At 71.0% G+C, this 55,967-nt stretch carries 51 protein-coding genes (1 of these 51 only partly in view); 31 read left to right on the plus strand and 20 right to left on the minus strand.

From position 1 onward, the window contains the following. Positions 1-11: 11 nt before the first annotated feature. Positions 12-608: a 5-formyltetrahydrofolate cyclo-ligase gene (locus ASD35_RS12660; RefSeq protein WP_235538333.1), complete on the minus strand. Its 597-nt coding sequence runs from the start codon at positions 606-608 to the stop codon at positions 12-14. On the opposite strand from ASD35_RS12660, the gene ASD35_RS12665 reads away from it, so the two are divergent. Then, the gene (locus ASD35_RS12665; protein ID WP_056875295.1) at positions 607-1,011 is read left to right on the plus strand and encodes a TfoX/Sxy family protein; all 405 of its coding nucleotides are present in this window, start codon (positions 607-609) and stop codon (positions 1,009-1,011) included. The genes ASD35_RS12660 and ASD35_RS12665 overlap by 2 nt on opposite strands. Here the strand turns inward: ASD35_RS12665 and ASD35_RS12670 are convergent. Then, positions 964-1,257 (minus strand): DUF2917 domain-containing protein, encoded by a 294-nt coding sequence (locus tag ASD35_RS12670; protein WP_082580119.1) that lies wholly within the window; start codon positions 1,255-1,257, stop codon positions 964-966. The genes ASD35_RS12665 and ASD35_RS12670 overlap by 48 nt on opposite strands. A gap of 90 nt (positions 1,258-1,347) precedes the next feature. Between ASD35_RS12670 and ASD35_RS12675 the strand changes: the two genes are divergently transcribed. After that, the gene (locus tag ASD35_RS12675; RefSeq protein ID WP_056875297.1) at positions 1,348-2,295 is read left to right on the plus strand and encodes a LysR substrate-binding domain-containing protein; all 948 of its coding nucleotides are present in this window, start codon (positions 1,348-1,350) and stop codon (positions 2,293-2,295) included. 61 nt (positions 2,296-2,356) lie between these two features. Next, positions 2,357-2,506 (plus strand): hypothetical protein, encoded by a 150-nt coding sequence (locus tag ASD35_RS27180; protein WP_157275525.1) that lies wholly within the window; start codon positions 2,357-2,359, stop codon positions 2,504-2,506. On the opposite strand, the gene ASD35_RS12680 is transcribed toward ASD35_RS27180, so the two are convergent. Then, the gene (locus ASD35_RS12680) at positions 2,503-4,164 is read right to left on the minus strand and encodes a cation:proton antiporter (protein WP_056875298.1); all 1,662 of its coding nucleotides are present in this window, start codon (positions 4,162-4,164) and stop codon (positions 2,503-2,505) included. The two genes, ASD35_RS27180 and ASD35_RS12680, sit on opposite strands and share 4 nt — an antisense overlap. Positions 4,165-4,184: 20 nt before the next feature. After that, entirely contained in the window at positions 4,185-4,727 is a 543-nt protein-coding gene (locus tag ASD35_RS12685) for a 5-formyltetrahydrofolate cyclo-ligase (protein WP_056875299.1), read from the minus strand. A gap of 152 nt (positions 4,728-4,879) precedes the next feature. Between ASD35_RS12685 and ASD35_RS12690 the strand changes: the two genes are divergently transcribed. Beyond that, positions 4,880-6,508, plus strand: a complete 1,629-nt coding sequence (locus ASD35_RS12690; RefSeq protein WP_056875300.1) for a triacylglycerol lipase — start codon at positions 4,880-4,882, stop codon at positions 6,506-6,508. A 9-nt stretch (positions 6,509-6,517) separates the two neighbouring features. Here the strand turns inward: ASD35_RS12690 and ASD35_RS12695 are convergent, their stop codons facing one another. Further along, positions 6,518-7,090 (minus strand): DUF4114 domain-containing protein, encoded by a 573-nt coding sequence (locus ASD35_RS12695; RefSeq protein WP_056875301.1) that lies wholly within the window; start codon positions 7,088-7,090, stop codon positions 6,518-6,520. Positions 7,091-7,231: 141 nt separating this feature from the next. Here ASD35_RS12695 and ASD35_RS12700 point away from each other — a divergent pair, with 141 nt between their 5' ends. The 12 genes from ASD35_RS12700 (at position 7,232) to ASD35_RS12755 (ending at position 21,865) form a co-directional block, all read left to right on the plus strand. Further along, positions 7,232-9,244 (plus strand): lytic transglycosylase domain-containing protein, encoded by a 2,013-nt coding sequence (locus ASD35_RS12700; RefSeq protein WP_235538334.1) that lies wholly within the window; start codon positions 7,232-7,234, stop codon positions 9,242-9,244. Then, positions 9,241-10,194, plus strand: a complete 954-nt coding sequence (locus ASD35_RS12705) for a complex I NDUFA9 subunit family protein (RefSeq protein WP_056875302.1) — start codon at positions 9,241-9,243, stop codon at positions 10,192-10,194. The genes ASD35_RS12700 and ASD35_RS12705 overlap by 4 nt, the downstream gene beginning before the upstream one ends. 72 nt (positions 10,195-10,266) lie before the next feature. Next, the gene (locus ASD35_RS12710; protein ID WP_056875303.1) at positions 10,267-10,947 is read left to right on the plus strand and encodes a glutathione S-transferase family protein; all 681 of its coding nucleotides are present in this window, start codon (positions 10,267-10,269) and stop codon (positions 10,945-10,947) included. A 1-nt stretch (position 10,948) separates the two neighbouring features. Beyond that, complete coding sequence (locus ASD35_RS12715) at positions 10,949-11,257, plus strand: DUF1272 domain-containing protein (protein WP_056875304.1); 309 nt, start codon at positions 10,949-10,951, stop codon at positions 11,255-11,257. 5 nt (positions 11,258-11,262) lie between these two features. Next, entirely contained in the window at positions 11,263-11,916 is a 654-nt protein-coding gene (locus ASD35_RS12720; RefSeq protein WP_056875305.1) for a glutathione S-transferase family protein, read from the plus strand. A gap of 23 nt (positions 11,917-11,939) precedes the next feature. Continuing rightward, positions 11,940-13,169 (plus strand): multifunctional CCA addition/repair protein, encoded by a 1,230-nt coding sequence (locus ASD35_RS12725; RefSeq protein ID WP_056875306.1) that lies wholly within the window; start codon positions 11,940-11,942, stop codon positions 13,167-13,169. 185 nt (positions 13,170-13,354) lie between these two features. Next, positions 13,355-14,566, plus strand: coding sequence for an efflux RND transporter periplasmic adaptor subunit (locus ASD35_RS12730; RefSeq protein WP_056875307.1), 1,212 nt, complete (start codon positions 13,355-13,357; stop codon positions 14,564-14,566). A gap of 6 nt (positions 14,567-14,572) precedes the next feature. Then, the gene (locus ASD35_RS12735; RefSeq protein ID WP_056875308.1) at positions 14,573-17,728 is read left to right on the plus strand and encodes an efflux RND transporter permease subunit; all 3,156 of its coding nucleotides are present in this window, start codon (positions 14,573-14,575) and stop codon (positions 17,726-17,728) included. Then, positions 17,725-19,098, plus strand: a complete 1,374-nt coding sequence (locus ASD35_RS12740; protein ID WP_056875309.1) for an efflux transporter outer membrane subunit — start codon at positions 17,725-17,727, stop codon at positions 19,096-19,098. Before ASD35_RS12735 ends, ASD35_RS12740 begins: the two co-directional genes overlap by 4 nt. A 2-nt stretch (positions 19,099-19,100) precedes the next feature. After that, positions 19,101-20,081, plus strand: a complete 981-nt coding sequence (locus tag ASD35_RS12745; RefSeq protein WP_056875310.1) for a PHB depolymerase family esterase — start codon at positions 19,101-19,103, stop codon at positions 20,079-20,081. A gap of 144 nt (positions 20,082-20,225) precedes the next feature. Next, the gene (locus ASD35_RS12750; RefSeq protein WP_056875311.1) at positions 20,226-20,684 is read left to right on the plus strand and encodes a co-chaperone YbbN; all 459 of its coding nucleotides are present in this window, start codon (positions 20,226-20,228) and stop codon (positions 20,682-20,684) included. Continuing rightward, positions 20,681-21,865: an MFS transporter gene (locus ASD35_RS12755; protein ID WP_235538335.1), complete on the plus strand. Its 1,185-nt coding sequence runs from the start codon at positions 20,681-20,683 to the stop codon at positions 21,863-21,865. The genes ASD35_RS12750 and ASD35_RS12755 overlap by 4 nt, the downstream gene beginning before the upstream one ends. 34 nt (positions 21,866-21,899) lie before the next feature. On the opposite strand, the gene ASD35_RS12760 is transcribed toward ASD35_RS12755, so the two are convergent. Then, entirely contained in the window at positions 21,900-22,115 is a 216-nt protein-coding gene (locus tag ASD35_RS12760) for a hypothetical protein (RefSeq protein ID WP_056875313.1), read from the minus strand. Between the two features lie 163 nt (positions 22,116-22,278). On the opposite strand from ASD35_RS12760, the gene ASD35_RS12765 reads away from it, so the two are divergent. Then, positions 22,279-24,903: an excinuclease ABC subunit UvrA gene (locus ASD35_RS12765; protein WP_235538336.1), complete on the plus strand. Its 2,625-nt coding sequence runs from the start codon at positions 22,279-22,281 to the stop codon at positions 24,901-24,903. 97 nt (positions 24,904-25,000) lie between these two features. On the opposite strand, the gene ASD35_RS12770 is transcribed toward ASD35_RS12765, so the two are convergent. Further along, positions 25,001-25,546, minus strand: a complete 546-nt coding sequence (locus ASD35_RS12770) for a pyridoxamine 5'-phosphate oxidase family protein (protein ID WP_056875315.1) — start codon at positions 25,544-25,546, stop codon at positions 25,001-25,003. A gap of 167 nt (positions 25,547-25,713) precedes the next feature. Here ASD35_RS12770 and ASD35_RS12775 point away from each other — a divergent pair, with 167 nt between their 5' ends. The 3 genes from ASD35_RS12775 to ASD35_RS12785 all read left to right on the plus strand — a co-directional run bounded on the left by ASD35_RS12775 (position 25,714) and on the right by ASD35_RS12785 (position 28,441). Further along, positions 25,714-26,226 (plus strand): DUF4142 domain-containing protein, encoded by a 513-nt coding sequence (locus tag ASD35_RS12775; RefSeq protein ID WP_056875316.1) that lies wholly within the window; start codon positions 25,714-25,716, stop codon positions 26,224-26,226. Between the two features lie 173 nt (positions 26,227-26,399). After that, positions 26,400-27,143: a proteasome-type protease gene (locus ASD35_RS12780; RefSeq protein WP_056875317.1), complete on the plus strand. Its 744-nt coding sequence runs from the start codon at positions 26,400-26,402 to the stop codon at positions 27,141-27,143. A 194-nt stretch (positions 27,144-27,337) separates the two neighbouring features. After that, positions 27,338-28,441: a PEP-CTERM sorting domain-containing protein gene (locus tag ASD35_RS12785; protein ID WP_157275526.1), complete on the plus strand. Its 1,104-nt coding sequence runs from the start codon at positions 27,338-27,340 to the stop codon at positions 28,439-28,441. A 64-nt stretch (positions 28,442-28,505) separates the two neighbouring features. Here the strand turns inward: ASD35_RS12785 and nadC are convergent, their stop codons facing one another. Beyond that, positions 28,506-29,381 (minus strand): carboxylating nicotinate-nucleotide diphosphorylase, encoded by an 876-nt coding sequence (gene nadC / locus ASD35_RS12790; RefSeq protein WP_056875319.1) that lies wholly within the window; start codon positions 29,379-29,381, stop codon positions 28,506-28,508. Beyond that, complete coding sequence (locus ASD35_RS12795; RefSeq protein ID WP_056875320.1) at positions 29,381-30,079, minus strand: fumarylacetoacetate hydrolase family protein; 699 nt, start codon at positions 30,077-30,079, stop codon at positions 29,381-29,383. Before ASD35_RS12795 ends, nadC begins: the two co-directional genes overlap by 1 nt. A gap of 52 nt (positions 30,080-30,131) precedes the next feature. On the opposite strand from ASD35_RS12795, the gene ASD35_RS12800 reads away from it, so the two are divergent. Continuing rightward, positions 30,132-30,983, plus strand: a complete 852-nt coding sequence (locus ASD35_RS12800) for a septal ring lytic transglycosylase RlpA family protein (protein ID WP_235538337.1) — start codon at positions 30,132-30,134, stop codon at positions 30,981-30,983. Between the two features lie 4 nt (positions 30,984-30,987). Here ASD35_RS12800 and ASD35_RS12805 read toward each other — a convergent pair whose 3' ends face one another. Beyond that, positions 30,988-31,737: an SDR family oxidoreductase gene (locus tag ASD35_RS12805; RefSeq protein ID WP_056875322.1), complete on the minus strand. Its 750-nt coding sequence runs from the start codon at positions 31,735-31,737 to the stop codon at positions 30,988-30,990. A gap of 41 nt (positions 31,738-31,778) precedes the next feature. Here ASD35_RS12805 and ASD35_RS12810 point away from each other — a divergent pair, with 41 nt between their 5' ends. From ASD35_RS12810 to ASD35_RS12830, 5 genes are all read left to right on the plus strand, one after another. Next, a complete protein-coding gene (locus ASD35_RS12810; protein ID WP_056875323.1) occupies positions 31,779-32,972 on the plus strand; it encodes a GGDEF domain-containing protein in 1,194 nt (397 codons plus the stop codon). Next, entirely contained in the window at positions 32,969-34,129 is a 1,161-nt protein-coding gene (locus ASD35_RS12815; RefSeq protein WP_056875324.1) for a diguanylate cyclase, read from the plus strand. The genes ASD35_RS12810 and ASD35_RS12815 overlap by 4 nt, the downstream gene beginning before the upstream one ends. Before the next feature lie 212 nt (positions 34,130-34,341). Beyond that, the gene (locus ASD35_RS12820; protein WP_056875325.1) at positions 34,342-36,627 is read left to right on the plus strand and encodes a TonB-dependent siderophore receptor; all 2,286 of its coding nucleotides are present in this window, start codon (positions 34,342-34,344) and stop codon (positions 36,625-36,627) included. Positions 36,628-36,629: 2 nt separating this feature from the next. After that, positions 36,630-37,202, plus strand: coding sequence for a YfiR family protein (locus tag ASD35_RS12825; RefSeq protein ID WP_056875326.1), 573 nt, complete (start codon positions 36,630-36,632; stop codon positions 37,200-37,202). Continuing rightward, positions 37,199-39,895, plus strand: coding sequence for a response regulator (locus ASD35_RS12830; protein ID WP_056875327.1), 2,697 nt, complete (start codon positions 37,199-37,201; stop codon positions 39,893-39,895). Before ASD35_RS12825 ends, ASD35_RS12830 begins: the two co-directional genes overlap by 4 nt. Positions 39,896-39,897: 2 nt before the next feature. Here the strand turns inward: ASD35_RS12830 and ASD35_RS12835 are convergent, their stop codons facing one another. After that, entirely contained in the window at positions 39,898-41,946 is a 2,049-nt protein-coding gene (locus ASD35_RS12835; RefSeq protein WP_056875328.1) for a M13 family metallopeptidase, read from the minus strand. 121 nt (positions 41,947-42,067) lie between these two features. On the opposite strand from ASD35_RS12835, the gene ASD35_RS12840 reads away from it, so the two are divergent. Continuing rightward, entirely contained in the window at positions 42,068-43,003 is a 936-nt protein-coding gene (locus ASD35_RS12840) for an NAD(P)-dependent oxidoreductase (RefSeq protein WP_056875329.1), read from the plus strand. A 6-nt stretch (positions 43,004-43,009) separates the two neighbouring features. On the opposite strand, the gene ASD35_RS12845 is transcribed toward ASD35_RS12840, so the two are convergent. Continuing rightward, complete coding sequence (locus ASD35_RS12845; RefSeq protein WP_056875330.1) at positions 43,010-43,249, minus strand: hypothetical protein; 240 nt, start codon at positions 43,247-43,249, stop codon at positions 43,010-43,012. Between the two features lie 126 nt (positions 43,250-43,375). On the opposite strand from ASD35_RS12845, the gene ASD35_RS12850 reads away from it, so the two are divergent. Continuing rightward, a complete protein-coding gene (locus tag ASD35_RS12850) occupies positions 43,376-44,074 on the plus strand; it encodes a DUF899 family protein (RefSeq protein WP_056875437.1) in 699 nt (232 codons plus the stop codon). Positions 44,075-44,086: 12 nt separating this feature from the next. On the opposite strand, the gene ASD35_RS12855 is transcribed toward ASD35_RS12850, so the two are convergent. The 3 genes from ASD35_RS12855 to ASD35_RS12865 all read right to left on the minus strand — a co-directional run bounded on the left by ASD35_RS12855 (position 44,087) and on the right by ASD35_RS12865 (position 47,549). Beyond that, entirely contained in the window at positions 44,087-46,471 is a 2,385-nt protein-coding gene (locus ASD35_RS12855; RefSeq protein WP_200956041.1) for an excinuclease ABC subunit UvrA, read from the minus strand. A gap of 145 nt (positions 46,472-46,616) precedes the next feature. Continuing rightward, positions 46,617-47,045: a VOC family protein gene (locus tag ASD35_RS12860; protein WP_056875332.1), complete on the minus strand. Its 429-nt coding sequence runs from the start codon at positions 47,043-47,045 to the stop codon at positions 46,617-46,619. A 90-nt stretch (positions 47,046-47,135) separates the two neighbouring features. Beyond that, complete coding sequence (locus ASD35_RS12865; RefSeq protein WP_056875333.1) at positions 47,136-47,549, minus strand: helix-turn-helix transcriptional regulator; 414 nt, start codon at positions 47,547-47,549, stop codon at positions 47,136-47,138. Positions 47,550-47,663: 114 nt separating this feature from the next. Here ASD35_RS12865 and ASD35_RS12870 point away from each other — a divergent pair, with 114 nt between their 5' ends. Together ASD35_RS12870 and ASD35_RS12875 are read left to right on the plus strand one after the other, a co-directional pair. Beyond that, positions 47,664-48,005: a hypothetical protein gene (locus ASD35_RS12870; RefSeq protein ID WP_200956042.1), complete on the plus strand. Its 342-nt coding sequence runs from the start codon at positions 47,664-47,666 to the stop codon at positions 48,003-48,005. A 49-nt stretch (positions 48,006-48,054) separates the two neighbouring features. After that, positions 48,055-49,623 (plus strand): FAD-dependent oxidoreductase, encoded by a 1,569-nt coding sequence (locus tag ASD35_RS12875; RefSeq protein ID WP_056875335.1) that lies wholly within the window; start codon positions 48,055-48,057, stop codon positions 49,621-49,623. 9 nt (positions 49,624-49,632) lie between these two features. Here the strand turns inward: ASD35_RS12875 and ASD35_RS12880 are convergent, their stop codons facing one another. The 4 genes from ASD35_RS12880 to ASD35_RS12895 form a co-directional block, all read right to left on the minus strand. Then, a complete protein-coding gene (locus ASD35_RS12880; RefSeq protein ID WP_056875336.1) occupies positions 49,633-50,121 on the minus strand; it encodes a hypothetical protein in 489 nt (162 codons plus the stop codon). A gap of 10 nt (positions 50,122-50,131) precedes the next feature. Continuing rightward, the gene (locus ASD35_RS12885; protein ID WP_056875337.1) at positions 50,132-51,184 is read right to left on the minus strand and encodes a 2-oxoacid:ferredoxin oxidoreductase subunit beta; all 1,053 of its coding nucleotides are present in this window, start codon (positions 51,182-51,184) and stop codon (positions 50,132-50,134) included. After that, complete coding sequence (locus tag ASD35_RS12890) at positions 51,181-53,016, minus strand: 2-oxoacid:acceptor oxidoreductase subunit alpha (RefSeq protein ID WP_056875338.1); 1,836 nt, start codon at positions 53,014-53,016, stop codon at positions 51,181-51,183. Before ASD35_RS12890 ends, ASD35_RS12885 begins: the two co-directional genes overlap by 4 nt. A gap of 79 nt (positions 53,017-53,095) precedes the next feature. Beyond that, positions 53,096-54,886, minus strand: coding sequence for an FAD-dependent oxidoreductase (locus ASD35_RS12895; RefSeq protein WP_056875339.1), 1,791 nt, complete (start codon positions 54,884-54,886; stop codon positions 53,096-53,098). Positions 54,887-55,032: 146 nt separating this feature from the next. Between ASD35_RS12895 and ASD35_RS12900 the strand changes: the two genes are divergently transcribed. After that, a complete protein-coding gene (locus ASD35_RS12900; RefSeq protein ID WP_162254454.1) occupies positions 55,033-55,755 on the plus strand; it encodes a type VI secretion system tube protein Hcp in 723 nt (240 codons plus the stop codon). Here the strand turns inward: ASD35_RS12900 and ASD35_RS12905 are convergent. Beyond that, positions 55,733-55,967: the 3' end of a phosphatase PAP2 family protein gene (locus ASD35_RS12905; protein WP_056875341.1), read on the minus strand. 473 nt of this gene lie beyond the right edge of the window; only the last 235 of its 708 coding nucleotides appear in the window; its start codon lies beyond the right edge, outside the window — the gene reads right to left on this strand; its stop codon occupies positions 55,733-55,735. The two genes, ASD35_RS12900 and ASD35_RS12905, sit on opposite strands and share 23 nt — an antisense overlap.

A 55,967-nucleotide genomic window follows, 5' to 3' on the forward strand; every position in this document is an offset into this window, starting at 1 on the left:
AACCTGCGCCCTCACCCCTCCCGATCCCAGACCACGCCCTCCTCCGTCAGCATCGCATCCAGCGCCACGTCCAGCGGGCTGGGCTTGAGCAGCGGCAGGAAGCCATGCGCATAGCCGATGCCGACGGCGGCCGGCCGGGGCCGCATCTCCGCCAGCGTCTTGTCCATGAAGCCGCCGCCATACCCCAGCCGCAGCCCGCACGGGCCGAAGCCCAGGCAGGGCACCAGCATCAACTGCGGCTGGAATTCCTCGGTGCCCTTGGGCTTGGGGATGTGGAAGGCGTCCTCCTCCATCGGGCAGCCGGGGTACCAGACGTGAAAGCGCAGCGTGCCGTGCACCTTGTCGACCACCGGCAGTCCGATGCGTCGCTCGGGGTGATCCTCGCCCCAGCGGTACAGCGCCGGCAGCGGGTCGAACTCGCCCTTGATGGGCCAGTAGGCACCGATGGTGGTCTCGGGCCGGCGCAGCAGCCAGACCCGCAGCACCTCCTGCAATTGCTCGGCGAGGGACAGCCGGTCCGGCAGTGCCAGGCGTTGCTCGATCAGCTTGTGCCGGATCGCGGCGCGGTCGTTCGCATCCATGGCGGTGGAGCTTACATTCGCCGGCATGGATCCCTTCACCGATCTCTGCGTCGAATTGCTGTCCCCGCTCGGCCCGGTGCGCACGCGCGCGATGTTCGGCGGGCGCGGCTTCTACATCGACGGGCTGTTCGCCGCCCTCATTGCCGATGGGCAGCTGTTCCTGAAGACGGACGACGTGACGCGCGAGCGCTTCGTCGCGGCCGGCTGCGTGCCCTTCAGCTTCCTCACCAAGGCCGGCGAGCGCACCGTGACGGGCTACTACCGCGCGCCCGAAGAGGCGCTGGAGTCGCCGCCGCTGATGCTGCCGTGGGCCCGGCTGGCGTTCGAGGCCGCGCTGCGCGCCGCCAACGCCAAGGCGAAGAAGCCCGCCACCGGCAGAAAGTCAGCCGCCAAAAAAGCGCCGGCCAAGAAGGCCGCGGCTCGCGGTTGAAACGGGCGGCACCAGCACTTCGAAATCCGCCGCCGGCCAGCCTTCCAGCACGGCCGTCTGGCCCGGCGCCAGCGCCACGGCCTCGCCGGCCTGCAGCCATTGGTCCTCGGCCGGCTGATCGGCGGTGCCGGACAGCGTCAGCCAGACACGGCCCTGGGCCACCGCCAGGCGGCGCGCCTCGGCGCTGCCGGCCAGGGTCAGGGCCCGGCCACCGTCCAAATGCCAAACAGATTGCGCATCACTCATGATGACTCTCCTGGGTTGATGTCAGGGATTCTGCTGAGTTCACCCAGGGCGGTCCAATGATTGCGGCGCGCGGATTGATACTATCCACGCATGAATCAACCCGTCCGCCAGAGGCCCCTCTCGATCGGCCCGCTGCGCGCCTTCGAGGCCGTCGCCCGCCTGCTGTCCTTCCGCGCGGCCGCCGACGAGCTCAGCCTGACGCAGTCGGCCATCAGCCGCCAGATCCAGTCGCTGGAGGAGGAGATCGGCTGCGTACTGTTCCTGCGCGGCACGCGCAAGGTGGAGCTGTCCAGCGACGGCGCCCAGCTGCTGCCCACCGCGGTGGCCGTGCTGTCCCGGCTGGACCAGACGGTGCGCCAGATCCGCCGCTCGCGCGGGCGGCGCGTCGTCAACGTCAGCACCTTCGCGTCCTTCGCCTCGCTGTGGCTGATCCCGCGCATGGAGGCCTTCCAGCGCGAGCATGCCGACATCGACATCCGCGTGTCCGCCTATGACCGCAAGGTGGACCTGGAGGATGGCGAGATCGACCTGGCCCTGCGCTACGACGACCGCCCCTCCGTGCCGGCCGAGGCCGTGCAGCTGTTCGAGGAGCTGCTGTCCCCCGCCGTCAGCCCCTGGTACCTGCAGAACCCGCCGGCGCCGCTGAAGACCCCCGCCGACCTGGCCGGCCATGCGCTGGCCGAGGAAGACGACGCCCGCCCCAGCGCCGAGTTCCTGAGCTGGCGGCGCTGGCTGAACGAGCAGGGCGAGACCGAGCTGCAGCCGCGCCGCTGGCTGTACCTGAACTTCACCTACCAGCAGGTACAGGCCGCGCTGACCGGCCAGGGCGTGGCGCTCGCCCGCCTGCCGCTGGTGCACGAGCACCTGCAGCGCGGCGAGCTGGTGGAACCCTTCGGCAAGGGCCGCCGGCTGGGCTGCCCGTTCAGCTACTGGATGATCCTGGGCCCGAACGCCGCGCGCCGGCCTGAGGTGCAGCAGTTTGCCGACTGGGTGCGCGAGCAGGCGGCCCTCACGCGCGACCAGCTCGCCGGCGTTTGACCCGGTTGCGCAGGCCGCCCCGCCGGCCCGAACATCCGGCATCCGTTGTCAAGGACTTCCCATGGCCCTGGCCATCCAGCCGGCCGCCGCGGCCGGCTGGATGAAGCCGCTGCTGCGCAGCGCGGCCGGCAGCGGGCGGTATGTGTCGGCGCTGGTCTATTTCGGCCCGGGAGCTGTAGCGGCCCTGGACGGCCAGCGCCAGAAGGCCTAGGCCGCGATCACGCGAGCCAACGCCTGCGCCAGCGCCTGCTGCGAACGCAGCACGTGGTTGACGCCGGCCTCCGCCAGCCACTGGGCCTCTTCCGGCGTGTGCGCCACCACCGCGCAGCGCAGCGTGGGGTTGAGCTGGCGGCCGAGCGCCAGGATGGCCGGCACGCCGCGCACGTCGGCCACGGCCATCACCAGCCAGGCCGCTTGGGCGATGTGGGCCTGCACCAGCGTCATCGCCTCGGTGGCCTCGCCCAGCACGGCGGCCTGGCCGGCATGGCGCAGCTTCTCGACGACCTCGCGGTCGCGGTCGATGACGACGAAGGGGCGGTCGCCGAGTTGCTCGCGCAGCGCCGTGCCGACGCTGCCATGGCCCACCAGCACGATCTGCCCGGCCAGCGAAGCCTCGGGCGTGTCGGCCGGCAGCTCGGCCAGCGGGTCGTCGCGCGCCTCCAGCTTGCGCGCCCAGGCGGAGCGCTTCAGCACCCAGCGCCGCAGCGGCTCCACGCCCGAGAACAGCAGCGGGTTGAGCGCGATGGACACGATGGCGCCCGCCACGATCAGGCTGGTCGCCTCCGGCGGCACCAGGCCGAGGCTCTGGCCCAGGCCCATCAGGATGAAGCTGAACTCGCCGATCTGCGCCAGGCTCACGGCCACCGTCAGCGCCGTGGACAGCGGGTAGCGCAGCAGCAGCACCAGGGCGCCGGCCGCGATGGTCTTGCCGACCAGGATGACCGCGACCGTCGCCAGCACCGCCAGCGGCTGCTCGAGGAGGATGCGCGGGTCGAACAGCATGCCGACCGCGACGAAGAACAGCACCGCGAAGGCGTCGCGCAGCGGCAGGCTCTCGTGCGCGGCGCGCTCGCTGAAGGCCGATTCGCGCAGCACCAGGCCGGCGAAGAAGGCGCCCAGTGCCACGCTGACACCGAACAGCGCCGCCGCCCCCACGGCCAGCCCCACGGCGGCGGCCACGGTGGCCAGCGTGAACAGCTCGCGCGAGCCGGTGCGGTTGACCTGCCACAGCATCCACGGCAGCAGCCGCCGGCCGGCCACCAGCATGATGGCGACGAAGGCGGCCACGGCCAGCAGCGTCGTGACGATGGTGACGGCCAGGCTGCCGCCCGAGCTGCCCTCGCCCTTGCCGCCCAGCACCGGCATCAGCACCAGGGCCAGCACCATGGCCAGGTCTTCCACGACCAGCCAGCCCACGGCGATGCGGCCGTTGCCGCTGTGCAGCAGCTCGCGCGACTCCAGCGCGCGCAGCAGCACCACCGTGCTGGCCACCGACAGCGCGAGGCCGAACACCAGCGCCGCCGCCAGGCCCCAGCCCCACCACCCGTGCGCCAAGCCGGCGCCCATGGCGGTCGCCGCGGCCATCTGCACCAGCGCGCCGGGCAGCGCGATGCCCTTGACCGAGACCAGGTCGTGCACCGAGAAATGCAGGCCCACGCCGAACATCAGCAGCATCACGCCCACCTCCGACAGCTGCTGGGCCAGGTGCACGTCGCCGACGAAGCCGGGCGTGTGCGGCCCGATCAGCACGCCGGCCAGCAGATAGCCCACCAGCGCCGGCAACCGCGCCCATTGCGCGAGCAGGCCCAGCACCAGGGCCAGGCCGAAGGCGGCGGCCAGCGTGGAGATCAGCGTCATTCCGTCGTGCATCGGCGAGGGCTTCCTTCGGGTCAGTCAGGGGCGACCAGCTCGCGCTCGGTCAGGATCAGCGTCAGCGCGCGGTCATGCGCCTCGACGGCGAAATGGGTCTCGGCCCCCGACCACGCCACGCCGATGGCGGTGGCCCCGGGGTGGGCGGCCAGCCAGCGGTCGAAATAGCCGCCGCCATAGCCGAGGCGGAAGCCCTCGCGCGTGAAGCCCACGCAGGGCACGAGGACCACGTCGGGCACGGCGACCGCGCCGCTCGCCGTGGCGATGCCGCATTCGTCCTGCGCATCCGGCTCGGCGCCGTCCCAGCGGCGAAAGACCATCTCCGCCGGCTCGCGCCGCGCGAACGGCAGCGCCCGCGCATAGGGCAGGGCGCCGACGTCGAACTCTCCCGGCAGCGGCCAGTAGACGCCCAGCAGCTCGGGCTCGAGCTGGGCCAGCAGCGCATGCAGCTGCGGCAGCAGCGCCGCCTGCGCGGTCTGGAAAGCGGGGGAGGCGGCAAACGCGCGGCGCGCGGCCAGCAGCTCGCGGCGCAGCGTGGGTCGGTCGGGGTGGGCAGCACTCATCGTCGCAGGGCGGTCGGGGGGTGCGGCCATTACAACCCATGGAAAACCCAGGGCCGCGCGCTCCCCAGCCCTGTGGATGCCGGCAGCCCGCGCGGCGGCTCGCGCGGCCCGCCTGCGGCTATGGTCAACGCGTCGCCACCCGGGAGCTGACCATGCCGACACCCCACGCCCCCTTCCATCCCATCATCTATGTGCGCGGCTACGCCATGTCGCGCGGCGAGATCGACGAGACCACGGCCGACCCGTTCTGCGGCTTCAACCTCGGCTCCACCATGTACCGCGCCGTGCCGAGCAAGGACGAGCGGCCGCGCAAGTACGTGTTCGAGTCGCCGGTCGTGCGGCTGGCGTCGGAATACGGCTACCAGGATGTCTACGAGGACGGCTACGACATCGTCGACGCCGAGTGGGAGGCCGACTCCATGGGCAAGCCCACCAGCAACAAGCTCGGCAGCCGCAGCATCGTCATCTACCGCTATTACGACGCCGCCTCCTCCTACCTCGGCAGCGGCAAGACGCCGGAGATCGAGGACTTCGCCCGCGGCCTGTCCCAGCTCGTCGCCCGCGTGCGCGACCTGGTCTGCAAGAACCCCGACAACGGCATCGCGCCGGCGGACTTCCGCTGCTACCTCGTCGCGCATTCGATGGGCGGCCTGGTCTGCCGCGCCTTCCTGCAGAACCCCGCGCTGGACACCGCGAAGGTCGTCAAGCATGTCGACAAGTTCTTCACCTACGCGACGCCGCACAACGGCATCGACGTGATGGGGCAGAACATCCCGTCCTGGCTGAGCCTGAACGACATCTCCAACTTCGACCGCGACCAGCGCATGCCGGCCTACCTGGACCTGGCCGCCGCCGCCAAGAAGCACAAGCGGGTGGACCTCATCCCCGAGGCGCGCTTCCCGTCGCGCCGCGTGTTCACGCTGGTGGGCAGCAACCGCATGGACTACGAAGCCGCCGCCGGCATGTCGCGCGCCTTCGTCGGCCATGGCAGCGACGGGCTGGTCAAGATCGAGAACGCCACGCTGTGCGGCCTGGACGGCAAGGGCAACATCACCGAGCAGTGCGCCAAGGCCTTCGTCTACCGCGCGCACTCAGGCTATTTCGGCATCGTCAACAGCGAGGAGGGCTTCCAGAACCTGGCCCGCTTCCTGTTCGGCGACGTGCGCGTGGACCTGTGGCTGGAGATCGACGACATCCGCCTGCCCGACGCGGTCCAGAAGGAGGCCGACGCGGGCCGCGCCGTCAACGCGCTGTACCAGATCGAAGTGCTGGCCTCGCCGCGCGGCAAGCTCTGGTACCTCACCAGGCGCACGTCCGAGGAGGACTCCGTCGCCTGCGTCTCGCACGCCGACTGGCAGAAGACTTCGAGCCTGTACCTCAGCAGCGTCTTCCTCGCCAACTGGGCCAAGGTCAACAAGCACCGCCGCTCCCTGGCCTACGGCATGACGCTGGGCGTGCGCGTGCCCGACTACGAGATCGAGAAGCGCCTGTGGCTGAGCGAGCACTTCGAGGGCGGCTACCTGTTCCGCAACGCGCTGATCCTGGAGATGGTGCCGCCGGTGAAGGAGGGCGATGCCTGGAAGGTCAAGTACGCCTGGCAGGACGCCGGCGTGTCCATGGCCGACACCGAGATCGCGGCGGTCCAGCTCAAGTCGGGCCGCATCGAGGTCAGCGTGCCCTTCGACAGCAGCACGGTGGCCGCCAACGGCAAGATGAAGCCCACCAACCCCGGCATCCGCGGCCGGCTGCGCTTCGTGATCGAGGGCTGGAACCTGGGTTGAGCGCGCGGCTCAGCGGCGGGGGCGGCGCCTCGCCAGCACGGCCGCGCCGGCCAGCAGCAACGCCCAGCTCGCCGGCTCCGGCACGGCGCTGATCTGGAAGACGAAGCTGTGGTCGCGGTAGTTCAGGTCGCCGCCGCCTTCCAGGTCTTCGAAGGCGACATGGGTGCCGGCCGGCACCAGCGCGTCGCCCGCATAGGTGGACGCCCAGGCGTGGTTGACGCCATCGCTGTTCAGCGCCGGGTCGCTGTAGAAGCGCACGCCGCTGCCGTCGATGTCGATGAAGAAGACCAGGCTGTCGCCCGCCGCCACCGTGCCCAGCACGAAGCTGTCGCCATAGGCGCTGCCGTGGTTGCTCAGGCCGATGGCGCCGTCGACACCGTTGATGCGCGCGCCCAGCAGGTTGGTGAGGCCGCCGGCCTGGCCGGTATAGAAGGCCTTGAGCTGGCCGCTGGCCGCGGCGACGAAGCTGGTGGCCGGCGCTGGCGTGCCGGGCGTCGGGTAGACCTCCGGGTCGGCGTGGGCGGCCAGGCTGAACAGCAGCGCGGCGGCCGCCAGGGCCAGGCGTTGGGCGGGGCTCTTCATCGGCGCTCTCCTCGTCGGTGGGCCGCGAGGGTAGAGGCGCCGCGGCCGGGTCGCCAGCCCCTAGCTCGTGGCGAACGGCAAAGTGCGTGTGAGGGACAAGGGCCCTGGGTTAAATTGGCCCGCTTGGTAGTGGCGGTAGGCATGAGTCAAATGGGTGGGCGAGTTCTGCAATGCATCGGCCGCGCGGCCCTGGCCGTGCTGATGGCGGCGTCGCTCGTCGCGACGGCTGCCGCGGCGCCGCAGGCCGACGACGACCCGGCCGTGCAGGCGCGCGAGGCCTGGGTCAAGCGCGACCGCAAGCGCCTGGCCACGCTGGTCGACACGGCGCGCGCCCAGGGCCATCCGCTGACCGGCTGGGTCGAGTACTTCGACCTCAATGCGCGGCTCACCGACGTGCGCCAGCCCGAGATGGACGCCTTCTACGCCCGCTACCCCGGCAGCTATGTCGAGGACCGCCTGCGCAACGACTGGCTGCTGGAACTCGGCCGCCGGCGCGACTGGGCCAACTTCCGCCGCGACCATGCGAACTACCAGATGCGCGACGACCGCGAGGTGGCCTGCTATGCGCTGCTGGCCGACCACCTGGCCGGCAACAAGGTCAGCGCCGACACCGCCCGCACTGCCTGGATGGCGCAGAAGGACGGCGACGACGGCTGCCGCGAGCTGGCCAGCAACTTCGTCGACGCCGGCCTCTTCAAGCCCGAGACCCTCTGGGCCCGCGCCCGCCAGGCCACCGAGCAGGGCCGCCCGCGCGCCGCGCGCCAGGCCGTCGCGCTGCTGGCCAACAAGGCGCTGGACCAAAAGCTGGCCGAGCTGCAGGACAACGCCGGCCGCTACCTGACCCGCAAGGCCCGCGCCACGCCGCGTGCCGAGGCCGAGCTGACGGCGCTGGCGCTGGCCCGCGTCGCCGGCAGCGACCCCGACCAGGCCGGCGACGTGCTGAGCGAGAAATGGGGCAAGTTGCCCAAGGACTTGCAGGCTTGGCTGTGGGTGCAGATCGGCCGCCAGTCGGCGCTGCGGCTGCAGGACGATGCCGTCGACGCCTTCGAGCGCGCCCGCAGGCTCGCGCCGGAGCTGGAGTGGAGCGATGACGCCCTCGCCTGGGCCGCCCGCGCCGCGCTGCGCGGCAAGGCGCCGGCCATCGCGCTGCGCGCCATCGAGCAGATGAGCGACGCCGAGCAGCGCGACCCGGCCTGGGTCTACTGGAAGGCCCGCGCCACCCGGCTGAAGGGCGATGCCGCCGCCGCCCGCGCCCAGCTCGCCACGCTGGCGGCGACGCCGTTGAACTACTTTGGCCGCCTGGCCGCCGAGGACCTGGGCCTGCCGACGCCGCTGCCGCCCGTGCCCGCGCCGCTGACCGCCGAGGAGCGCCGCGCCGCGCGCAGCCACCCGGGCCTGGCGCGGGCGCTGCGCCTCATCGACCTGGGCCTGCGCAGCGAGGGCGTGCGCGAATGGAACTTCTCGCTGCGCGGCATGAGCGACCGCGCGCTGCTGGCCGCCGCGCAGGAGGCCTGCGACCGCGAGGTCTGGGACCGCTGCATCAACACCAGCGAGCGCACCAAGACCGACATCGACATCGCCCAGCGCTACCCGCTGCCGCACCGCGCCGAGCTGACGCGCGAAGCCCAGGCCGCGGGGCTGGATGCCGCCTACGTCTACGGCCTGATCCGCCAGGAATCGCGCTTCGTGCTGGACGCGCGCTCCCACGTCGGCGCGGCCGGCCTGATGCAGGTCATGCCCGCCACCGCCAAATGGACGGCCAAGAAGGTCGGCATGTCATACAGCCCCGACCTGATGCACGACCGCGACTTCAACCTGCGCATCGGCACCAACTACCTGAAGCTGGTGCTGGACCGCTTCGACGGCGCCCAGGCGCTGGCCGCGGCGGCCTACAACGCCGGCCCGGGCCGGCCCGCGCGCTGGCGCGACGGCCCGGTCATCGACGCCGCCATCTGGGCCGAGAACATCCCCTTCAACGAGACGCGCGACTACGTGCGCAAGGTGCTGCTGGGCGGCGCCGTCTACGCCCAGGTGCTGGGCCTGCCGGCCACCCGGCTGCGCGAGCGCCTGGGCACCAGCGTCGGCCCGGCCGGCGCGCGCGCCGCCGATGTCAGCGACGTGCCGCCCGCGGCGGTCGGAGGGTCGTCCCCATGAGCTTCTCGGTCCTCATCCTCGGCGGCAGCGGCTTCGTCGGCCGGGCGCTGTGCGAGCAGCTGACGCGCCGCCTGGGCGCCGACGCGCGCATCACCGTGCCGACGCGCCGCCTGCAGCATGCGCGCAGCCTGCAGAGCCTGCCAGGCGTCACCCTCGTGCAGGCGGATGTCTTCCGCGACCTGCCGCGGCTGGTGCCGGGCCACGACGCCGTCGTCAACCTGATCGCCATCCTGCAAGGCAGCGCGGCGGCCTTCGAGCACGTGCATGTGGAGCTGCCCCGGCGCATCACCGCGGCGATGTCCGGCGCCGGCGTGCGCCGCCTCGTGCACGTCAGCGCGCTGGGCGTGGCCGAACATGCACCGTCGCGCTACCTGCGCAGCAAGGCGGCCGGCGAGGCCGTGCTGCAGGTGGCGACGCAGACCGGCGGCCTGGAGCTGACGCTGCTGCGCCCGTCCCTGCTGTTCGGCGACGGCGACCGCAGCGTCAACCTGTTCGCGCGGCTGCAGAAGCATTTCCCCGTCATGCCGCTGGGCGGCGCCGACGCGCGGCTGCGGCCGGTCTGGGTGCAAGACCTGGCTCGCGCCATCGTCGAGGTGCTGCTGCGCCGCGAGGCCATCGGCCAGACCTACGAGACCGCCGGCCCGCGCGAGCTGACGCTGGCTGAGCTGGTGCGCCAGGCCGGCCGCACTGCCGGGCACGAGCGACCCGTGCTCGCCCTGCCCGCGCCGCTGGCCACGCTGCAGGCGCTGGCCCTGGAATGCCTGCCCGGCGAGCCGCTGCTGTCGCGCGACAACCTGGCCTCGCTCAGCGTGCCCAACGTGCCCGGCGGCGGCCTGCCGGGCCTGGCCGAACTGGGCATACAGCCCACCGCGCTGGAGGCCGTGCTGCCCGGCTACCTGGCCCCCGGCACCGGCGTCGCGCGGCTGGATGCCTGGCGCGCCAAGCATTAATCCGTTGCGGATTGCTCATCCCGCTCGCGCCGCGCGCCGCCTAAGCTCGCCGGCTTCAACCCACGAGGACCCATGAAGCTCTACATCGGCAACAAGAACTACTCGTCCTGGTCCATGCGCAGCGGCGTGCTGCTGGCGGCCTTCGGCATCCCCTTCGAAGAGAACAAGCTGCGCTTCGACTTCAGCGAGGGCTCGCCCTGGAGCCGCGCCATCGCCGCCCTCACCCCCACCAAGCGCGTGCCCGTGCTGGTCGAGGACGACGGCTTCACCGTCTGGGACACGCTGGCCATCGCCGAGTACGTCGCCGAACGCCATCCCGAGCACGCCGTCTGGCCGCGCGACCGCCAGGCCCGCGCCCGCGCCCGCAGCCTGTGCGCGGAGATGCATGCCGGTTTCACGCAGCTGCGCACCGTCTGCCCGATGAACATCGAGGTCTTCTTCCCCGACGTCGGCGCCAGGCTGTGGGCCGAGGACGAGGCCCTGCGCGCCGACGTGGCGCGGCTGGACGCCGCCTGGAGCGACGCGCTCGCGGGCAGCGGCGGGCCCTTCCTGTTCGGCGCCTTCAGCGCGGCGGACGCCTACTTCGCGCCGGTGGCCGTGCGGCTGAGCCGCTTCGGCTTGCCGGTGTCCGAGGCCGCGGCGGCCTACCGCGACGCGCTGCTGGCCCACCCGGCGGTGGAGGACTGGATCGCCGACGCGATGCGCGAGCAGGACTTCATCGTCGAGGACGAGCCCTACCGCCAGGCCCGCTGACATGCTGGAGCTTCGTCCCCGCTGCGAGCACTGCGCCGTGGCGCTGCATCCCGCGTCGCTCGATGCCCGCATCTGCAGCTTCGAGTGCACCTTCTGCGCCAACTGCGCCGAAGGCCTGCTTGGCAACGTCTGCCCCAACTGCGGCGGTGGCTTCGTGCCGCGGCCGGTCAGGCCCAGCCATGACTGGAAGGGCGGCAACCACCTCGGCGGCTACCCCGCCAGGACCGTGCCCAAACTGCGGCCAGTCGATCTCGAAGCGCACGCCCGCCTCGTCCAGGCCCTGAACGGGCTTCCCCCCGAACAACGCTGATTCGCATGATCACACTCCACGGCTTCTCCCAATCCGGCAACACCTACAAGGTGGCGCTGATGCTGCAGGCGCTGCGGCTGCCCTGGGCGGCGCGGCATGTGCCGCTCGCCGACTTCGCCGCCGGCCTGACGCGGTCCGAGCCGTGGCGGCAAGCCGAGAACGAGATGGGCGAGGTGCCCATCCTCGAGGTGGACGGCAAGCGCCTCACGCAGTCGGCCGCCATCCTGCACTTCCTCGCCGAACGCCACGGCCAGTACCAGGGCGCGAACGAGGACGAGCGGCAGGACGTGCTGCGCTGGCTGTTCTTCGACAACCACAAGTTCACCAGCTACTTCGCCACCTTCCGCTTCATGAAGTCGTTCGCGCCCACCGCACCCGACCCGGCGCTGGCCCAGTGGTTCAAGAGCCGCGTCGACAACGCCTTCGGCATCGTCGACAGGCATCTGAGCGACCGGGCCTTCATGGTGGGCGACGCGCCGACGATCGCGGACATCTCGATGTGCGGCTACCAGTTCTTCCCGGTGGAAGAAAGCGGCTACGACATCGCCGCGCGCTACCCGGCCATCGCCGCCTGGCGTGACCGGCTCAAGACTGCACTGCCGGCCTGGAAGCCGCCCTACGAGCTGCTGCCGGGAGAGCAGGTGGCGCCGCGCTGGTGAGGGCGGCGCGCAGAATCCTGCGCATGCCCAAGTTCCAAACCTACCTCGTCGGCGGCGCCGTCCGCGACCGCCTGCTGGGCCTGCCGGTGCAGGACCATGACTGGGTCGTCGTCGGCGCGTCGCCGCAGGACATGCTCGACGCCGGCTACCTGCCCGTCGGCAAGGACTTCCCCGTCTTCCTGCACCCCGACACGCGGGAGGAAGTGGCGCTGGCCCGCACCGAGCGCAAGACGGCCGCGGGCTACCACGGCTTCGCCTTCCATGCGGCGCCCGACGTCACGCTGGAGCAAGACCTGGCGCGCCGCGACCTGACCATCAATGCGATGGCGCAGGACGAGGCCGGCCAGGTCATCGACCCCTACGGCGGCCAGCGCGACCTGGCGACAAAAGTGCTGCGCCACGTCTCACCCGCCTTTGCCGAAGACCCGGTGCGCATCCTGCGCCTGGCCCGCTTCGCGGCGCGCTTCGCGGACTTCACGGTCGCGCCCGAGACCGTCGCGCTGATGCGCGACGTGGTGGCCGCCGGCGAGGTGGACGCGCTGGTGGCCGAGCGCGTCTGGCAGGAGCTGTCGCGCGGACTGATGGAGAACAAGCCCTCGCGCATGCTCGAGGTGCTGCGCGAGGCCGGCGCCTTGCAGAAGCTGCTGCCCGAGGTGGAGGCGCTGTACGGCGTGCCCCAGCCCGAAGCCCACCACCCGGAGGTGGACACCGGCATCCACCTCCAGATGGTGCTGGACCAATGCGCGCTGCAGCAGGCGCCGCTGACCGTGCGCTACGCCTGCCTGTGCCACGATCTCGGCAAGGGCACGACGCGCAAGGAGGACTTGCCGCGCCACATCGCCCACGAGGTGCGCAGCGAGAAGCTGGCCCGCGGCGTGAGTGCGCGCTGGAAGGTGCCGAGCGACTGCCGCGAGCTGGCCGAGCTGGTCGCGCGCGAGCACACCCATGTTCACCAGAGCGGCGCCTTCAGCGCGGAGGCGCGGCTGCGCCTGCTGGAACGCTGCGACGCCTGGCGCCGGCCGCAGCGCTTCGCCGAGCTGCTGTGGGCCTGTGAATGCGACGCCCGCGGCCGGCTGGGCCTGGAGAACCGCGACTACCCGCAGCGCGAACGGCTGGCGGCCGACCTGGCGGCGACGCAGCAGGTGGACCTCGCCGCCGTCAGCGCGGCCGCCATCCAGCGCGGCGCGCAGGGCGCCGACATCGGCCGCGCCGTGCAGCGCGCGCGTCTGGCCGCGCTGCAGGCTGCAGCCTGAGAACGCTTCGGCCGTCGGCAACGTGACTTCTGGCCACGGCTGAAGCGGCAAACGCGCCCGCGAGGCTTTGCGTTGCTTCACCAACGCGCTTCATGACGCCTCGCTACAGTTGCCCGTTTTGCCCCTGACGGCCCATGGCGGCGGGGGGGCGAGGCCCTCCACAGGCAATCGAACAAGGTCACAAGATGAAGTTGGCATGGGGTAGCAGCGCCCGCATTGGCGCGGTGGTCGTCCTGGGCGCGGGGCTGGGCAGCCTGCTGGCCGGTTGCGGCCAGTCCAGCAGCCCGGCCACGGCCGCGGCACCGCCGCCGCCCGAGGTGGGCGTCGTCACCGTGGCGCCGGGCCGCGCCGACCTGGCCACCGAGCTGCCAGGCCGCCTGGAGGCCTACCGCGTCGCCCAGGTGCGCGCCCGCGCCGCCGGCATCCTGCAAAAGCGCCTGTTCACCGAAGGCAGCGACGTGAAGGCCGGCCAGGCCTTGTTCGAGATCGACGCCACGCCCTACCGCGCGACGCTCGCCAGCGCCCAGGCCACGCTGGCCCGCGCCGAGGCCAACCTGCTGCAGGCCCAGGCGCTGGCCGACCGCTACGCGCCGCTGGCCAAGAGCCAGGCCGTCAGCCAGCAGGAGGCGCTGAATGCGCAGGCCGCGGCGCTGCAGGCCAAGGCCGACGTGGCCGCCGGCAAGGCCGCCGTGCAGACGGCGCAGATCAACCTCGGCTACGCCGCCGTCACCGCGCCCATCGCGGGCCGCATCGGCCGCGCGCTGGTCACCGAGGGCGCGCTGGTGGGTCAGGGCGAGGCGACGCCGCTGGCCGTCGTGCAGCAGATCGACAAGCTCTACGTGAACTTCACGCAGTCGGCCGCCGAGGTGATGCGGTTGCGCCAGGCGCTGGCCGACGGCCGGCTGCAGCGCGCCGCCGGCAAGGAGGCCGCGCAGGTGCAGGTGCTGCTGGAGGACGGCAGCGTCTACGCCGAGGCCGGCAAGCTGCTGTTCTCGGACCTCAGCGTGGACGCCGCCACCGGCCAGATCACGCTGCGCGCCGAACTGCCCAACCCCAAGGGCCTGCTGCTGCCCGGCCTGTACGTGCGCGTGCGGCTGGCGCAGGCCGAGGTGGCCGACGGCGTCTGGCTGCCGCAGCAGTCGGTGGCGCGGGGCGCGACCGGCGAGACCGTGCTGGTGGTGGCCGACGACGGTAGCGTCAGCGCGCGGCCGGTCAAGCTGGGCCCGGCCCAGGGCGGCAAGGCGCTGGTGCTGAGCGGGCTGAAGGCGGGCGAGAAGGTCGTCGTCGACGGCCTGCAGCGCGTCAAGGCCGGCGGCAAGGCGCGGCCGGTGGCCTGGACGCCGCCGGGCTCGGCGCCCGCTGCGTCTGCTCCCGCCTCGGCCGCATCGAAGAGCTGACCCGACATGGCGCAGTTCTTCATCAACCGGCCCATCTTCGCGTGGGTCATCGCCCTCTTCATCCTCGTGCTCGGCGGCGTCGCGGTCACGCAGCTGCCGATCGCGCAATACCCGCCGGTGGCGCCGCCGTCCATCGTGCTGTCGGTCAGCTACCCCGGCGCCTCGGCGCAGACGCTGGAGGACTCGGTCATCAGCGTCATCGAGCGCGAGATGAACGGCTCGCCGGGCCTGATCTACATGGAGGCGGTCGCGCAGGCGGACGGCACCGGCTCCATCACGCTGAGCTACGACCCGTCCACCAACCCCGACCTGGCGCAGGTCGACGTGCAGAACCGCTACGCCCGCGCGCAGCCGCGGCTGCCGCAGGCGGTCATCCAGCAAGGCGTGCGGGTGGACAAGGCCAACCCGAACTTCCTGCTCTTCATCATGATGTCGAGCAGCAACCCGGGCTTCGACCCGATCGCGCTGGGCGACTACGCGTCGCGCACCGTGCTGCCCGAGATCCAGCGCGTGCCGGGCGTGGGCCAGGGCCTGCTGTTCGGCACCGAGCGCGCGATGCGCATCTGGCTGGACCCGGCCAAGCTGGTCGGCTTCCGGCTCGCGCCGGCCGACGTGAACTCGGCCATCCAGGCCCAGAACGCGCAGGTCAGCTCCGGTTCCATCGGCGACCTGCCCAACCTGCCGGGCCAGACCATCGCGGCCACCGTCGTCGTGCGCGGCCAGCTGACGAGCGTCGAGCAGTTCGGCAACATCGTGCTGCGCGCCAACGCCGACGGCTCCACCGTGCGGCTCAAGGACGTGGCCCGCATCGAGCTGGGCGCCGACAGCTACACCGGCCGCGCCACGCGCCTGAACGGCGTGCCGTCGGTCGGCATCGGCGTGCAGCTGGCGCCGTCGGCCAATGCCTTGCAGACGGCCAAGCTCATCAAGGCGCGCCTGAAGACGCTGGAGCCCTACTTCCCATCGGGCGTGAAGGCCTCCATCCCGTATGACAGCTCGCTGTTCATCGACATCTCGATCTCGCAGGTCGTCGAGACGCTGATCGAGGCCGTCGTGCTGGTGTTCCTCGTGATGTTCCTGTTCCTGCAGAACATCCGCTACACCATCATCCCGACGCTGGTGGTGCCCATCGCGCTGCTGGGCAGCTTCGCGACGCTGCTGGCTTTGGGCTTCTCCATCAACGTGCTGACGATGTTCGGCATGGTGCTGGTGATCGGCATCGTGGTGGACGACGCCATCGTCGTGGTGGAGAACGTCGAACGCATCATGAGCGAGGAGGGGCTGTCGCCGCTCAAGGCCACACGCAAGGCGATGTCTCAGATCTCCGGCGCCATCGTCGGCGTGACGGTGGTGCTGATCTCGGTGTTCGTGCCGCTGGCCTTCTTCACGGGCTCCATCGGCAACATCTACCGCCAGTTCGCGGCGGTGATGGTCTCGGCCATCGCGTTCTCGGCCTTCCTCGCGCTGTCGCTGACGCCGGCGCTGTGCGCCACGCTGCTCAAGCCGGTCGAGGCCGGCCACCACACGAGCAAGCGCGGCTTCTTCGGCGGGTTCAACCGCGGCTTCGCGCGCACCGCCAAGGGCTACGAGGGCTGGGTGGCGAAGTTCATCCACCGCGCGGTGCGCATGGGCTTCGTCTACGCGGCCGTCATCGCCGCGGCGGTGCTGCTGTTCCAGAAGCTGCCGACGTCCTTCGTGCCGAATGAAGACCAGGGCAACATCCTCGTCAACGTGCAGCTGCCGCCGGGCGCCACGCAGGCGCGCACGCTGGAGGTCATGAAGCAGACCGAGGACTTCATGCTCAAGCAGCCCGAGGTGGACGGCATGGTCAGCGTGGTCGGCTTCAGCTTCGCGGGCGCCGGGCAGAACGCGGGCCTGGCCTTCGTCACGCTCAAGCCCTGGGACGAGCGGCACGGCGCCGAGCATTCGGCGCAGGGCCTGGTGGCACGCGCCTTCCCGGCGCTCAGCAAGATCCGCGACGCGGTGATCTTCCCGACCAGCCCGCCGCCCATCCGCGACCTGGGCCGCGCCAACGGCTTCGCGCTGCGCCTGCAGGACCGCACCGGCCACACGCGTGCCGAGCTGCTGGCGGCCCGCGGCCAGTTGCTCGCCGCCGCGGCCAAGAACCCGCTGCTGAACGCCGTGCGCCCCGACGGGCTGGAAGACGCCGCCCAGCTGGAGCTGAGCATCGACCGCGAGCGCGCGATGGCACTGGGCCTGAACGTCGGCGCCATCAACGCGGTGCTCGGCACCTCGCTGGGCTCAAGCTATGTGAACGACTTCCCCAACGCCGGCCGGCTGCAGCGCGTCATCGTGCAGGCCGATGCGCCCGCGCGCATGCAGCCCGAGGACCTGCTGCGGCTGAACGTGCTGAACAGCGCCGGCCAGCCGGTGCCGCTGAGCGCGTTCGCGACGAGCAAGTGGATCACCGGGCCGCTGCAGACCGTGCGCTACAACGGCTACCCGACGATGCGCATCGCCGGCGAACCGGCCAAGGGCGTGTCCACCGGCACGGCGATGGCCGAGATGGAGAAGATCGCCGCCCAGCTGCCCGATGGTTTCGGCTACGAGTGGACCGGCCAGTCGCGCGAGGAGAAGCTATCGGGCGCCACCACCTTCATCCTGTTCGGCTTCTCGCTGCTGGCGGTGTTCCTGTGCCTGGCCGCGCTGTACGAGAGCTGGAGCATCCCGCTGGCGGTGCTGCTGGTCGTGCCGCTGGGCGTGCTGGGCGTCGTGCTGGGCGCCAACTTCCGCGGGTTGGAGAACGACGTCTACTTCAAGGTCGGCATGATCACCATCATCGGCCTGTCGGCCAAGAACGCGGTGCTCATCATCGAGTTCGCCAAGGACTTGCAGGCCCACGGCAGGAGCGTGTTCGACGCCGTGCGCGAGGCCGCGCACCTGCGCTTCAGACCCATCGTCATGACGTCGCTGGCCTTCATCCTCGGCGTGATGCCGCTGGTGCTCGCCAGCGGCGCCGGCTCGGCCAGCCAGCGCGCCATCGGCACCGGCGTCATGGCCGGCATGATCTCGGCCACGATGCTGGCCGTCTTCCTCGTGCCGGTGTTCTTCGTCGTCGTGCGCCGCTTCTTCCCCGGCAGCGAACGGCAGCGCAGGCGCGACGCCCACGAGGGCGAGGAAGAGTCGGGGAGCCAGGCATGAAAACCGCGCTCTCGCTGCTCACCCTCGCGCTGCTGGCCGCCTGCGCCGGCCCGGAGACTAAGAAGCCCAGCGCCACCGAAGCCGCCCAGGCCGCGCTGCCGGCCCCGGCCTTCCCGAACGCGGGGGGCAGCGGCACCGCGGCCGCCGAACTGCCGTGGGCGCAGGCCTTCCAGGGCGCGCGGCTGCAGCAACTCATCCCACTGGCGCTGGCCAACAACCGCGACCTGCGCGTGGCCGCCGCCAACATCGAGGCCGCGCGCGCCACTGCCGCCGCGCGCGATGCCGACCTCTGGCCCACCGTCAACGCCGGCCTCACCGGCTCGCGCGTGCCCAATGCCAGCGGCGGCATCACCAGCACTTACCAGGCCGGCCTGCAGGTCAGCGCCTACGAGGTCGACCTGTTCGGCCGCCTGCGCAGCCTCGGCAGCGCCGCGCAGGCCCAGCTGCTGGCCGCCGAGGCCAACCAACTGGCGGTGCGCAACGCGCTGGTCGCCGCCGTCGCCACGGCCGAGATCGCGCTGCAGGCCGACGAGGCGCTGCTCAAGCTCACACGCGACACGCTGGCCAGCCGCGAGCAGTCGCTGGGCCTGATCCGCCAGCGCTTCGACGGTGGCATCGCGAGCGAGCTGGACCTGCGCGCGGGCGAGTCCGCGCTGCAGGCCGCGCGCGTGGCGCTGGCCCAGACGCAGCGCCAGCGCGCGCTGGACGAGAACGCGCTGGTGCTGCTGCTGGGCTCGGCGCTGCCGCCCGGCCTGCCCGCGCCGACCGGGCTGCTGGCCGACTTCGAGCCCCTGGCCGAGCTGCCCACCGGCGTACCCAGCGAGGTGCTGACGCGCCGGCCGGACATCCGCCAGGCCGAGGCGCAGCTGGCCGCCGCCGACGCCAACATCGGCGCCGCCCGGGCCGCCTTCCTGCCGCGCATCACGCTGACCGGCAGCTTCGGCACGGCGAGCAGCGAGCTGTCGGGCCTGTTCAAGAACTCGGTGTGGAGCTTCGCGCCGTCGCTGATCCAGCCGCTGTTCGACGCCGGCCGCAACCGCGCCAACCTGGCCGGCGCCCGTGCCGCGCGGGATGCGGCGACGGCGCAGTACGAGAAGGCTGTCCAGTCCGCCTTCCGTGACGTGGCCGACGCGCTGGCCGGCCGCGCGACGCTGGGCGAGCAGCGCGCCGCGCAGGGCGCGCTGGTGGACGCCGAGGCGCGCCGCCTGGCGCTGGCCGAGGAGCGTTACCGCGCCGGCATCGCCAGCTCGCTGGACGTGCTGGACGCGCAGCGCTCGCTGTTCGCCGCCCAGCAGGCGCTGGTGCAGGTGCAGAGCCAGCGGGCCCAGAATCTGGTGGCCGTCTATCGTGTACTGGGTGGAGGAAGCTGACCATGCGCCGTCTCTTGTATGCCGTTGTCCTCGTCCTGCTGCTGCCCGCAGCACAAGCCCAGGAAACGCTGCGCGAGCGCCTCAAGGCCCGTGCCGAGCAGCGGCGCGCCGACAAGGCGAATGAGGCGCCAGCCAAGGGCGGCTTGCAGGACATCCAGGTTCAGGGCCGCAAGGTGCTTGTCCACCTGCCGACCGGTTATGACGCCAGCAAGCCCGCGCCGCTGGTGCTGGCCTTCCACGGCGGCGGCGGGCATGCCGAGTACATGGCCGACGACGAGAAGTACGGCCTGCAACGCAAGGCCGACGAGGCCGGCTTCGTCGTCGCCTTCCCCAATGGGTACAGCAAGCTGCCGGGCGGCAAATTCGCCACCTGGAATGCCGGCGGCTGCTGCGGTGATGCGCGCGACCGCAATGTCGACGACGTCGGCTTCGCGCGCGCCGTCGTCACCGCCATCAAGGGCCGCTACAGCATCGACGCCGGCCGCGTGTTCGCCACCGGCATGTCCAACGGCGGCATGCTCAGCCACCGGCTGGCCTGCGAGGCGGCCGACGTGTTCCGCGCCGTCGCCTCCGTGGCCGGCACCGACGCAACCGCGAACTGCACGCCGAGCAAGCCCATCTCGGTGCTGCACATCCACGCCAAGGACGACGACCATGTGCTCTTCAACGGCGGTGCCGGCGCAGGCGCCTTCCGCGACGAGAGCAAGGTCATGGCCTTCCCCTCCGTGCCCGACACCATCGCGCGCTGGGTGCAGCGCGACCACTGCGCCGCGCCGCCGCAGCGCACGCTCGACAGGCCGGGGGCCTACTGCGAGACCTACAGCGGCTGCACCGGCGGCACGCACGTGCAGCTCTGCGTCACCGACACCGGCGGCCACTCCTGGCCCGGCGCCGACAGCGTGCGCCGCGGCAAGCCTGCCGCCTCGCGCGCGCTGGACGCGAACGACGTGATCTGGCGTTTCTTCGAACAGGCGTCCCAGTGAGCGACGCCCGCGGACGCCACGCCAATCCACTGCAACCCACCCGCGCAGCAGGCACTTGACAACGTTGTCAGGCCTCATGCAAGATGGCTTGAAACCGCTTTCAAACATCTCAAGACGCGCCCTCCTGACGTAAAAGCCACCACCATGCGCTTCCTTCCCACCGCCCTCCTCCTGACCGCGAGCTTGGCCGTGCACGCCGGCCCACCCGCCATTTACGACGAAGCCGCCGACGCCAAGGCCGCCATCCGCACCATGCTGGCCGAAGCCGAGAAGGCCAAACTGCCGGTGCTGGTGGTGTTCGGCGCCAACTGGTGCGGCGACTGCCGCATGCTGGACGCCACCTTCAAGAGCGGTCCCAGCGCCCCGCTGATCGCCAAGAGCTTCAAGGTCGTCAAGGTGGACGTGGGCCGCTTCGACCGCAACGTCGACATCGCCGAGGGCTACCGGGTGCCGCTGAAGAAGGGCATCCCCGCCGTCGCCGTGCTGTCGCCGCAAGGCAAGCTGCTGTACGCCACCGAAGGCGGCGAACTGGCCGACGCCCGCAAGATGGGCGACCAGGGCGTCTACGACTTCTTCACCCGCGTGACCGCTTCGGCCAAGTGACCCAGCCTGCAGTTCCGTCTGCCGCCGCGGCGTCTGCGGCGGTAGCGCCATCGCTCGCCGGCGCGTCCATCGCGCTGCGCACGCAGTTCTTCGTCATGGGCGTACTGTTCGCCACCTGGGGCGTGCACGTGCCCATCGTCAAGGCCCACTACGGCCTGGGCGAGCAGACGCTGGCCCTGGCCATGCTCGCCAGCGGCGTCGGCGCGTTGGCGGCGCTGGCCTATGCCGGCCGCATCGTCGGCCGCTACGGGCCGCGTGCCGTGGCCGCCGTCATGGGTTGCATCAGCTGCGCGGCGATCGCCGGCCTGGAGGCCTCGACGCAGTACGCGGCGCTGATCGCCGTCATGCTGGTCTTCGGCAGTTTCGGCAGCCTGTTCGACGTGTCCCTGAGCGCCGAGGCCAGCGAGATCGAGCGGCTGTCGGGCAAGCCGATGATGAGCGGCTTCCACGGCATGTTCAGCCTCGGGGGCATGGCCGGCGCCGGCCTCGGCAGCGCCGTACCGGCCCTGGGCCTGAGCCCGGTCAGCCATCTGCTGCTGGCCACCGGCCTGTGCGCCGCCGCCATCCTCGTCGCCAGCCGCGCCATGCTGCCCTTGCCCGAGAAGCAGGCGGAAGCGAAGCAGCCCCTCAGCCTGCCGCGCGGCCCGCTGCTGCTGCTGGGCGTGCTCGCGTCCATGGGCCTGATCGCCGAGGGCGCGATGTACGACTGGAGCGTGCTCTTCATGAAGCAGGAGCGCGCCAGCGACGCCAGCACCGCGGCGCTGGCCTATGCCAGCTTCAGCGCCGCGATGGCGGCCGGCCGCTTCGGCGGCGACTGGGTGCGCGCCCGCCTGGCGCCGCGCCGGCTGCTGCGCGCCAGCGGCGTGCTCGCCGCGGCCGGCATGGCGCTCGCGCTGGCGGTGCCTTCGCCGCTCGTCGCCCTCGCCGGCTTCGCCCTCGTCGGCCTGGGCCTGTCCAACGTCGTGCCCATGCTGTTCAGCGCGGCCTCGCAGGTGCCCGGCGTGTCGCCCGCCCATGGCATCGCCGCCGTCTCGGGCGTGGGCTACCTCGGCATGATGGCCGGCCCGCCGCTGATCGGCCTGGTGGCCGAGCACTCCTCGCTGACCGCGGGGCTGCTGGTCGTCGTCGTGTTTGCGATGTTCATGGCGGTGTCGGCGAAGCGGGCGCTGCGGGGGGCCTGACGCCAACGCCGGGCGCGCAGCCCTGCTTACCGACCTACCGCTTCGTCTTGCGCCGGTTCCGCGGCTGGGCCGCGCCAGTCAGCGCGCCCGTCCAGAAGCTCATCACCTCCTGCGTTGCCTGCGTGATGGCGGCGCTGCCCTGCCGCTTCGCGCTGGCAGCGATCTGACCGCGCGCCTGGCCGGCGGCGGAATGGGCGGCGCTCAGCCACATGCTCATGAACGGGTTCTTCTTCAGCCAGGGATTGGCCATGCGAATCTCCTTGGAGGTTGGCCTGCATGCTGACCCATCCATGAAGGTCCAACGGTCGGACGACGCGGATGCTGACGTAGGCGTACAGGCGCCATAGCCTTCACGGCGCTCACGCCGTCGTCCTACAGGCCAGTGCCATGCCGCAGCGCATATTCATGCCACCGTGAAGAAGCAGCCCCTCCCCACCACGGGCTTCGTGCGCGTCCGCGGCGCGCGCGAGCACAACCTGAAGAACGTCGACGTGGACGTGCCCCGCGATGCGCTGGTGGTGTTCAGCGGCGTGTCCGGCTCCGGCAAATCGTCGCTCGCGTTCGCCACCATCTATGCCGAGGCGCAGCGGCGCTACTTTGAATCCGTCGCGCCCTATGCGCGCCGGCTCATTGACCAGGTCGGCGTGCCGGCGGTGGACTCGATCGACGGACTGCCACCGGCCGTGGCCCTGCAGCAGCAGCGCGGCACGCCCAGCACGCGCTCGTCGGTGGGCAGCGCGACCTCGCTGTCCAGCCTGCTGCGCATGCTGTATTCGCGCGCCGGCCACTACCCGGCCAGGCAGCCCATGCTGTACGCGGAGGACTTCTCGCCCAACACGCCGCAGGGCGCCTGCCCGACCTGCCACGGCCTGGGCCGCGTCTACGAAGTGACCGAGCAGTCCATGGTGCCGGACCCGTCGCTCACCATCCGCGAGCGCGCCGTCGCCGCCTGGCCGCCGGCCTGGCATGGACAGAACCTGCGCGACATCCTCGTCACGCTGGGCCACGACGTGGACAAGCCCTGGCGCGACCTGCCCAGGAAGACGCGCGACTGGATCCTCTTCACCGACGAGCAGCCCACCGTGCCGGTGTACGCCGGCTTCACACCCGCCGAAACGCGCGCCGCGCTGCGCAGCAAGATGGAGCCGAGCTACCAGGGCACTTTCATGGGCGCACGCAAATACGTGCTGCACACCTTCGCGACGACCCAGAGCGCACTGATGAAGCGCCGGGTCTCGCGCTACATGGTGGCCAGCGACTGCCCCGCCTGCCAAGGCAAGCGGCTCAAGCGCGAGGCGCTGTCGGTGACCTTCGAGGGGCTGGACATCGGCGAGCTGTCACACATGCCGCTGCGCAAGCTGGCGGACGTGCTGCGACCGGTGGCGGCGGGCAGCGCGCACGCGGCGGTGCAAGGCCACGGCGTCAGCCGGGCGACGTCCAAGGCGCACACCGCGCAGCGCGTGGCGGCCGGCGGCCATGCGCATGCCGCCGCGCCCGACGTGCGTCGCACGCCCAACCTGTCGGAAGAAAAGCTCATCGCCGCCCAGCGCATCGCGCAGGACATGCTGGCGCGCATCACGACGCTGAACGAACTGGGCCTGGGCTATCTGTCGCTGGACCGCGGCACGCCCACGCTCTCCAGCGGGGAACTGCAGCGGCTGCGGCTGGCCACGCAGATCCGCTCCAACCTGTTCGGCGTCATCTACGTGCTGGACGAGCCCTCCGCCGGCCTGCATCCGGCCGATGGCGAGGCGCTGCTGAAGGCGCTGAAGGACCTGAAGGCTGCGGGCAATTCGCTGTTCATCGTCGAGCACGACCTGGGCCTGATGCGCGAGGCGGACTGGATCGTCGACGTCGGCCCCGAGGCCGGGGAACTGGGCGGCCAGGTGCTCTACAGCGGCCCGCCGGCCGGGCTTCAGGCGGTACCGGCCTCGCGCACGGCCGCCTACCTGTTTCCGCGCCATCACGCGAAACGCCCACCCCGCCGCGCACCGCGTGGCTGGCTCAAGCTCGCCGGCGTCACGCGCAACAACCTGCGCGGTGTCGACGTCGACTTCCCGCTCGGCTGCTTCACCGCCGTGACCGGCATCTCGGGCTCGGGCAAATCCAGCCTCGTCAGCCAGGCACTCGTCGATCTCGTCAGCCAGGCGCTGGGGCATGAACCGCCCGCGCCGGCGGAAGACGACGATGCCGATGAGCCGGCGCGCGAGGTCACGCACGGCCGCATTGCCGCCGGCGCCGAGCACATCCGCCGCCTCGTACAGGTGGACCAGAAGCCCATCGGCCGCACGCCGCGCTCCAACCTCGCCACCTACACGGGCCTGTTCGACCACGTGCGCAAGCTCTTCGCCGCCACGCCTGCGGCGCGCGCCAAGCGCTTCGACGCCGGCCGCTTCTCGTTCAACGTCGCCAAAGGCCGCTGCGAGACCTGCGAAGGCGAGGGCTTCGTCAGCGTGGAACTGCTGTTCATGCCCAGCGTCTACGCCCCCTGCCCCGCCTGCCACGGCGCGCGCTACAACGAGGCGACGCTGAAGGTGCTGCTGCGCGACAAGAGCATCGCCGACGTGCTGCGCATGACGGTGGACGAGGCGCTGGCCTTCTTTGCCGGGGACGCGGCGCTGTCCCGGCCGCTGGCGCTGCTGCAGCAGATCGGGCTTGGGTATCTGCGGCTGGGCCAGCCCGCGACCGAACTGTCAGGCGGTGAGGCCCAGCGCATCAAGCTGGCAACCGAGCTGCAGCGGGCGCAGCGCGGCAACACGCTGTACGTGCTGGACGAACCGACGACCGGGCTGCATCCGTCGGATGTGGACAAGCTGCTGGTGCAATTGAACGGCCTGGTGGATGCGGGCAACACGGTCGTCGTCGTCGAGCACGAGATGCGCGTCGTGGCGGCGTGCGACTGGGTGATCGACGTCGGGCCTGGGGCGGGAGAAGACGGTGGGACGATGGTGGCCCGCGGCGCGCCGGAAGACGTGGCGGGCGCGAAGGCGGGCCGGACGGGGCCGTACCTTGCGCGGGAGCTGGGCGTGGGCGAGTGAGCGTGGATCGAGCAGGGGCGGAATGCTCGTCATCGGCGCAGGCCGATCCCCGGCCTGCGCAGCGTCATCCGCCCCAAACGCCACGGACCGCTCTGTGTCAGAGCTTCAGGTTGCCGTGCACGCCTTCATCGACCCGCTGGCCGGTGATGGCGCCGAACAGCATCTTGATGCCGGCGACGGCGCTGCCGTGGCGGTTGTCCCAGTACTCGCCACTGACGGGATCGACCCGCAGCAGGCTGATGCGCGGGTCGTTCTCGCCCTCGGTGAACCAGGCCCGCAGCTTCGGGCTCCAGAGCCGGTGGATGGTGGCTTGGTCGGTCACGATGGTCGTGGTGCCGTCGAGCTTGAGATGGCCGGCGTTGTCGCCCTCCTTGAAAAACAGCGTGACGCGCGGGTCGCGGTCCAGTTCGATGTTCTTCAGGCTGTCGACCTCGGTGAAGAACCACAGCACGCCGCCCTCTTCGACCTCGGTCACTGTCATGGGCCGCGCGTGCAGTTCGGACGACATGCTGAATGTGCAGAAAAAGCAGCTGTCGCCCGCCGCGACCAGGTCGGCGATCTTGCGGGCAGCCGCCGGGCCGCTCAGGTCTTGCTCGGTGCTGGACTCGTTGTCGGACGGTGTGCCGCGGGTGGCGTCTTGCATTTCGGCTCCTTCGGTTGCGTTGGGCCTCAGCGTAGGCAGGGCCGGCGGAGCGGGATGTCGGCCTGCATGACGGGACGCTGTCGGAACGCGCCGGGCCGCTCTCCTGCGGCCGCGGGCATGCGGGTTGCCTGTGCTGTCCCCTCAACCACTGACGCTCAGGAGTCACCATGCACACTGCCCAACGTTTCATGAGCACCACCCTGCTGGCCGCAGCCGCCATGTTCACCGTGCATGCGCACGCGCTGTCCGACGAGGCGTTCATGAAGGATGCCGCGCAGGCCGGCGCAGCCGAGATCGAGGCCAGCAAGCTGGCGACGACCAAGGCCCGCAATGCCGACGTGAAGGCATTCGCCACGACGATGATTGCCGACCACACCAAGGTCGCCGACGAACTGAAGGCGCTGGCCGCGACGAAGAACGTGACGCTGCCCGACGGCCCTTCGGTCAAGCAGAAGGCCGAGCTCAAGCTGATCGACGCGGGCGACGATGACAAGTTCGACGAGCGCTATGCCAAGAACTTCGGCATCAAGGCGCACGAAGACACCATCAAGCTGTTCGAGAAAGCCTCGCGCGAAGCCAAGGACGCCGAAGTGAAGGCCTGGGCGCAGAAGACGTTGCCCGGCCTGAAGCACCATCTCGAGATGGCCAAGGCACTGCCGGTCAACGCAGCCAAGAAGTAAGCCTGGCCCGCCCTGCCGCGACGGACTGCAGGCGTCGCGGCAAGGCGTCGCTGCCATGCTGGGGCGATGGTCGCCTGACGGACGTTCCGGCTCATGAAGCACGCGTCCTGCTGAAGGACGCCGGCGCGCACCGGCGACCATAATCGACCCAGCTGTTTCGCCAGGATCTCCCCATGACCTACTGCGTCGCGATGCGCCTGCGTGCGGGCCTGCTGTTCGCCTCCGACACCCGCACCAACGCGGGCATCGACCACATCGCCAGCTTCCGCAAGATGCACCAGTTCCAGATCCCGCACCAGCGCGAGATCGTCGTACTGACCGCGGGCAACCTGGCCACGACCCAGTCCGTCATCTCGCTGCTGAATCAGCGCCTGCAGGGCGAAGGCGACCACCTGCTCAAGGTGCCCACCCTCTACGACGCCGCGGTGCTGCTGGGCCGGACGGTGCGCGAGGTCATCGAGCGTGACACCGACCCCCATGACCGACGCAGCAGCGTCGACTTCGGCGCCAACTTCCTGATCGGCGGCCAGATCAAGGGCGAGGGACCGCGCCTCTTCCATGTCTACCCGCAGGGCAATTTCATCGAGGCCACCGAGGACACGCCGTACTTCCAGATCGGGGAGAGCAAATACGGCAAGCCCATCATCGACCGCGTCGTCAACTACGAGACGACACCGCTGGACGAAGCCGCCAAATGCACGCTCGTCAGCTTCGACTCGACCATCCGTTCCAACCTGTCGGTCGGCTTGCCCATCGACATGCTGATGCTGCGCGCCAACCAGTTCGAGATGGCCATGAAACCGCCGCACCGCATCGGGCGCGACGACCCCTACTTCCTGGCGCTGCGCAACGGCTGGAGCGCGGGGCTGCGCAAAGTCTTCGACGACCTGCCCAACGAGCCCTGGTTCGACGCCTGAGCCCGGCATTGCCAAGCCAGACTTCGCGAAACGCGAATGGCCGCGGCGTTTTCGACGTCTTTTACCAGTCGGGTTATTTGACAGCGCGACGCCGCCGTCGTTGGCAAGTCGTTCGGAATCAATAGCTTAGCGCTTCTGGCGCAGCAAATGCTCATATCTGATCGCAGAGGTCATCTTTGCGTAAGGGGCGAAGCATGAAGAAAATTCCCTACATCATTCGAGTGACGAGCCTGCTGGCCCTCACTCTCGGGGCTGGCGCGGCGATGGCTGCACCTCTGCCCACCTATTCACCCACCTACCCATCGCCGAACTCGGCCTGCGCGACCGTCGGCAATTTCGTGTCCTGTTCGACGACGGTGCTGGACTATCTGGCGTCCAAGAACTACGCCGGCTTCACCGGCCCGTACTCTTTCGCTGCCAGCCAGGGCTCGTTGCTCGACACCATCGTCGTCACGGCCAACAACGGCAACATCCTGAACAACGGCGATCAGGTCAATCCGTCCGAGAACGGCTTCTCGACGAACAACGGCGGCAACAAGAAGTACTTCTTCACCGGTGACAACAACGACCCGACCAACAACGGCGGTCTGGCGGGCGACACACCGTACAGCTGGGACATCGGCCTGGCGGCGCTGAACCAAAAGCTCACCTTCGACGGCGCCTACCACCAGATGGGCATCGCCTTCGACTTCAACAACCCGCAGAACAGCACCGCCAGCCTGCCGATCTGGGCGCTGGTCACCGTGCGCGACCTCGACGGCAACCTGGCCAACAAGTATTTCGAGACGCAGGCGCTGGACCTCGCCAACCTCTTCAAGGACCCGGCGCTCTACGTGTCCGACAAGACCTTCGACGGCACCGGCGTGACGACGCCGGGCGCGGACGATTTCGCGCTGACGGTGGGCGCGGTGTGCGTGAAGAGCGCCACGGTGTCCTACCCCTCGCCCGACGGCACCAGTTGCCCGGACGGCGGCGACCTCGTCAACACCAACCGCGCCTCCAACGAGGTCGAGTTCATCAACTACCTGCCGACACTGGACGCCCAAGGCCTGCAAGCCCAGGGCTATGACGTGATGTCCGTGCAGGTCTGGATGGGCTGCTTCAACACCGGAGACCGGGGCGCGGGCCCGGCGCTGCTGAACAACGGCTCCGTCGGCCCCTGCGACACCGGCGGCTATGGCGACATCTTCCTGCTGGCCGGTGCCGCCGTGCCCGGCACCAACCTGCCGGAGCCCGCGACGCTGGCGCTGACGCTGCTGGCGCTGGGTGGCATGGCCGCACGCGGCCGCCGTCGCTGAAGCCCATCAGACCGGCAAAAGAAGCGGCGCCCTCGGGCGCCGTTTCTCATCGCAGCCCGCCCGCTCAGGCCGGCCCGAGCACCCGCATGGAGTAGTCGACGGCCTTCACATCCTTGGTCAGCCGGCCGATGGAGATGCGGTCGACGCCGGTCGCGGCGATCCAACGCAGCTGGTCCAGCGCGACGCCGCCCGACACCTCCAGCAGCGCGCGGCCGGCGTTGAAGGCCACGGCCTCGCGCATCTGCGCCTCGCTGAAGTTGTCCAGCAGCACGCTCACGGCGCCGGCGGCCAGCGCCTCGCGCAGCTGGTCGAGGGTTTCGACCTCGACCTGGATGTCCACGCCCGCGCCTTCCTGCCGATTGAGCGCCTGCGCCGCACGCAGCGCCTGGCCCACGCCGCCGGCCGCGGCGATGTGGTTCTCCTTGATGAGGATGCCGGCATACAGCGCGAGGCGCTGGTTGTGCCCGCCGCCGATGCGCACCGCGTACTTCTGCGCCAGCCGCAGGCCGGGGATGGTCTTGCGGGTGTCGAGGATGGCGCAGCCGTTGGCGTTCGGGCTGGCTCCCGCCACGGCGTCGACATGGGCGCGCGTGATCGTGGCCGTGCCGGACAGCAGCTGCAGGAAGTTCAGGGCCGGGCGCTCGGCGGAGAGCAGCGCCCGGCCGTCGGCCTCAATGCGGCAGGCGATGCTGTCCGCCGTCATCACCGCACCTTCGGCGTAGAGCCAGTCGATGCGGCTGGTCGTGTCGAGCGCGGCGAACACGCCGTCGAACCAGTCCCGTCCGCACAGCACCGCCTGCTCGCGCACCCGCACCTGGGCGGTGACGCGGCGACCGGCCGGCACCAGCTGCGCAGTCCAGTCGCAGTGGCCGATGTCCTCGGCCAGCGCCTCGCGGATGTTGCGGGCGCGGGCCTGTTCCAGCGTTTCTTCCGTGAACATCACTCGGCCGGCCCCACCGTCAGCGTGATCTCGCCCAGGCCTTCGATGCGGCCGGTGAGCACGTCACCCGCCACGACGGCACCCACGCCGGCCGGCGTGCCGGTGTAGATCAGGTCGCCCGGGTACAGGCGGAAGAGGTGGGACAGGTTGGAGACGATCTCGGCCTGGTTCCAGATCATGTCGGCCAGGTCGCCATGCTGCTTCTCGACACCGTTGACGGCCAGCGTGATGGCACCCTTCTCCAGCAGGCCGACGTCGGCCACGCGCACGATGTCACCGAGGATGGCGGATTGGTCGAATCCCTTGGCCGTGTCCCAGGGCTTGCCGGCCGCCTTGGCCGCGGCCTGCAAGTCGCGGCGTGTCATGTCCAGGCCCGGGGCATAGCCCCAGATGGCGGCCCTGGCCGCTTCGGGCCGCAGCTTGAACACCGGCGCGCCGATGGCGATCACCAGCTCCATCTCGTAGTGGTAGTTCGCCGTCTCGGTCGGGTAGGGCACCGTCGAGCCCGAGGATGTCAGCGCCGTGGCCGGTTTGGTGAAATAGAACGGCGGCTCGCGCGTCGGGTCGGCGCCCATCTCGCGGGCATGATCCGCATAGTTGCGGCCGACGCAGTAGATGCGGCGGACCGCGTAACGCGCGTCCGTGCCGCGCACGGCGGCACTGGGAATCTCGGCCGGAGGGAAGACGAAGTTGCTCATGGCATGGCATCGACGATGGAAAGACAGCGCGCAGCATACTGGCCCCGCCCTGGTGGCCCTGCTGTGTGCGGCACTGCTGGGCGGCTGCGCCACCCGCTCGCCGGCGCCGGCGGAACGCGATGGGCCACTGCCCAACCCGCCGGCCGACCTGGCCCGCACGCCCGACGCCGTGCCGCAGCTGGAGCGCATCCGCATCGGCGGCCCCAACAAGCCGTATGAGGTGCTGGGCGAGCGCTACGAGCCGCTGGCGGGCGACGTCGCCTATGCCGACCGCGGCCTGGCGTCCTGGTACGGCCGCAAGTTCCATGGCCGCCCGACGGCCAGCGGCGAGGTCTACAACATGTATGCGATGACGGCCGCGCACCCGACGCTGCCCATCCCCAGCTACGCCCGCGTGCGCAACCCGGCCAACGGCCGCGAGGTCATCGTGCGCGTCAACGACCGCGGCCCCTTCCACAAGGGCCGCATCATCGACCTGAGCTACACGGCGGCGCTCAAGCTCGACGTGCTGCGCGGCGTCACCCCGGTCGAGGTCAGGCGCATCACCTACGCCGAGATCCGCGCCGGCAACTGGCAAAAGCCCGCCGGCGAGCCGACGCCCGTCTTCGTGCCCGACACACCGCCCGGCGCGCCGCAGCGCGAGACGACGGCCACCGTGGCCGACGGCGGCATGAACTACTGGCTGCAGTTCGGCGCCTTCGCCAAGCTGGACGCTGCCGAGGGCCTGCGCCAGCGTGTGGCCGAGGCCGACCTGAGCCTGCTGCCCCTGCTCACCATCGTGCGCGAAGCCGGGCTGCACCGGCTGCGCGCCGGGCCCTTCCCGAACGCCGAAGAGGCACGCGCGACCGCCGCGCGGCTGGCCGAGGAAGGTGGCGTGGCGTCCACGTTGGTGGAAAAGCGCTAGCCAACTACCGGCCGCCCGCCACGTCCAGCAGCGCGCCCACCGTGTAGCTCGCCGCGTCGGAAAGCAGCCAGGCAATCGCCTCGGCGATCTCCTCCGGCCTGCCCAGGCGCTGGATGGGGAGGGTGGACGCGGCGGCGCTGGCGTCCATGCCGCTGCGGGCATGGATGTCGGTCTCGATGATGCCCGGCCGCACGCCGTTGACGCGAATGCCCTCGCCGATGAGCTCCCGCGCGAGCCCCTTGGTCAAGGTGTCGATGGCGCCCTTGGTCGCCGCATAGTCGACATAGATGCCGGCCGAGCCGAACTCGGCCGCCCGCGAGCTGACGTTGACGATGGATCCGCCCGCGCCGCCGCGCGCCGTGCTCATGCGCCGCGCCGCCTGCTGGCAGCACAGCAGCGTGCCGATGACGTTCACGTCGAAGAGGCGTCGCCAGCGGTCCGTCGTCATCGTGGCCAGCCGGGCCGCGGGCGCCACGATGCCGGCGTTGTTGACCAGGCCGGCCAGGCGCCCGCCGGCGGTGTCCAGCCGTTCGAACATGGCCGCCACCTGCGCCTCGTCGGCCACGTCGGCCTGCAGCGTCAGCGCGCGGCGGCCCAGAGCGTGCAATCTGCCCGCCAGCGCCTCGGCCGCGGCGCTATCCTGTGCGTAGTTGATGGCCACGTCCCAGCCGGCCTCGGCGCAACGCAGGGCCGTTGCCGCGCCGATGCCGCGCGAGCCCCCGGTGATCAAGACCCAATCCGCCATGGCCGGCATTGTGGCCTTGCCCGAAAGGCGGGCGGCATTCCCTGAGCTGCATGGAATTTCTCGACGTCCCGACGGTCCTCAAGGTCAGCGCCCTCTTCAACCTGATGGCGGCGCTGGCCTGGCTGGTGCTCGCGCAGACCTTCCGCATCGCGCCGCGCGCCGGCCGGCTGATGGCGGCGGGTCATCTCGTGCGCATCGCGTCGCAGGGCTGCGGCGACTGCATGGTCGGCTGGCCCGCACTGCTGCGCCAGGCCGTCCCCGAGTTCGGCCTGCTGGCCTGCACCGTGCTGCTGCTGCTGGCCCTGCGCCGCATGCTGCGCAGCCGCCGGCGCCCGCGCGACATCGCCTGGGTCGGCGGCCTGGGCGCCCTGGGCATCACGGCCGGCCTGGCCAGCGGCTCGGGCCTGCTGCCGCAGCTGGCCAGCACCGCCAGCGCCACGGTGCTGGCGCTGCTGGCCGTGCGTGAGGTCGTGCGCGGCATCGGCCAGCAGCTCTCGCGCCCGGTCACGCTCTGCACGACGCTGCCCTTCGCGGCCATGGCCGCGCTGGGCATCGGCCACGGCGCCGAGTTGCTGCTCGTACCCGGCTGGGACGGCCATGTCCTCAACGGCGAATGGCCCACGCCGGCGCGTGCCGTCCTGTGGCTGAGCGTCACGGCCAGCATCACGCTGAGCCTGATCGCGCTGATGATCTGGCGCGTCATCACGCGCATCCAGCACCTGACCTACCGCGACCCGCTGACCGGCGCGCTCAACCGCCGCGCCTTCGAGCAGGCGCTCGGCCAGGCGCAGGCCCAGTTGCAGCGCGGCCATGGCTTTGCGCTGGCCATGATCGACATCGACCACTTCAAGCACATCAACGACGCGCACGGCCACCAGGCCGGCGACGCGGCGCTGCAGCATTGCGTGCGCCTGTGGCAGGCGGAACTGCGCGAGGTGGACCGCCTGGGCCGCCTGGGCGGTGAGGAGTTCTGCGCGCTGCTGCCGCTGAGCGCACCGGCCGACCTGCAGACCGCCGCGGCCGTGGCGGAACGCCTGCGTACCCGCCTCGCTGCCGCGCCGCTGCACTGGAAGGGCATGGCGCTGCCGCTGTCGGCCAGCTTCGGCGTGGCCCTGCCCGCGGCCGGCGACGCCGCGGGCGAGATCGGCCTGGCCCGGGCCGACGCCGAGCTCTACCGCGCCAAGACCGAAGGCCGCAACCGGGTCTGCGTGGCGACGCCCCTGGGCGCGATGGCGGCCGCATGATCACGCCCGCCCAGACGCAGACGCTGCTTGCGGCCATCATCTTCATCGCCGGGATGGCGGCGCTGGTGTGGGTGGCCCTGGCGCTGGTTGCCCGCATCGCGCCGCGCGCCTCGCTGGCCATGGCCTGCGCGAACGGCGCTGCCGCCGTGGCGCTGCTGCTGCATGCGCTGCGCGGCGTGCTGCCCGATGCGCTGGCCTACTGGCCCGGCGACGTGCTGGCCGTCGCCTCGTTCGCACTGCTGGGCGCGGCCGTGCCCGGCATCACGACGCGCCAGCTGGTCTGGAAGCCCGGCGCCGCCGTCGTCGCGGCCACTGCCCTGCTGCTGCTGGCCCTGCCCTACGACGGCGACCTGCGCTGGCAGGCCCGCGTCGTCAACACGGTCGGCGCCGGCCTCACGCTGGCAGCCGGCATCGCGGCCTGGCGCGGCCTGGGCCGCACCGCCAAGGGCCACCGCACGCCGGCGCCGCTGGCGCTGCCGCTGATCTTCATCGCGTTGATGATGGCCGCGCGCTGCGTGGAGAGCTTCATCCAGCCGGGCAGCACGCCGGACCTGCGCGAGCCGACCGAGTTCAACCACGTGTTCCTGTGGACGGCGCTGGTGCTGACGCTGCTGCAGAACGCGACGCTGGCCTTCCTCGTCATGATGCGGCTCATCCTGCGCATCGAGCGCCTGCTGGAGCGCGACCCGCTGACCGACACGCTGAACCGCCGCGCCTTCGACCAGGCGCTGGAGCATGCCCACGCCTGGCTGCAGCGCGGCCGTGGCTATGCGCTGGTGATGATCGACATGGACCGCTTCAAGCAGCTCAACGACACGCTGGGCCACGCCGCCGGCGACGCCGCGCTGCGCCAGATGGTGCGCGAGCTGCAGCCCTGCGTGCGCGAGGTCGATCGCTTCGGCCGACTGGGCGGCGAGGAATTCGGCGTGCTGCTGCCCGACACCGACATCGCCGGCGCGGCGCTGGTGGCAGAGCGCATGCGCGCGCTGGTCGACATGACGCCGCTGCGCTGGCTGGAGCAGGACTGGCCGCTGAGTGCCAGCTTCGGCATCGCCGAGGCCGAGCGCGGTGACGCCAGCGCGGACGCGGTGCTGGCCCGGGCCGATGCGGCCATGTACCGCGCCAAGAGCCAGGGCCGCAACGTCGTGCAGGCCTGAGAGGGCGGGCGGCGCCGTCGGCGCACCGGCACATTCCTTGCGCAACCGCAAATGCAGCACGGGAAGTGGCCCGGCGCGCCGGTCGCCAGGCGAGGCGCAGGACTAGACTGCGCGCAAACACGCCCCACGGAATCGAGTGATCGATGGACGACGACCGGGCCAGAGCACAGGAGACAGGCATCCGCAGGCTTGCAGGCGGCGCGGTGCGGCTGATGCTTTGGGCCGCGGGCTCCGCCGCCGCCGTGGCGGCACCGGCCGAGAGCCCGGGCGTGGCCGACCTGGACATCGCCGAACTGGTCCGTGTGCGGCTCTCGCCGTTCGACGTCGCCGCCAACCTCGACCGCGGCTACCTCGCGGCACACGCGGTGTCGGCCTCCCGCTTCGACGCCCCGATCCGCGAGCTGCCGTTCGCCGTGCAGGCCTTCAACGAGGCCTTCATCCGCGACCAGAAGCCGCAGGGGCTGTTCGACGTGGCACGCTACTCGCCCGGCGTGACCTACCGCAGCAACGACTTCAACGAAGGCAGCGCCAACCTGGCGATCCGCGGCTTCGCGGTCAGCCAGGTGCCCGGCGCGCACCAGGTGCTGCGCGACGGCTTCGTCGGCCCGTCGGTCTTCGATCTGACCAGCGCCGCCCGGATCGAGATCGTCAAGGGGCCGTCCTCCTTCCTGTACGGCCAGGTGGCGCCTGGCGGCATCGTCAACGTCATCTCGAAAAGCCCGCTGCCCAAGCCGTTCGCCGAGCTGGAGCTCGGCGTCGGCTCCTACGGCCGTTACCGCGTCGCGGCGGACGCGGGCACACCGCTGGGGCCGGACCTCGCGCTGCGCGTCGTCGCGGCCCACGACCAGGACATCCACTACTGGTACCCCTACGACGCCCACACCTCCACGGTCGCACCGTCGCTGCGCTGGACGCCCGACCGCCGCGTCAGCGTGACGCTCAAGGCCGAGCAGTACCGCAAGATCGAGTCCCCGCAGCTGATGCAAAAGCCCGCCTACGGGCGGCAGGCCGGGCTCGTGCCTACCGAGGCCGACCCCAACCTGGTCGGCGTCAGCGTCCCCGGCCTGCCCGACGACTGGAACAGCATGTCCGACGTCGACTACCGGCGCAGCGACAGCACCGGCGCCAGCGCCTGGGTCGACATCGAAGCCAGCGAGCACTGGCATCTGCGCGCCGGCTACTCGCGGCTGCGCTTCGAGGTCGACGCGCTGTTCTCCGGCAACCTGGGCATGGCAAACAACACGACTTTTCTGCAAGGCCGCCGCCTGCGCCGGCAGGACTACACCAACCATGCCGAGTCGTTCGCGGTCGACGGCGTGGGCCGGTACCGCTTCGACGGCGCCAGCCTGCGGCTGCTGCTGGGCGCGCAGACGCTGAGGCGGCGCTTCGACAATACGGCGGGCCAGGCCCCCAACGACCCGGCGCTGGGCAGCAACCCGACCGCCTCGCCGCTGCCGCTGTGGGACCTGCGCGACCCGGCGACGTGGAACCGGCATGTGGACATCCCGCTCGGGACGCTGACCGAGAGCCGCGCCGACGGACGCCTGCACCAGGTCGACCGCTCGGCCCACGCCGGCGCGACGCTCGGGCTGCTGGGCGACGACCTGCTGCTGCTGGCCGGCCTGCGCTACACGGCCGCGCGCGCCCAGCTCGACGACCGCCTGGCCGGGACGACGCAGCCCTTCTCCACGCACGAGGTGACGCCGCAGTACGGCGCCCTGCTGCGGCTGACGCCCGAGTGGTCGCTGTTCGCGTCCTATGCGCGCTCCTTCGTGCCGGTGGCGCAGCTGCTCAACCGGCCCGACGGCACGCGGGCGCCCGCCCTGCCCACGCGCGGCAGCGGCTGGGACCTGGGCGTCAAGGCCGAACTGCTGGGCGGCCGCGCGACGGCCACGGCGACCGTCTTCGACCTGCGCAACCGCAACGCCGTCAACGACCTGGCGCAGACCGACAGCGCGGGCAACATCACCATCTACAACGTGCAGAGCGGCCAGCAGCGCTCGCGCGGCTTCGAGGTCGACGCGACCCTGCTGCCGGCCGCGGGCTGGCAGGTCTACCTGGCCTACAGCCGCATCGATGCCCGCATCGTCGAGTACGGCGGCAACGACGCCGCGCTGCTGGCGCGCGACCCGGCCACGCTGACCACCGCCGAGCGCGTCAACTACAAGAACGCCCGCCTGCTGCACGGCGCGCGGCTGCAGATGAGCGCGCCGCACCTGTTCAATGTCTGGTTGCGGCACGACTTCGCGGGCGGCCTCTACCTGGCCGGCGGCGCACACGTCGTGCGCGACCAGACGCTGCTGCCCGACAGCCCCGCGTCGTCGCGGCAGAGCTATGGCCTCGTCGACGCGCTGGCGGGCTACGCCTGGACCGGCGGCGGGCGGCGCATGAGCGTCGAGCTGTCCGGCAAGAACCTGCTCGACGAGCACTACCGCCCCTCGCAGAGCACGCGCTCGCGGCCCCGCGAATTCCTGCTGGCGTTCAGGACGGCCTGGTGACGATGGCCGCCCGGATCGTCGGACGCGCCGCCACGCTGGCGGCGCTGGCCTGCGCGTTCGGCGTGCCGGCTGGCGCGCAGTCCACGCTCGTCGAGCGCCAGTCCAAGGTCGAGGCGGCCTTCCTGCGCAACTTCGCCCGCTATGTCAGCTGGCCCGCGCAGGCCTTCACCGACGAAAGCGGGCCGTGGAACGTCTGCGTCATCGACGACAACCATTTCGACGCCTCGCTGGAGCAGACCTTCCAGGGTCGGCTCGAGCAGGGCCGGCCCTTCGCCGTGCGGCGTGCCGTGTCGCCCGAGGCGCTGTCCAGTTGCCACATCGTCTTCGTGGGCGGCGTGAGCCCGGCGCTGCGCCGCGCCGCGCTGACGCAGGTGCGCGGCCGCCCGGTGCTGACCGTCGGCAACACGCCGGACTTCCTCGCCGAAGGCGGCGTCGTGCGCCTGCTGGCGGGCGAGCGCATCGAGATGAGCATCAACCTCGACCAGGCCCGCCGCGCCTCGCTGGGCATCCCGGCCAAGCTGCTGGAGGTGTCCAACGAGGTGATAGAGAACGGCAGCCTGCGGAGGCTCAGGTGACTACCGCCCGGCCGCGCATCCGCAGCGTGCTGATGATGACGCTGTTCATCACCGCGGCGCTGGCCTTCGTCGCAGGCGCGGGCGGCCTGGTGCTGGTGCAGCGGGTGACGCTGGAGCAGCGCGCCCGCGAGCAGGTCGAGCCGCTGGCGCAGCTGGTGGCCGTCGGTGCGGAGTCGGCCGTGGCGTTTGCAGATGCTCAGCGCGCGCAGGAGATCCTGGACTCGCTGCGGCGCAACCCGCTGGTGCTGTCGGCCGAGCTTCGGCTGGCCGATGGCCGCGTGCTGGCGCGGCTGCCGGCCGGCGCGCCACAGCGTCCCGCGGAGGCCGGCCGGGCCGAGCCGGGTTTCAGGCTGCTCACCGAGCGCGGCGCGGCCGAGTTCGTGCACGCGCTCGACGGCGACGCCCGGCTCGTGCTGGTCACCAGCCTGGCCGAGCTGCAGCGCCAGAACCTGGCCGGCCTGACGGCCTTCGGCGCCGCGCTGGTGCTGCTGCTGGGGGCCGTGGCCATGGGCCTGCTGTGGGCGCTGCAACGCTCGATAGGCCGGCCGATCGCCACGCTGGCCGCGGCGGTGGACGAGGTGCGCGTCGGCGCCGACTACGACCGGCGCGTGCCCGTCGAGGGCGCCGACGAGCTGGCCCGGCTGGGCGAGGGCTTCAACGCGATGATGGGCGCGCTGCACGAGCGCGACGCCGAGTTGCGCCGCCAGCACATGGCGCTGGAGGACACGGTCCGCCAGCGCACCGACGAACTCCGCCAGGCGCGCGACGCGGCCGAGGCCGCCAGCCTCGCCAAGAGCGCGTTCGTCGCCAACATGAGCCACGAGATCCGCACGCCGATGAACGCCATCATCGGCATGTCGGGCCTCGCGCTGGAAGGCGCGCTGCCGGCCCGCGAGCGCAGTCACGTGCAGAAGGTCAACCGGGCGGCGCAGTCGCTGCTCACCATCCTCAACGACATCCTCGACTTCTCCAAGATCGAGGCCGGCAAGCTGGTCGTCGAGGAGCTGCCCTTCGACCTCGCCGAGGTGCTGGACAACCTCGCCACGATGGTGGGCGCGCAGGCCCAGGTCAAGGGGCTGGAGCTGCTGTTCAGCGAGGACGGCGACCCGCCGATGCACCTCACGGGGGACCCGGTGCGGCTGGGGCAGGTGCTGCTGAACCTGACGAGCAACGCCATCAAGTTCACCGACCACGGCGAGGTGCAGGTGGCGGTCGCCGTGGCGGCACGCGAGCGCACCCGGGTGGCGCTGCGCTTCGAGGTCAGCGACACCGGCATGGGCATTTCTGACGAGCTCCGGCAGCGGCTGTTCGAACCCTTCGAGCAGGCCGACGCGGCCACCAGCCGCCGCCACGGCGGCACGGGGCTGGGGCTGACGATCAGCCGGCAGCTCGTCCACCTGATGGGCGGCGATCTCGCTGTGGACGGCGCTCCGGGCGGCGGCAGCCGCTTTTCGTTCACGCTGAGCCTGCCGGTGCTGCCCGACGCGCTGACCGCGGCGCCGGCGGCCGCATGGCCCGGCCGGCGCGCGTTGGTCGTCGACGACAACGCCAAGGCACGCCAGTTGTTCGCCGCGACGCTGGCACGCAGCGGCATGCAGGTCGACATCGCCGGCAGCGGCGCGCAGGCGCTGGAGCGCGCAGCCCAGGGGCCGGCCTACGACCTCGTCGTGCTGGACCACCGCATGCCCGGCATGGACGGGTTGGCATGCGCGCGGCGGCTCGCGGCCGCGCCTGGCCGGGCGCCGGCCGTGGTGCTGCTGACCGACGCGTCGCCCGAGCCAACGGAACCGCGCATGGCGTCGCTGGCGGTGTCCGTGGTGTTGAACAAGCCGATGACGCCGCGCGCCTTGCTGGACGCCTGCACCGAGGCCCTGGGGGGCGGCACGCGGGCCACCGCTGCGGAGCGACCGGTCGCCGCGCCCAACGGCGGCGTGTGGCTGGACCACGCACGCCTGCTGCTGGTGGAGGACAACGAGATCAACCGCGAGCTGGCCGCCGAGCTGCTCAGCCGGATCGGCGTCAGCGTGGACATGGCCCGCAACGGTCGCGAGGCGCTGGAGCGGCTGGAAGCCGCCGACTACGACGCCGTGCTGATGGACTGCCAGATGCCCGAGATGGACGGCTTCGAGGCCACGCAGCGGCTGCGCCAGCAGCCGCGGTGGCGCGACCTGCCGGTCATCGCGATGACCGCCAATGCGATGCTGGGCGACCGCGAGCGGGCGCTGTCCGCCGGCATGAACGACCACGTCGCCAAGCCCATCAACGTGGCGCACCTGTACGCCACCATCGCCCGCTGGGTGAGGCCGCGTGACGCACAAGCCGGCAGCGTTTCCACACGCCCGCCCGCCATCGACCTGGCCGGCGCGATGGCGCAGCTGGGCGGCGACGCCGCGCTGCTGCGGCGCGCGCTGGACAGCTTTGCCGAGCGGTACCGGGACTTCGGGCACGACTTCGACACCGCGCGTCGCGCGGGCGACGTGGCGGCGCTGCGGCGCATGGGGCACGACCTGCAGTCGCTGGCCGGCACATTCGGCATGCGCGCGCTGCGCGAGGCCGCGCAACGGCTGGAGCAGGCCTGCGCGGACGGGCTGCCTGGGGACGGCATCGACCCGCTGCTGCGCGACGTGACCGCCGCGCTGGAGCCGGCGATCGCCGCCATCGCGTCAACGTCCGGCGAGCTGCCGCGCCCCTGAGCTCACCACACCTTGCAATGCTGGCCCGCCGGCTTCACGAGCTTGGCGCCGGGCTTGCAGGCAAAAGCCTTCTCGAACTCCGGCATGTTGACGACCACGCCGTTGATGCGCCATTTGGCCGGTGAATGCGGGTCGACCTTGGCATGCACGCGCAACGCCTCCGGGCGCGCGGCCGCGCAGTCCCATTGCGCGAAGCCGACGAAGAAGCGCTGCTCGGGCGTCAGGCCGTCGCGGCTCTCCGCGGTCTTGCCCACCATGTGCGCCTTCCAGGCCTCCCAGGCCAGCACCAGCCCGCCCAGGTCCGCCAGATCCTCGCCCAGCGTCAGCTTCGAGTTGATCTTGATGTCGTCGACGACGGTGTAGGTCGCGTACTGGTCGGCCACGCAGGCGGCGCGCTTCTCGAACTCGCGGCCGTCCTTGGGGGTCCACCAGTTCTTCAGGTTGCCCTGGGCATCGAACTGGCGGCCCTCGTCGTCGAAGCCATGCGTCAGCTCGTGGCCGATGGTGCCGCCGGTGTTGCCGTAGTTGGGTGCCGCGTCCAGCTTGGGGTCGTACAGCGGCGGCTGCAGCACGCCGGCGGGGAAGTTGATGTCGTTCATCTGCGCGTCGTAGTAGGCGTTGACGGTCTGCGGCGTCATGCCCCATTCGCCGCGGTCCAGCGGCTGGCCGATCTTGGCCAGCTGGCGCCGGTGCTCGAAGGCATTGCCGCGCACGACGTTGCCGAAGAAGTCGCCGCGCTGCACGGCGAAGGCGCTGTAGTCGCGCCAGCGCTCGGGGTAGCCCACCTTGTTGACGATGGCCTTGAGCTTGGCCTGTGCACGCGCCTTGGTCTCGGCGCTCATCCACGTCAGGCCGTCGATGCTGCGCGCCATGGCGGCCTCGATCTCCTGCGTCATCTCCACCGTCGCGGCCTTGATCTCCGGCGTGAAGTTGCGGGCGACGAACTCCTGGCCCAGCGCCTCGCCCAGCTGCAGGTCGACAAGCTGCACGCAGCGCTTCCAGCGCGCTTTCAGCTGCGGCGTGCCGGTCAACGTCTGGCCGTAGAAGTCGAAGTTGGCCTGCACGAAGGCGCTGCCCAGCGCCGGGCTGAGGCTGCTGGCCAGCTGCCAACGCAGGTAGGCCTGCAGGTCGGCCACGCTCATGGCCTTCAAGCGCACACCCAGCGCCTTGAAGAAGGCCGGCTCGGTGACGTTGTAGCGCGCTTGCGAAGGCGTGGTGCCGAGCGCCGCCTGGTAGCCCGCCCAGTCGAAACCTGGCATCAGCGCCTTCAGGCCGCGGGCGTCGACGACGTGGAAGGTCTTGTACGGATCGCGCTTGTCGACCTTGGACAGCGAGGCGCGGGCCAGGGCCGTCTCGGTGGCCAGCACGCTGCGCGCCGCCGCCTTCGCCGCCGCGGGCGCCTCGCCCAGCAGCGTGAAGACATGGGCCACGTGGGCCTCGTAGGCGTGGCGGATCTTCAGCGTCTTGGCGTCGCGCTTGAGGTAGTAGTCGCGGTCGGGCAGGCCCAGGCCGCCGGCGTGGGCGAAGGCGATCTGGCGCGTCGCGTCGGCAAAGTCCTGGCCGGCGCTGAAGCTGAAGAAGAGGCGGTCGCTGCCGGCGGCCAGTTGCAGCTCGGCCAGCAGGCCCGGCAGGTCGCGTTTGTCGCGCAGGGCGGCGATGCGGTCCAGCAGCGGCTGCAGCGGCTTCAGGCCGGCGGCCTGCACGGCGCCTTCGTCCATGCAGGCGGCGAAGTAGTCGCCTAGCTTGGCCTGCGTCGGGCTGCGCTCGGCCGCCGGGTCGCCGAGCTTGGCCAACACGCCCCACAGATAGCGCTGGTTCTCGTTGGCCATCTTGGCGTAGACCGACCAGCGCGACTGGTCCGCCGGGATGGGGTTGGCCTGGGTCCACGCCCCGCAGGCATAGCGGTACAGGTCGTCGCACGGGTCCGCGCTGCGGTCCATGGCGGTCACGTCCAGGCTGGGCGTGTAGGGCAAGGCGTCCAGCGGGGTTTCGTCGGCAGCCTGCGCGGCCAGCGTCGCGGCCAGCAGGGCGGATAGCAGCAGTCGTTTCATGGCGGGTGAGCTGATTTGAAGTGCGGCGATTGTGGTCTCGCTGCGCGGTCCTGCCATTGGTCAGAGAGCGGGCTCGGGGCTGGCGGCATCATGTGAGGTTCCGTGCCGCCCACTGCCGCCCATGACCGAAACCCTGCTGCTCCTCGTCCCCATTGCCGCCGAACACAAGGCCCTGCTGCTGGCACGCTTCAACGTCATCGACGCGCCCGACGCCGCCGCCCGCGCCGCCGCGCTGGCCGCACACGCCGGCGAGATCGACCTCGTGCTGACCAACGGCTCGGTCGGCTTCACGGCTGCCGAGATCGCCGTGTGCCCGAAGCTCAAGCTGCTGGCCGCGCAGGGCGCCGGTTACGAGAACCTCGATGTGGCCGCAGCCCGCGCACGCGGCGTGGCGGTGTGCAACGGCGCGGGCACCAACGACGACTGCGTGGCCGACCACGCGCTGGCCCTGCTGCTGGCCAGCGTGCGCGCGCTGCCCCAGCAGGGCGCGGCCGTGCGGGCCGGCGTGTGGCGGGATGCGCTGCCGCTCTACCCCCACTTCGGCGGCCGGCGCCTGGGCGTCATCGGCCTGGGCGCCATCGGCCGCAAGATCGCTGCGCGCGCCGCCGCCTTCGGCATGGTCATCGGTTATCACAACCGCCGTCCGCGGGCGGACGCCGGCGATGCGGCCTATTTCGACCGTGCGGTGGCGCTGGCCGCCTGGGCCGACGACCTGGTCGTCGCCACGCCCGGCGGCGCGGCCACACGCCACGTGGTCGATGCCGAAGTGCTGGCGGCCCTCGGCGCTGGCGGACATGTCGTCAACATCGCCCGCGGCAGCTGCATCGACACCGCCGCGCTGGCCGCCGCGCTGCTGGCCGGGCGCATCGCCGGCGCCGCGCTGGACGTCTACGAGAGCGAGCCGCAGCCGCCGCTGGCGCTGCTGGGCCTGCCGAACGTCATCCTGACGCCGCACATCGCCGGCTGGTCGCCGCAGTCCATCCGCGCGACGGTGGAGAACTTCATCGCCAACGCCGACGCGCTGCGGCGCGGCGAGGCGCTGCTCACGCCGCTCTGAGTGGGTTCACTGGCGCCGGGCTTCGATGACCTCGGCCTCGCCGCGCGGTTGGTAGACGCGGCGGCTGCCCTCCTCCAGCACCTGCTCGACGGCGCACCGGGGCATGGGCGCGGGCGCCTCGAGCAACTCCGGTTCCAAAGGCGGCAGGCTGTCGAGCACCAGCACCGGCTCGACCGCGTGGCTGGGCGTGCCGGGCGGCGAGACCAGCGCATTCAGCAGGCGGCGGGGCATGGGCAGAGGCTTCATGGCAATCGGCCTGCCAAGTAGACGACAAGCCACGTCCGATTGCGACAGCCTGCCAACCATGGATTGGGGATGTCGCCGCCACCCAGGCCCGCGCAGCATGTCCGTTTGCCGCTGCAGGAGCCCTTCATGCCCGACTTGAAACCCGCCGCCGAACTGGCCAGGCAAGCCAGGACGCCATTCCCCGGCGCGTCCGCCGAGTACGACCGTGCCCGGCAGGCGCTGCTGGCCGAGGAGATCGAGTTCCGCCGCCACATGACCCGCCTCACCGAACAGCGCCGCGCGCTGCCGCCCGGCCCGGTCATCGCGAAAAACTACCGCTTCAAGGACGAGCAGGGTTTCGAAGTCGGCCTGAAGGAGCTGTTCGGCGACAAGGACACGCTGGTCGCCTACTTCTGGATGTACGGCCCGCAGCGCGAACGCCCCTGCCCGATGTGCACCAACTGGCTGGGCGCCGTCAACGGCAACGCGGCGGACATCAAGCAGCAGGTGGCGCTGAAGATCCTTGGCCGCTCGCCCGTGGAGCGGCAGTACGCCTTCGCGCAGCAGCGCGGCTGGCGCGACCTCAACTTCGTGCAGACCGTGGGCGACGACTACGCCAGGGACCTGGGCATCCTGATGGACGACGGCAGCGAGTACGCGGCGCTGACCGTCTTCAAGCGCGACGGTGACGAGGTCCGCCTGTTCTGGGCCAGCGAGATGACCAAGGACATGGCCGACCCCGGCCAGGACCCGCGCGACGCGCCGGACATCGCATCGCTGTGGTCCATCCTGGACCTGACGCCAGGAGGGCGGCCGGCGGGCTGGTATCCCAGGCTGCAGTACTGACGGACGCGCGGCTCAGCCCGCCACGTAGGCCGCCAGATGCTTGGCGGTCAACGTCTTCCTCGATTTCACCAGTTGGGCTGGCGTGCCTTGGAACACTATGTGGCCACCGTCGTGCCCCGCGCCCGGGCCGAGGTCGATGATCCAGTCCGCATGCGCCATGACCGCCTGGTGGTGCTCGATGACGATGACCGACTTGCCGCCGTCCACCAGCCGGTCGAGCAGCGCGAGCAGTTGCTCGACGTCCGCCAGGTGCAGGCCGGTGGTCGGCTCGTCCAGCACGTAGACGTTGCCCTTTTCCGCCATGTGGGTGGCGAGCTTCAGGCGCTGGCGCTCGCCGCCCGACAGCGTCGTCAGCGGCTGGCCGAGGGTGAGGTAGCCGAGGCCCACATCGGCCAGGCGCACCAGGATCGCGTGGGCCGCGGGCACCTTGGCCTTGCCGTCGCTGAAGAAGGCCACCGCCTCGGTGACCGGCATGGCCAGCACCTCGCTGATGTCGCGCCCCGCCAGCTTGTATTCCAGCACCGCGGGCTGGAAGCGCTTGCCCTCGCAGTCCTCGCAGACGGTCGAGACGCTGGCCATCGGCCCCAGGTCCGTGAAGATGACACCGGCGCCGTTGCAGGCCGGGCAGGCGCCTTCGGAGTTGGCGCTGAAGAGGGCGGGCTTCACGCCGTTGGCCTTGGCGAAGGCGCTGCGGATGGGGTCAAGCAGGCCGGTGTAGGTGGCCGGGTTGCTGCGCCGTGAACCACGGATGGCCCCCTGGTCGATGGCGACGACGCCGTCCTGTGTCGCGACCGAGCCGTGGATCAGCGAGCTCTTGCCCGAGCCGGCCACGCCGGTGACGACGACGAGCACGCCCAGCGGGATGTCGACGTCGACCTGCTTGAGGTTGTGCGTGCTGGCGCCGCGCACCTGCAGCGCGCCCCTGGGCTTGCGCACGGCGGCCTTCAGCGCGGCGCGGTCGTCGAGATGCCGGCCGGTCAGCGTGCCGCTGGCGCGCAGGCCGTCCAGGCTGCCCTCGAACACCACCTGGCCACCGGCCGTGCCGGCACCAGGGCCGAGGTCGATGACGTGATCGGCGATCGCGATGGCCTCGGGCTTGTGCTCCACCACCAGCACGGTGTTGCCCTTGTCACGCAGCCGCAGCAGCAGCTCGTTCATGCGCTGGATGTCGTGCGGATGCAGGCCCGTGGTGGGCTCGTCGAAGACGTAGGTCACATCGGTCAACGGCGATCCCAGGTGGCGGATCATCTTCGTGCGCTGCGCCTCGCCGCCGGACAACGTGCCCGAGGGCCGGTCCAGCGACAGGTAGCCCAGGCCGATCTCGACGAACGAATCCAGCAGGTGCTGCAACGCGGCCAGCAGCGGCGCGACGGTGCGCGCCTCCTTCGACGTCTTCAGCCCGCGCACCCACTCGGCCAGGTCGCTGATCTGCATCGCGCAGACCTCGGCGATGTTCAGCTTGCCGATGCGCGAGGAGCGCGCCGCCTCGCTGAGCCGCGTGCCGTGGCACTCCGGGCAGGTGGTGAACGTGATGGCGCGGTCGACGAAGGCGCGGATGTGGGGCTGCAACGCATCCACGTCCTTCGAGAGGAAGGACTTCTGGATGGACGGGATCAGCCCGGCATAGGTCAGGTTGATGCCGTCGACCTTGATCTTGGTCGGCTCCTTGTGCAGCAGGTCGTGCAGCTCGCGCTTGGTGAACTTGGCGATGGGCTTGTCGGGGTCGAAGAAGCCGCAGCCGCGGAAGATGCGGCCGTACCAGCCTTCCATGCTGTAGCCGGGGATGGTGATGGCGCCGTCGTTGAGCGACTTGCTGGCGTCATAGAGCTGGGTCAGGTCGAAGTCGCTGACCGCGCCCATGCCTTCGCAGCGCGGGCACATGCCGCCGGTGCGATTGAAGGTCTGCTTGACCGCCTGGCTGGCGCCGCCCTTGTCGACGGTGATGACGCCGGTCGCCTTGACCGACGGCACGTTGAACGCGAACGCGCTGGGCGGGCCGATGTGCGGCTGGCCGAGCCGGCTGAACAGGATGCGCAACATCGCGTTGGCGTCGGTGGCCGTGCCGACGGTGGAGCGCGCGTTGGCGCCCATGCGCTCCTGGTCGACGATGATGGCCGTGGTGATGCCGTCGAGCACGTCCACGTCGGGCCGCGCCAGCGTGGGCATGAAGCCCTGCACGAAGGCGCTGTAGGTCTCGTTGATGAGGCGCTGCGACTCGGCCGCGATGGTGCCGAAGACCAGCGAGCTCTTGCCCGAGCCGGACACGCCGGTGAACACCGTCAGGCGCCGCTTGGGGATCTCGACGCTGATGTCCTTGAGGTTGTTCTCGCGCGCGCCCTGCACGCGGATGAGATCGTGGCTGTCAGCCGCCGCGGGGCTCGTCTTCTTCGTGGCCATCGTCAGTTATCAATGTTGCTGCGCCCCGCGCATTAAACGCGGACCGGCGCCGCGCCGCCGCAAGCCGGCCCGCAGGCGATGTGCGTTTGGCTCATGGCCAAACGCATCGCTGTCCCCTCGGGGGACCGACCAGACTCGCACGCGTTCAGCGCTGCGAGGTTGGGCGAGGGGCTTGCTGGATGCGGATCATGTTGCCCGCCGGGTCGCGCACGCCGCAATCCCTCACGCCATACGGCTGGTCGGTCGGCTCCTGCACGATCTCGGCGTCGGCCGCCTGCAGCTTCTCGAAGGTGGCGGCGAGGTCGGGCGTCGAGAACAGGATCATCGCGAACGTGCCCTTGGCCATCATCTCGGCGATGGTGCGCTTCTCGTCGTCGGTGACGCCGGGCGTGGCCTGCGGCGGGTAGAGCACGATGGACGTGCCCGGCTGGCCCTTGGGCCCGACGGTGATCCAGCGCATGCCGGCATAGCCGACGTCCTTGCGCACCTCGAAGCCGAGCACGTCGCGGTAGAAGGCCAGCGAGGTTTCGGCGTCGCTGTGGGGCAGGAAGGTGGAGTGGATGGTGATGTCCATGGTCAGTGTCCTTGGCGTTAGGGAAGTCCGTGGAAGGCAGTCTAGGTTTGCCGTCCGGCGGGCGCTTCTCGATTCCTGATCGGTTGCCGCTCAGCCGCGGATGGGCCGCGTCACCTGCCGGGCCACACAGGCCAGCAGGCCCTCGGCCTCGGCCGCCGCGTCGCGCCGGTAGACGCTGGGCGGCACGCCCACCAGCTCGGTAAAGCGGGTGCTGAAGGTGCCGAGCGACGCGCAGCCGACCTCGAAGCAGACCTCGGTGACGCTCAGGTCGCCGCGGCGCAGCAGGGCCATCGCGCGCTCGATGCGGCGCGTCATCAGGTAGGCGTAGACCGACTCGCCATAGGCCGCGCGGAACTGCCGGCTCAGGTGCCCGGCCGACATGCCGATGCCGCGCGCCAGCGCCTCGACGTCCAGCGGCTGGGCGTAGTCGCGGTCGATGCGGTCGCGCACGCGGCGCAGGCGGGCGAGGTCGCGCAAGTGGGTGTCGGCGGGCGGGCTGGGCATCGCGACAGGATAGCCAGGGGCGCCCTCGTCCTACGCCAAGCTCGCTCTCGTCCGACGACGGCGACCGCAGCTGCGGCGCAGACTGGATTCATCCAACCACTCATGGAGACCGCCATGGGACACAGCAGCCTCGTGGGCACCGAGAAGGCGCCGCAACGACCCAAGGGCACCGACGAACAAGCCCTCGGCCCCTCCGACCTCAGCGACAGCGGCAGCGACACGCTGGGCGCCGAACGCTTGCCCGCGGCCGACCCGGGCGAGCCGGTCGACGTGACGCTGAACCGCGACCAGGCCGTCGCACCCATCGAGGGCACGGGCGAGGACGCGGACGAGACCGAAGCCACGGACATCGGCGTCGACCGCGTCATCGATTCACCGGACGCCGGGGACCCCGTGCTCGATGCCGACGACGCGCTACCGACGACTGGGCGCGAACGACGCGCCAAGCCCAGCTAGCGCCGCGCCTCCGATATGCTCCCGACTTGTACATACAAGTGGAGCAAGGATGACCTCCCATGACATCGTCATCGCCGGCGGCGGCGTGTCGGGCCTGTACTGCGCGCTGCGCCTGGCCGACGCCGGCCACCGCACCTTGGTGCTGGAGGCGGCCGCGGACCGCTGGGGCGGGCGCATCGAGACCGAGGACATGGACGGCTTCATCGCCGAGTACGGGCCGATGCGCTTCGAGCCGACGCTGCAGCCGCGCTTCGCCGCCTTGTGCGCCGAGCTGGGCGTGGGCCTCGTCGACTTCTTCGGGCCGTCGTCCGACCAGGCCGGCGCCGCCGACCTCGACCTGCCCGAGGCCGAGCGCGGGCTGAACTCCCTGCAGCTGCTGCAGCGCGGCATCATGCTCATCATGGGCCGCGACCCGCACGACCAGGCCTGGATCGACGCGCTGTCCGAAGCCGACTACATGCGGCTGAGAAAGCACGCCCAGCTGCACGGCCAGCCGCTGTGGGACATGGGCTTCTGGAACGCGCTGTCGGCGCAGGGCATCCTCAGCCACCGCGCGCTGGTGAAGCTGCGCGACACCGGGACCTTCTATCACATGATCCCGGAGAACCTGAACGCGGCCGAATGGATCATCTGGTGGCTGCGCGCGCTCAAGACCGTGGGCCAGCGCCTGGCCAGCATCGAAGGTGGTTCGGCGCGGTTGACCGAAGGGCTGCTGACGCGGCTGCGTTCGCACGCCAATGTCACGCTGGCCGGCGGCCACAAGCTGATGGGCGTGCGGCCGGTGGAGCTGGGCAAGCCGACGCTGGCGCTGGAGGTGGCGACGCAGAACGGCGCCGTCACGTTGCGCGCGGAGCGCCTCGTCCTCGCGCTGCCGCGCCTGCCGCTGCTGAAGCTGACGCGCCACCTGCCCGAACACATCGCCTCGCAGCTGGACAGCGTCAACGGCTTCCCGATGTTGAAGGTCTTCTTCGTCTGCAACACGCCGTGGTGGAGCTACGGCCAGCCGCCGCAGCAGTACGCCAACTGCATGCCCACGCGCGAGATCCACTACTTCCGCCGCCCACCCGAAGCCGACGCCGACGGGCATGGCATGGTGCTGCTCTACATGGACCGCCCGTCGACCGAGTTCTGGCGCCACTACGTCATCGACGCCGACCGCCACGACCGCGCCGAGCTGGACCAGAACCCGCGCATCGTCGACGCCTTCGCCCTCTTCGTCGCGCGCGACGTGAAGCGCTCGGCGGAGTCGGCAGCCGGCACGTCGCTCAAGCTGACGGACAGCGCCAGGCGCATCTTCGGCGACCTCAGCCTGGCCGAGACGGCGCGCTACATCCGCGACAGCATCATCACCTACGGCATCCGCGACTGGGCGCGCGCGCCCTACGGCGCCGCCAACCACGGCTGGCAGCCGGGCGTGCGCTCGTGGAAGGTGATGGACGCGTTCAAGGCCTTCGACTTCGGCAGCGGCGCGCGCAACCTGCACATCGTCGGCGAGGCCTATTCGGACTACCAGGGCTTCATCGAGGGCGCGCTGAACAGTGCCGAGCTGGCGCTGGCCACCATCCCGGCCAAGCCGGTGGACGAGGCCGCCGAGGAGCCCAGCCTGGGGCTGTCCTGAGCCGGCGCTTCAGGCGGCCTTGGCCGGCGCGGCCACGCAGCTCTTGGCCGTCGCCACGCCACGCAGGAAGCCGCGCCGCACGCCGCCTGCCGTGATGGCCGCGCTGACCTGGCGCGCATAGCGCTCGGCGCCGGTCAGCTTGCGCACCCAGCCGCGAAAGGGCATGACGCCCTCGGCGGTGCGCTGCAGCGCATTGGTGGCGGCGTCCTCGCCGCGTTCCAGCAGGCCGGTGTTGCCCTTGGCGGGCGGCGCGTCGAGGTCGGGGCCGAGCACTTCGTCCAGCGCCTGGATGCTGGCCGCCAGGCCGGCGCAGCTGGCATCGGCCGGCATGGCGTAAGGCGCCGCCGCGGCGGCCTTCAGCACGTCGGGGATGTCGGCGCGGACGACGTTGAGGTCGGTCAGCGGCGTGGTGGCCGCGGTGGCGACCTTGTCTTGGCTTGATGAAGCGCAGGCGGTCAGCGCTGCAGCGAGGAGGAGGGTGAAATGGTGTGGGCGCATGGCCCGCGCATCATCTCAGCCCGGCGTTGATCTTTGCGAGCGCCTCGGCACCGGGGCAGAGTTCTTCTTCACCTAGCGCATTCAGTGCGCCGGCCGACGTGCGCTGCGCCGCGTGCCAATCCCTCGCCGCCGGGTCGACGTAAAGCAAGCCGGTGGCGATCTCACCGGCCGCCGCGCGCAGCTGCATCGCGTTCATCGCGCCCAGGCGGGCGGTGGGGTCGTAGTCGGCGTCCATCTTGCGCAGCCGCAGCGTCGAACCATCGGCCTGCGGCACGTCGATGACGTCCGGCCCGTGCTCGACAACCTGCTCGGGCGCCAGGTCGATGAAGTCGATGCGGTTCAGCGCCTCGTTGTGGGCGCGCACATGGTCATAGCTGCGCGTCGAGCCGGCATGGTTGTTGAAGGCCACGCAGGGGCTGATGACATCGATGAAGGCCGCACCGCCGTGGCGGATGGCGCCTTCGATCAGCGGCACGAGCTGCGCCTTGTCGCCCGAGAAGCTGCGAGCGACGTAGGTGGCGCCCAGCTGCAGCGCCAGCGCGGCCAGGTCGATGGCGGCGTCGTTGTTGGTTGCGCCCTTCTTGGCCACCGAGCCCTTGTCGGCCGTGGCGCTGAACTGGCCCTTGGTCAGGCCGTAGACGCCGTTGTTCTCGACGATGTAGACCATGCGCACGCCGCGCCGCATCGCATGCGCGAACTGGCCCAGGCCGATGGAGGCGGAGTCGCCGTCGCCGGAGATGCCCAGGTAGAGCAGCTCGCGGTTGGCGAGGTAGGCGCCGGTCAGCACGCTGGGCATGCGGCCGTGCACGGTGTTGAAGCCGTGGCTGGCGCCGAGGAAGTAGTCGGGCGTCTTGCTGGAGCAGCCGATGCCGCTGAGCTTGGCGACGCGGTGGGGCTCGATGTCGAGCTGCCAGCAGGCCTGCACGATGGCACCGGAGATGGAGTCGTGGCCGCAACCGGCGCACAGCGTCGAGACCTTGCCTTCGTAGTCGCGGCGCGTGTAGCCGACGGCGTTCTTCGTCAGGCTGGGGTGGTGCAGCTTGGGCTTCGCGAGGTAGGTCATGCGGCGCTCCTCGGGGCGGTGGCCAGCGTGTGGACGTGCCGCGTGATCGCGTCGGTGATGAAGCGCGCCGTGATGGGCGTGCCGTCGTAGTGCAGCACCTTGATGAGCTGGCTGGGCGGGACTTCCAGTTCGTTGATCAGCAGGCGGCGCATCTGCGCGTCGCGGTTCTGCTCGACGACGAAGACGGCGTCATGCGCAGCGATGAACTCGGCGACCGACGGCGCGAAGGGGTAGGCGCGCAGCCGCATCGCGTCGATGTGGATGCCGGCGTCGGCGAGCGCCGCCAGCGCCTCGTCCATGGCCGGCGCGGTGGAGCCGAAGTAGACGACGGCGACACGCGTCTTCTGCGCGGCGGCGCGCACCAGCGGCTGGGGTGCGAGCAATGCGGCGGTTGCGAACTTGCGGGCCAGCCGCTCGACGTTGCGGACGTAGTCGTCGCCGCGCTCGGAGTAGATGGCCTGCTCGTTCCTGGTCGTGCCGCGCGTGAAGTAGGCGCCCTTGGCTGCGTGCGTGCCGGGCAGCGTGCGCCAGGGGATGCCGTCGCCGTCCACGTCCTTGTAGCGCGCGAACTCGCGGCCGGCGTCCAGCATCTCCGCCGTCATGACCTTGCCGCGGTCGTAGCGGCGTTCGTCGTCCCACTCGAGCGGCGCGCACAGGCGCTGGTTCATGCCGATGTCGAGGTCGCTCATCAGGAAGACCGGCGTCTGCAGCCGCTCTGCCAGGTCCAGCGCGGCAGCGGCGAACTCGAAGCATTCGCGCGGGTCCTCGGGCAGCAGCAGCACGTGTTGCGTGTCGCCGTGCGAGGCGTAGGCGCTGCAGAGCAGGTCGGCCTGCTGCGTGCGCGTGGGCATGCCGGTGCTGGGGCCGCCGCGCTGCACGTCGATGACGACGAAGGGGATCTCGGCGAAGTAGGCCAGGCCCAGGAACTCGGTCATCAGCGACACGCCGGGCCCGGACGTGCAGGTGAAGGCGCGCGCGCCGTTCCAGCCCGCGCCGGTGATGACGCCGATGGAGGCGATCTCGTCCTCGGCCTGCACGATGGCGACCCGCTTCTCGCCGGTGGCGGGGTCGACACGGAACTTGGCCGCGTACTTCTCGAAGGCCTCCGCGACCGACGACGACGGCGTGATCGGGTACCAGGCGCAGACGGTCGCGCCGCCATACACGCAGCCCAGCGCCGTCGCGGCATTGCCTTCGATGAAGATCCTGTCGCCCACCGCGTCCGCGCGCTTCACGGCCAGGCCGAAGGGTTGCACGGAGAGATGGTCGCGCGCGAACTCGCGGCCGGCGTGCAGCGCGCGCACGTTGGAGTCCAGCAGCCGCTCCTTGCCCTTGTACTGCTCCGCGAACAGCTTCTCGATGACGCCGGCTTCGATGCCCATCAGCTCGCTCAGCGCCCCGAGCACGAGGATGTTCTTGAACAGCGTGCGCTCGCGCGGCACGTCGTAGGTCGCGTTGCAGATGGCCGTGGCGGGCATGCCGATGACGTGGATGTCCGCACGGAAGGCGCTGGGGGGCATCGGCTTGGTCGCGTCGTAGAACAGGTAGCCGCCGGGTTCAATCTCGGCCACGTCCTGGGCCCAGGTCTGCGGGTTCATCGCCACCATCAGGTCCACGCCGCCGCGCCGGCCCAGCCAGCCGGCCTCGCAGACGCGCACCTCGTACCAGGTCGGCAGGCCCTGGATGTTGCTCGGGAAGATGTTGCGCGGGCTGACCGGCACGCCCATGCGCAGGATGGCGCGGGCGAACAGCTCGTTGGCCGACGCCGAGCCGGAGCCGTTGACGTTGGCGAACTTGACGACGAAGTCGTTGGTGGCTTCGATGCGGCTCATGCGGCCTCCCGACGGGCCGCCCCTAGGGAGGCCGAGCCCCCTCGGGGGGCAGTGCGCAGAGCGCACGTGGGGGTTGTCGTCATGCGACCTCCTTGCGCGTCGCATGATCGCGGCTGGCCGCGCCCGCCTTGGCCGTGATCAGCATGAACTTCTGCATGTCCCAGGCCCCCGTCGGGCAGCGCTCGGCGCACAGGCCGCAGTGCAGGCAGACGTCCTCGTCCTTGGCCATGACGCGGCCTGTCTTCAGTCCGCCTTCGACGTAGATGTCCTGCATCAGGTTCAGCGCCGGTGCGTTCAGCCGCTCCCGCAGGTTGGGCGCGTCGGCGGTGAAGGTGATGCAGTCCATCGGGCAGATGTCCACGCAGGCGTCGCATTCGATGCACAGCTTGGGCGCAAACACCGTCTGCACGTCGCAGTTCAGGCAACGCCCCGCCTCCTTCAGCGCAGCGGCTGCGTCGAAGCCCAGTTCCACCTCGACCTTGATGCTGGCCAGCGCAGCCTCAGCCGCCGCCCACGGCACCTTGCTGCGCAGGTCCAGCGTGATGGCGTTGTCGTAGCTCCATTCGTGGATGCCCATCTTCTGGGACACCAGGTTGACGTGCGGCGGCGGGCGCTGCGTGACCGGCTCGCCGTGCAGCAGCCGGTCGATGCTGACGGCGGCCTCGTGGCCGTGGGCGACCGCGGTGATGATGTTCTTCGGCCCGAACGCCGCGTCGCCGCCGAAGAACACCTGCGGCAGCGAGGACTGGAAGCTCAGCTTGTCCAGCACCGGCAGGCCGTCGTCACCGAAGGCGATGCCCGCGTCGCGCTCTATCCACGGGAAGCTGTTCTCCTGGCCCACCGCGATCAACACCTCGTCGCAGGGGATGACGACCTCCTCGCCCGCTTCACTGCCAGGTTTGGCCTTCTTGAAGCGCATGCCGGTCAGCTTGCCGTCGACGTGCTCGAAGGCCAGCGGCACATGGAAGTCCAGGATCGGAATGCCTTCATGCTCGGCGTCCTCCTTCTCCCAAGGCGAGGCTTTCATCTGCGCATAGCCGCTGCGCACGGCCACCGTCACGTTGCTGGCGCCCAACCGCCGCGCCGAGCGGCAGCAGTCCATCGCCGTGTTGCCGCCGCCCAGCACGATGACGCGCGGCGCCACGGCGGTCACATGGCCGAAGCTGACGCTGGACAGCCAGTCGATGCCGATGTGCACCTGCGCCCGCGTCTCGTCGCGTCCCGGCAGTGCCAGGTCGCGCCCGCGCGGCGCGCCGCAGCCGACGAAGACGGCGTCCCAGCCCTCGGCCAGCAGCGCCTTCATCGAGCCCACACGCTGGCCCGCACGCCACTCCACGCCCAGGCCGAGGATGTAGCCGCACTCCTCGTCGATGACGCGCTCCGGCAGCCGAAAGCGCGGGATCTGCGTCCGGATGAAGCCGCCCGGTTTCGCTTCGCCGTCGAACACGGTGACCGCATAGCCCTCCAAGGCCAGGTCGCGCGCCACCGCCAGCGACGCCGGCCCCGCGCCCACGCAGGCCACGCGCTTGCCATTGCGCGCGGCGGGCTTGGGGACCATCGCGCGGAACTCGTCGCTCTTGTTGTCAGCGCAAACACGCTTGAGCCGGCAGATCGCCACGGGCTCCGGCTTGGCCGCCTGTTTCTCTTCCACCCGCCCTCTCCGGCACGCGGGCTCGCAGGGGCGGTCGCAGGTGCGCCCCAGCACACCGGGGAACACGTTGCTGACCCAATTGACCCAGTACGCCTCGTCATGCCGTCCCTGGGCGATGAGGCGGATGTACTCCGGCACGGGGGTGTGCGCGGGGCAGGCCCACTGGCAGTCCACCACCTTGTGGAAATAGGTGGGGTTGGCGGTATCGGTCCACTGCACGGCGTCTCCTGGCGTGCTGCGATCGGGCCAGTCTAGGACTGCGGCCGCGGCGCCGGTTCTGTGGAAACCCTTTGCTGGGGATGGTGCTGGCCAGCCGCCCTGACAGCATCCGCGCCACGCCCATCCCGGGCGCAACGGAGCAACACATGACGACTCATCTCATTCCCCGCGCCTGGCGCGGTGCGCTGATCGCCCTGGGCCTGGCCACGGCCGGCCTCGCCCACGCGGCCACGGACTACTTCCTGCAGATCGATGGCATCAAGGGCGAATCCGTCGAGCGCAGCCACAAGGACTGGATCGACATCGAAAGCTTTTCCTGGGGGCTGACGCTGGTCACGGGCAGCGGCGGCGGCGGCAGCACCAGCGGCAAGGCGACGTTTTCCGACCTGGCGTGGACGCAAGGCGTCGACATCTCGACGCCCAAGTTCTTTGTCAACGTCGCCACCGGCAAGCACCTGCCCAAGGTCACGCTCGACGTGACGCGCACATCGCCCAAGGGCGGCGCGGAGTCCTTCTTCCAGATGATCTTCACCGACACCATCGGCACCGGGCTCAGCCTCGGCGGCGGCGGCGACGACGTGATGGTGAGCGCCTCCATGACCTCGGGCACCAGCGTCAAGCTGCGCTATCGGCCGGAGTCCAAGGCAGGCGGCTTCGGCGACTGGGTGGAGGGCAGCTTCAACATCCAGACCAACTCGACCAAGGCGCTGTTCAGCGGCGACGAGACCGTGCTGCTGGGCCTGTTCGGCGCGGGCGGCAACATCGCCTTCGACGCCGGAGCCATCACGCCCGTGCCTGAGCCGGCCAGCGCGGCGCTGCTGCTTGGCGGGCTGGCCCTGCTGGCGCTCAGGCGACAGCGAGCCGGCTGACGCGCCAGGAGCCGGCCTGGGCCGCCGCCACGGTCACCGCCCAGCAGACCCAGGCGGTCCACATCGTGTGGCTGGGGTAGTGGGCGCCGCGCAGCATCTGCCCGACGCCGTAGACGACGCCCAACGAGACCACCATCGCCACCCAGGCCCTCGCTGCGCGCGGGTAGGCGCGACCCAGCACCCAGCCGCCGCACAGGAAGGCGAACGCCGCG

The sequence above is a fragment of the Pelomonas sp. Root1444 genome (assembly GCF_001426885.1).
Lineage (GTDB): Bacteria > Pseudomonadota > Gammaproteobacteria > Burkholderiales > Burkholderiaceae_C > Pelomonas.

Coding starts and splice junctions, on each gene's coding strand:
- ASD35_RS12665 (WP_056875295.1), top strand. CDS start 607: ATGGATCCCTTCACCGATCTCTGCGTCGAATTGCTGTCCCCGCTCGGC.
- ASD35_RS12660 (WP_235538333.1), bottom strand. CDS start 608: ATGCCGGCGAATGTAAGCTCCACCGCCATGGATGCGAACGACCGCGCC.
- ASD35_RS12670 (WP_082580119.1), bottom strand. CDS start 1,257: ATGAGTGATGCGCAATCTGTTTGGCATTTGGACGGTGGCCGGGCCCTG.
- ASD35_RS12675 (WP_056875297.1), top strand. CDS start 1,348: ATGAATCAACCCGTCCGCCAGAGGCCCCTCTCGATCGGCCCGCTGCGC.
- ASD35_RS27180 (WP_157275525.1), top strand. CDS start 2,357: ATGGCCCTGGCCATCCAGCCGGCCGCCGCGGCCGGCTGGATGAAGCCG.
- ASD35_RS12680 (WP_056875298.1), bottom strand. CDS start 4,164: ATGCACGACGGAATGACGCTGATCTCCACGCTGGCCGCCGCCTTCGGC.
- ASD35_RS12685 (WP_056875299.1), bottom strand. CDS start 4,727: ATGAGTGCTGCCCACCCCGACCGACCCACGCTGCGCCGCGAGCTGCTG.
- ASD35_RS12690 (WP_056875300.1), top strand. CDS start 4,880: ATGCCGACACCCCACGCCCCCTTCCATCCCATCATCTATGTGCGCGGC.
- ASD35_RS12695 (WP_056875301.1), bottom strand. CDS start 7,090: ATGAAGAGCCCCGCCCAACGCCTGGCCCTGGCGGCCGCCGCGCTGCTG.
- ASD35_RS12700 (WP_235538334.1), top strand. CDS start 7,232: ATGAGTCAAATGGGTGGGCGAGTTCTGCAATGCATCGGCCGCGCGGCC.
- ASD35_RS12705 (WP_056875302.1), top strand. CDS start 9,241: ATGAGCTTCTCGGTCCTCATCCTCGGCGGCAGCGGCTTCGTCGGCCGG.
- ASD35_RS12710 (WP_056875303.1), top strand. CDS start 10,267: ATGAAGCTCTACATCGGCAACAAGAACTACTCGTCCTGGTCCATGCGC.
- ASD35_RS12715 (WP_056875304.1), top strand. CDS start 10,949: ATGCTGGAGCTTCGTCCCCGCTGCGAGCACTGCGCCGTGGCGCTGCAT.
- ASD35_RS12720 (WP_056875305.1), top strand. CDS start 11,263: ATGATCACACTCCACGGCTTCTCCCAATCCGGCAACACCTACAAGGTG.
- ASD35_RS12725 (WP_056875306.1), top strand. CDS start 11,940: ATGCCCAAGTTCCAAACCTACCTCGTCGGCGGCGCCGTCCGCGACCGC.
- ASD35_RS12730 (WP_056875307.1), top strand. CDS start 13,355: ATGAAGTTGGCATGGGGTAGCAGCGCCCGCATTGGCGCGGTGGTCGTC.
- ASD35_RS12735 (WP_056875308.1), top strand. CDS start 14,573: ATGGCGCAGTTCTTCATCAACCGGCCCATCTTCGCGTGGGTCATCGCC.
- ASD35_RS12740 (WP_056875309.1), top strand. CDS start 17,725: ATGAAAACCGCGCTCTCGCTGCTCACCCTCGCGCTGCTGGCCGCCTGC.
- ASD35_RS12745 (WP_056875310.1), top strand. CDS start 19,101: ATGCGCCGTCTCTTGTATGCCGTTGTCCTCGTCCTGCTGCTGCCCGCA.
- ASD35_RS12750 (WP_056875311.1), top strand. CDS start 20,226: ATGCGCTTCCTTCCCACCGCCCTCCTCCTGACCGCGAGCTTGGCCGTG.
- ASD35_RS12760 (WP_056875313.1), bottom strand. CDS start 22,115: ATGGCCAATCCCTGGCTGAAGAAGAACCCGTTCATGAGCATGTGGCTG.
- ASD35_RS12770 (WP_056875315.1), bottom strand. CDS start 25,546: ATGCAAGACGCCACCCGCGGCACACCGTCCGACAACGAGTCCAGCACC.
- ASD35_RS12775 (WP_056875316.1), top strand. CDS start 25,714: ATGCACACTGCCCAACGTTTCATGAGCACCACCCTGCTGGCCGCAGCC.
- ASD35_RS12780 (WP_056875317.1), top strand. CDS start 26,400: ATGACCTACTGCGTCGCGATGCGCCTGCGTGCGGGCCTGCTGTTCGCC.
- ASD35_RS12785 (WP_157275526.1), top strand. CDS start 27,338: ATGAAGAAAATTCCCTACATCATTCGAGTGACGAGCCTGCTGGCCCTC.
- nadC (WP_056875319.1), bottom strand. CDS start 29,381: ATGTTCACGGAAGAAACGCTGGAACAGGCCCGCGCCCGCAACATCCGC.
- ASD35_RS12795 (WP_056875320.1), bottom strand. CDS start 30,079: ATGAGCAACTTCGTCTTCCCTCCGGCCGAGATTCCCAGTGCCGCCGTG.
- ASD35_RS12805 (WP_056875322.1), bottom strand. CDS start 31,737: ATGCCGGCCATGGCGGATTGGGTCTTGATCACCGGGGGCTCGCGCGGC.
- ASD35_RS12810 (WP_056875323.1), top strand. CDS start 31,779: ATGGAATTTCTCGACGTCCCGACGGTCCTCAAGGTCAGCGCCCTCTTC.
- ASD35_RS12815 (WP_056875324.1), top strand. CDS start 32,969: ATGATCACGCCCGCCCAGACGCAGACGCTGCTTGCGGCCATCATCTTC.
- ASD35_RS12820 (WP_056875325.1), top strand. CDS start 34,342: ATGCTTTGGGCCGCGGGCTCCGCCGCCGCCGTGGCGGCACCGGCCGAG.
- ASD35_RS12825 (WP_056875326.1), top strand. CDS start 36,630: ATGGCCGCCCGGATCGTCGGACGCGCCGCCACGCTGGCGGCGCTGGCC.
- ASD35_RS12835 (WP_056875328.1), bottom strand. CDS start 41,946: ATGAAACGACTGCTGCTATCCGCCCTGCTGGCCGCGACGCTGGCCGCG.
- ASD35_RS12840 (WP_056875329.1), top strand. CDS start 42,068: ATGACCGAAACCCTGCTGCTCCTCGTCCCCATTGCCGCCGAACACAAG.
- ASD35_RS12845 (WP_056875330.1), bottom strand. CDS start 43,249: ATGAAGCCTCTGCCCATGCCCCGCCGCCTGCTGAATGCGCTGGTCTCG.
- ASD35_RS12850 (WP_056875437.1), top strand. CDS start 43,376: ATGCCCGACTTGAAACCCGCCGCCGAACTGGCCAGGCAAGCCAGGACG.
- ASD35_RS12855 (WP_200956041.1), bottom strand. CDS start 46,471: ATGGCCACGAAGAAGACGAGCCCCGCGGCGGCTGACAGCCACGATCTC.
- ASD35_RS12860 (WP_056875332.1), bottom strand. CDS start 47,045: ATGGACATCACCATCCACTCCACCTTCCTGCCCCACAGCGACGCCGAA.
- ASD35_RS12865 (WP_056875333.1), bottom strand. CDS start 47,549: ATGCCCAGCCCGCCCGCCGACACCCACTTGCGCGACCTCGCCCGCCTG.
- ASD35_RS12870 (WP_200956042.1), top strand. CDS start 47,664: ATGGGACACAGCAGCCTCGTGGGCACCGAGAAGGCGCCGCAACGACCC.
- ASD35_RS12875 (WP_056875335.1), top strand. CDS start 48,055: ATGACCTCCCATGACATCGTCATCGCCGGCGGCGGCGTGTCGGGCCTG.
- ASD35_RS12880 (WP_056875336.1), bottom strand. CDS start 50,121: ATGCGCCCACACCATTTCACCCTCCTCCTCGCTGCAGCGCTGACCGCC.
- ASD35_RS12885 (WP_056875337.1), bottom strand. CDS start 51,184: ATGACCTACCTCGCGAAGCCCAAGCTGCACCACCCCAGCCTGACGAAG.
- ASD35_RS12890 (WP_056875338.1), bottom strand. CDS start 53,016: ATGAGCCGCATCGAAGCCACCAACGACTTCGTCGTCAAGTTCGCCAAC.
- ASD35_RS12900 (WP_162254454.1), top strand. CDS start 55,033: ATGACGACTCATCTCATTCCCCGCGCCTGGCGCGGTGCGCTGATCGCC.